This window comes from Streptomyces sp. NPDC111802 (genome assembly GCF_055634335.1).
The window spans coordinates 1-44,063 of record NZ_JBVKCZ010000055.1 but is presented as its reverse complement, the minus strand read 5'-3'; the positions used below and the strand labels follow the sequence as shown (position 1 = coordinate 44,063).

The window sequence follows — 44,063 nt, the reverse complement described above, 5'->3', positions numbered from 1 at the left end:
GCCAGCACCAAGCCCGCATCAGCCACTACAAACGACGCGGACACAGTCCCTGAAACTGCCCAGCAATCAGAACAAGCACCGTTGCAGTACTAGCCGTCGAACGGCTCCTCGCTCCACCGGAACCACGCCCTGTCGCCCTGGATGTGCAGCAGGAACTCGGCGACGGGGCCGTCCGGCGAGGACAGTGAGAGGCGTCTTCGGATCTCGTCGTACGCGGCCTCCCATTCCTCCCAGAGCTCGGCGTCGTCGCGCTCCAGCAGGGCCAGTTCACGGGCGAACAGGTCGCGGACCGCGTCGTATCCCGGGCCGGGCGTGAAGTGGCCGGACAGCCAGGGGAAGTCGGCCTCGTCGATGCGGATCTCCCCCACCGGCTCCTCGCCGCCGCGCACCTGCCAGACCTCGCCGTCGAACCCCATGCCGTCCCTCCGTCGCCCGCCGTCGATCACTGTCGACAAGCTTGCCACCCGGCACTGACAGGCGGCCCGGACCTCATGTCGAGGACCGGGCCGCCCTCCATCACCGGGCTTTGTCCCTACCGCTCGTTACGCCTGGTCCACCGGGTGGAAGTTGATGCGTTCCTTCACGACGGGGTAGCCCGCCTTGGTGAAGTTCGCGGCCATGGGGAAGTTGCCGTGGTCCGTCGCGGCTGTGACGACCTCCGCGCCCTGCTGGACGAGGAAGTGGGTGCACTCGGCGAGGAGATCGTAGGCGTAACCGTGGCCGCGCTGTTCAGGGACGACCCCGATGAAGCCGATGGTCGGGCCGGAGGGGTTGTGGGCCGGGATGTGGATGCCGACCAGGTCGCCCTCCGGGGAGTGCGCGACCTGCCACCACTCCCGTGGGGAGGGGCACCAGTGGAAGAAGTCGAGCTCCGCCTGGGCGGCCTTGTCGAGGCCGCCCTCCTCGATGTCCCGCAGCGCGTGCGCGTCCAGGGTGACGGAGTGGATGCGGCGCAGGGCGTCGAAGAACACCGCGTCGTCGGGCTCGGCACGAAAGCTCAGCCGTCCCGGCCGCTCGGGCAGGCCGGGGTCCGGGGTCCAGCGGTACAGGAAGCGCTCCACCAGGAGTTCGTAGCCGGCCGCTCGTGCTGCGCCGAAGCGAGCCTCGGCAGCAGCCGTCAAGACGGGCTCGTCCCGCCAGCCGCCGGGCAGGTTGATCTCCAGTTCGACCTTCCAGGGTGCGGAGCGCAGGAGTTCGGCGCCGGCCGCCTCCTCGCCCTCGGCCACGTCGAACCAGTTGATGTTGAGGGGCTCCGAGTCGACGGGGCCGCCCCACCAGGCGCCACGGGCGACGACCGTGCCGTCGCGCAGGGCCACCCGCTTCCACTCGGGGCGGAACCGGGTCCGCCGGTGGCCCTCACGGGCGTCCAGCGGGTCGGGGTGTGCGTCGAAGAGATGGGCGTCGCTCGCGGAGAGCGTGCGGATGACCAGATCGGTCACGGATTCCTCCGGGATACAGGCTGCTTGGAGCGCTCCCGGTCAGATCGTGAACGGCACGCCGGGACAGCGGGGAAGGGAGCGCTGGAGAGATGTGAACTGCACGGCACTCGCCTCCTTCCGTCCGTCTCAAGGCGTGGAGCCACACGGTACGTGATCTTCGGCAGGGTCGTCCACGGTTTTTTCGCTCCTCTGGAAGACCGTCGCCGAAGCGGCCGAGAGCGCTCTCACACCGCCCAACAGGCTTAAGCCAGCCTTAGGCGAGGGTTAAGCGGATGTGGCCATTCCGTGGTCTTTCAAGTTCCCGCAGTTCAGGGAGATTTGGACCTGGTGCAGACCTGTTGGACGACACGGGGGCCGTGCGTACCATCGGGGCTCATCGGCGGCGCCCGCAGTCGGTTCCAGGACGCTTCGAGAGCGCTCTCAGAGTGTGTCCTTTCACGACTCTCTCGGGACTGCTGTGCGACGCCCCGCCGCGGCCCACGCACCCCCACGAGCACTCCGGGAGACCCCCCACATGACACCCCGCCACCAGCGCCCACTCGGTCGACGCAGGCTTCTCTTCGCCCTCGGCGGTGCGGCGGTGGCCGTTCCCGCCGCCGCCACCCTGGCCCCGTACGCCCTCGCGGGCACGTCCGCGGCCGGCGACGCGTCCATAGCGGCGGGTCCGCTGCCGCTGACGATCGTCAACGACAGCGGCTCCTTCGGCAACGCGAGCGTCCACGTCTACATCGTCGGCAACCAGGACGGCAGGCAGGTCCGTGTCACGCCCGACGGCACCCTCGCGCCGATCGCGCTGTCGGACAACGGCTCCGACGGCTTCACCGACTACGCCATCTCCCTGGCCGGCAGCGGCGAGACCCGGCTGTCCCTCCCCTACATGTCCGGCCGGATCTATGTGTCGCTCGGCGAGAAGCTCAAGTTCAAGGCCGTGACCGACGGCAACGGCAACGCCGCTCTGCGGTACCCGGCGGGCTGGGTGACATCCGACCCCAACTACCCGGTCCTGCACGACTGTGCCGAGTTCACGTACAACGCCTCGGGCATGTTCTGCAACACCACCATGGTCGACATGTTCAGTGTGCCGCTGAGCATCCGGCTGACCGGCGCCAAGGTCCAGTCGACGGGCCGGCTGCGGGCCGGCGGACGGGCGGCCGCGTTCGCCGCGGTCCGCCAGGTCGAGCAGTTCGCCCCGCTCGTCGTGGACGACAGGCGCCTCATCGCCCCCGGCCACGGTCTGGACGCCGGATTGTTCGCCAAGGACTACCTCGCGCCGTACATCGACGAGGTGTGGAGCACGTACACCGGGCGTGACCTCACCGTCACCACCAACGCGGGGACGTTCACCGGGAGGGTTCGCGGCGATCGGTTCACCTTCGACGGGCCCGCCCAGGTGTCCTTCGCCAAGCCTTCGACGCGGGACGTGCTGTTCTGCGACGGCAATCTCGCCGCCCCCAACGACGGCACGACCGGCCCCGTCGCCGCTGTGCTCGGCGCCGGCTTCAACCGCTCGACGCTGCTCAGCCATCCCTCCCAGCCCACGACCGACGCCGGCACCTTCTACCGGACCGACCTGACCAACCACTACGCCAAGGCGATGCACGCGGCCACCGCGGACGGCAAGGCGTACGGTTTCGCCTTCGACGACGTGGCCGACTTCGCCTCGTACATCCAGGACACGGCGCCGACGGGGATCACGCTGACGCTCACGCCCTTCGAGGGCTGAAGCGGCGCGGGAGGGGGCGGGGTGCCGGCGCCTCCGGATGCAGGGTTCGCTCAGGCGTTGAATGGTGTTAACAGACCCGATGACCGCACCGGGCCCGAAGTAGTCATCCGGATCCGAGGAGCACAGATGATGCCGACGTCCCAGCCCGAAGCGTCCGGGCCGTCCAGGGAGCGCACCACCCCGGACGACCTGCTCCACGCCCGCACCGGCACCGAGGTGTCCGCCGAGGACATCGTGCTTGCCTCAGGCAAGGACCTCACCCCACGCAATCTGGAATGGGCGGAGCGCAAGCTGGCGGCCGAGGGGCCGTCCGCTCTCGACAAGCTGCTGCCCTAGCCGCACCCGCCCCGGGTGCGCACGGCCGCCCGGGGCAACCACGTGTTCACTTTCCCGTGCACACCAGCGTGACGCGGGTGGTGACCGGCGGGAACGTCCGCAGGGCGGCCAGCCGGCCGGTGCGGCGGGTGCACCGCGGGCGCGGCGATGCGGAGGCACAACTTCCGTACGGGACCGGGCACTTCGGTCGGGCAATCGTTGACGGTTCGCCCTTTCGAAAGGGGCCCTCCGGCTGTCAGACTCCGGAGGGTGCCCGACCTCGACATGCTCGTCATCGGATCAGGACCCGGTGGCCAGAAGGCCGCCATCGCCGCGGCCAAGCTGGGCCGCCGCGTCGCCGTCGTCGATCGCCCCGACATGGTCGGCGGCGTCTCCATCCACACCGGCACCATCCCCTCCAAGACCCTGCGCGAGGCGGTGCTGTACCTGACCGGTCTCACCCAGCGCGATCTGTACGGGCAGAGCTACCGGCTCAAGGAGGACATCACCGTCACCGACCTGACCGCCCGCACCCAGCACGTGGTCGGCCGTGAGGTGGACGTCATCCGCAGCCAGCTGTCCCGCAACCACGTCGCCCTGCACGCCGGGACCGGTCGCTTCGTCGATCCGCACACCGTCGCCCTCAAGGAGGTCACCGGCCATGAACGGCTGCTGACCGCAGAGCACATCGTGATCGCCACCGGCACCCGGCCCGCCCGGCCCGGCAGCGTGGAGTTCGACGGCCGGACGATCCTGGACTCGGACAACGTCCTGGCGTTGGAGCGGGTGCCGCGTTCCATGGTCATCGTCGGTGCCGGGGTGATCGGCATGGAGTACGCCAGCATGTTCGCCGCGCTCGGCAGCAAGATCACCGTGGTGGAGAAGCGCGCCGGGATGCTCGACATGTGCGACGTCGAGGTGATCGAGTCGCTCAAGTACCACCTGCGGGACCTCGCCGTCACGTTCCGTTTCGGGGAGACCGTCGCCGCGGTCGAGCGGCATCCGCGCGGGACGCTGACCATCCTGGAGAGCGGCAAGAAGATCCCCGCCGACGCGGTGATGTACTCGGCCGGCCGGCAGGGGCTCACCGAGGAGCTGGACCTGGACAAGGCGGGGCTGGCAGCGGACGCCCGCGGCCGGATCAAGGTCGACGAGCACTACCGCACCGAGGTGCCGCACATCTACGCCGTCGGTGACGTCATCGGCTTCCCGGCGCTGGCCGCGACCTCGATGGAGCAGGGGCGGGCGGCGGCGTACCACGCCTGCGGGGAGCCCGTCGGCCGGATGCACAACCTCCAGCCGATCGGCATCTACACCATCCCGGAGATCAGCTTCGTGGGCCGGACCGAGGACCAGCTCACCGAGGACCGGGTGCCCTTCGAGGTCGGCATATCCCGCTACCGTGAGCTGGCCCGCGGGCAGATCATCGGCGACTCGCACGGCATGCTGAAGCTGCTGGTCTCCCCCGAGGACCGCACACTGCTGGGGGTGCACTGCTTCGGTACGGGGGCGACCGAGCTCATCCACATCGGGCAGTCGGTGATGGGGTGCGGCGGTACGGTCGACTACCTGGTCGACGCGGTGTTCAACTACCCGACCCTCGCCGAGTCCTACAAGGTCGCCGCCCTGGACGCCACGAACAGACTTCGGCAGATCGACCACATCGGGGACTGAGCCCCTCCGGTCAGGTCTCCCCGCCCTCCCGCAGGCTGTCGTCGTCGACCACGTGCATCGCGGCCTCCTCGGCGCCGGCCGCGCCGCCGTCGATGCCCCGGTCGGCGGCGATCTCCTCCTTCGTGGTGTCGGCGTGGGCTCCCTCGTCCGGGGCGACCAGACGGCCCGCGCGGTCGGCGCCCGCCTCTGGATCGACGGGCTCACCGTCGCCGCCGGGCAGGTCGCCCACGTCGTCGCCGGCGGACTCGGTCACGTCGGGGACCTCCTGGGCGAGCCGTTCGTCGAGGGTCTCGCCGTCGTGCTGTTCGGCTGCCGTGGTGCCGGGCTTGGTCACCCCGAGCGGCTTCTCCGGCGGGGAGTAGCCCTCGTCGAGGGTGTCGTCGTAGGTCCGCTCGTCCACGGCGTCCTGAAGGTCGAGCGGCGCGGCGTCCTCCTGCTCCTCGTTGGTTCCGGTGGGCTGGTACGCGTCATCCCCCATCGGCTCGGAGGGCGTGTGTTCGGTGGGGCCCATGGCTGCCTCCCTCGCTCGCGGGCATCGCCTCGTTCGGCTTGTGCATGTCCTGAACCGCGTTTCCCGTAGCGCGGTCTCCAACCCCGGAAGATCCGCCGGCTCTTGAACCCTCAAAGAGTATGGCTATCATCACTCGCACACAGGGCGTGACTGCACGACGACGCAACGGCGTACAGTGTCCGCCACCCTTCTTTCGCCGCCCCTGACCCGAGGTCACCCCTCTCCGGTTCGTGGCGTTGTCCGACCCACCCCCCTCTATGGCGTCGGGGCCGGTTCGCCCTGGCGTCGTGCAAGACGGAAAGCGGCGCGCATGAGCAACAACAGGGGCAGAGGGCTGCAAGCCAATGTCCTCGGAACGTTCGACACGGTGGTGATGGCGGTCGCGGGCAGCGCCCCGGCGTACTCGATCGCCGCGACCACGGCGGTCCTCGTCGGCGCGGTGGGCCTGGCCAGCCCGGCCGCGCTGCTGTACTGCGCGATACCGATGCTGGGCATCGCGCTGGCCTTCAGCCGCCTGAGCCGGATCGATGTGAACGCGGGCGCCAGTTACTCCTGGGTCGGGCGGACGCTGCACCCGTTCCTGGGCTTCGTCAGCGGCTGGGCGCTGGTGGTGTCGACGACCATCTTCATGGTGGCGGGTTCGCTGCCCGCCGGATCGATGACGCTCGCCCTGTTCGACGAGGAACTCGCGGAGAGCACCGCGCTGTCCACGCTGGTCGGTGCCTGCTGGTTCCTGGTCATGCTGCTCGTGGTGCTGGGCGGGGCCCGGCTGACCGTGCGGGCGCAGATCGCGATGTCCGGCATCGAGCTGGTGATACTCGCCCTGTTCGCCGTACTGGCGCTCTTCCACTCGGGAAGTGCCCGCGCGTTCGACTGGTCCTGGCTCGGCTTCGGGCACTTCGACGGCGTGACCGGATTCGCCTCGGGCGCGCTGATCGCCGCGTTCTACTACTGGGGCTGGGACGTCACCAGCAACCTCAGCGAGGAGACCCGCAACAGCCGCCGTACGACAGGGCTCGCGGGGCTCATCGGCGTCGGCGTCGTCTTCCTGCTGTTCGAGGTGTTCACGATCGCGGTGAACGTCATCCTCTCCTCCCGGCAGGTCCAGGAGAACGACGCCAATGTGCTGGCGGTGCTCGGCGAGGAGGTATGGCCGGGCTGGGGCGGCAAGTTGCTGATCGTGGCCGTGATGCTGTCCACCATCGCCACGCTGGAGACCACGCTCATCCAGGTCACCCGCTCGCTGTTCGCGATGGGCCGGGACCGTACGATGCCGGCCGCGCTGGGCTTGGTGCACCGGCGGTGGAACACGCCGTGGGTGGCGGTCGCGGTGGTCGGCGCGGTGGCGCTGGCGATGTTCATCGCCTCCAACTCCCTTGGCACGGTGGGTGACATCCTCTCCGACGCCATCTCGGCGATCGGCTTGCAGATCGCCGTCTACTACGGGCTGACGGGGCTCGCGGCGGTCGTCGCCTACCGCAAGATGCTGCTGACATCGGTCGGGGACTTCGTGTTCGGCGGACTGTGGCCGCTGTTCGGGGCCCTGTTCATGTTCTGGATCCTCGTCGAGTCGCTGGGCGAGCTGAGCCGCTCGGCGATCGTGATCGGCATCGGCGGTCTCGCGGCCGGGCTGATCCCGATGCTCTGGTACTGGCGGCAGGGCAGCGACTACTACCGGCCGGCCAAGCTCGACGCCACCCAGACCGTCGAGGCGGACTACGTCCCGGCCGGCGGCGGCAGCAACCCCCTCGTCCACGAGGGTCTTCCGACCGACTTCTGAGGGAGACCCCGATGGCGCGAGGCCATTCCAAGCGCGACTTCGATCCCGACTTCGACCCGGACTGCGGCGACGCTGCCCTCACCTGTGCCCGCCAGGACATCGTGATCGGCCGGTGGCGGGGGCTTCGGGAGCTGCTGCGGGTCACCGGGGCCGACTGGCAGGCCCGGGGCCACCGGGTCCGGTCGCTCGCACAGGCCTGCGCGAGCAGTTCGACGGTGGAGACCTGGCTGGCGGCCGAGCCGCACAGCGGTGACGCGCTGGTGCTGCGGGCGGCGACGGAGACGGCCCGGGCGTTCAATGTGGCCATCGCCGCGGGCCGGGGCATGCCGATCGACCAGCAGCGGATCGACACCGCGGTGCTGTCGTGCCTCAGGGCCGCCGACTCCTGTCCGGACGATCCGACGCCCTGGATCTCCCTGATCTCCGTCGCCCGGCTGTATCAGCAGGGCGTACGGCGGCAGGAACTGGCGCGCTGGTGGGACGAGTTGCACGGGCGGGACCCGTACAGCGTGGAGGGACACCTCCAGGTGCTGCACTACTACTCCTCCCGCTGGCACGGCACCCACGGCCTGATGTACGACTTCGCCCGCGACGCGGCCGGAGTGGCACCGCCCGGCTGTCCGCTGCCGGTGCTCGTGCAGTACGCCCGGGTCGAGGAGTTCCGTTACGCCCTCGACGCGGCCAAGGGCCGGCACAGCTCGATGGGGATCGGACAGCACTGGAGCAACGACGGCGCCGTCAGCGACGTACGCCGCACCTGGGAGCGCTGGATCATGGGCCGCGCCGACCGCGACGTGGCCCCCGGCGAACTGCGCGACTTCAACTACCTGGCCCACGCGGCCTGCCACGCGGGAGCCCACGACATCGCCGCCGCCCTGTTCCGCATACTGGGCCGGCGCGCCACGCGGGCGCCGTGGGCGTACATCGGCGATCCCGACAAGCAGCTCGTCAGATGGCGCAAGGAGGTGGGGGTGCGGAACTGACCGGCTCGGTGCCGTCGAGGGCGACCCGGTTGTCGGCGAGGTGTCAGGGCGCGGCGTTCGGCCCGTCCGGTCGGCTTCGGCGCTGCTGAACCATCTCGTGGCTCAGTTCCTGCGTCTCGGACTCCGGCAGCCGCTCGAAGCCGTCCTGCGTGATCACCGAGACGCTGGGAAAGATCCGTCGGCTGATGTCCGGTCCGCCGGTCGCCGAGTCGTCGTCCGCCGCGTCGTACAGCGCGTGCAGCGCGGCGAGCGCCGCCTCGTGCCGCGACATCGCCGGACGGAACAGCTTCTTCAGCGCCCCTCGCGCATAAGGCGAGCCGGAGCCCTCGGCGTGGAAGTCGTACTTCTCGTACGGCCCTCCGGTGACCTCGAAGTCGAAGATGCGTCCACGCACCCCCTCGGGCGCCTTCATGTCATAGCCCGCGAGGAGCGGTACGACGGCGAGGCCCTGCATGGCCTGGCCGAGGTTCTGACGGATCATCGCGGCGAGACGGGTCGCCTTCGCCTGGAGCGACATGGTCACGCCCTCGATCTTCTCGAAGTGCTTCAGCTCGACCTGGTAGAGCTTCACCATGTCCAGCGCGAGGCCGACGGTTCCCGCGAAGGCGACGGCGGTGTGGTCGTCGGCGGGGTGCACCTTCTCCAGGTCGCGCTGGGCGATGAGGTTGCCCATGGTGGCCCTGCGGTCGCCGGCGATCAGCACACCGTCGCGGTAGGTGAGGGCCAGCACCGTGGTGCCGTGCGGGAACCGGTCGGATGCGGCGCGGACGCCGTCGGGGAAGGGGCGGCGCGTCGGCAGCAGAGCGGGACGGTGTGCGGCCAGGAACTCGGTGAAGGACGATGTCCCCGGAGTGAAGAACTCCTCCCCCAACCGCCCGTCGTGCTCAGTGCTCGCCATGGCACTCCCCCTCCTGAGTCCGGCCGACAACCGAACTCCTACCTGAACCGGACGGGCGGGAAACGCCCTCGGCGCTCACAGGGCCCCGCGCCGGAGGAGCACCGCGAGCACCACCAGCCCGGTAACCAGCGGCAGCCACACCGTCAGCGTCGAGGGAGCCGAGGTCGCCCGGCGTGGGCAGCAGCGCGGCCGCGCTGCTCGCGGCGACGTAGAGCAGCGCCACCCGGGCCGGCGGCAGGGGCAGGGCGACCGCCCGGGTGACGGCGGTCAGTACGGCGCAGTGCAGGACGACGAAGGCCGGCGAGCCGCCCCACAGCGCCACCGCCCGCGCCGGTCGCGCGTGGACGGCGCGGATGTACGCGCTCACGGTCACCAGAGCCCGCCAGCACCGGGGCCACAGTGGGCCGAGCAGGAAGCGCAGGTTCACCGCGCCGGCGCCGAGACCGGCGGGCAGCACCTGGTTGGCGGCCGAGGCGGCGAACTGCCCCGCCACCAGCCGTCCGGGCGGTAACCGCAGGAGCACCGCGCCCTGTTGGGCGAGCGCCGCGCACGGCCAGGTCACCAGGGTCGCCGCGGCGGCGACCAGCAGCCAGCCCTGGTCGGCGCCGGCCTCCAGCGCCGGCCAGTGGCGGCGGGCCAGCAGGAGCAGGGCGAACAGAACGGCGAGGGTGAGGGCGGTGTGCCAGTAGGCGTGTCCGCGCCGGGGCCCGGCGAGGACCTGCTCAGGCGTCATGCCATGTCGTCCGCACCCGGCGCCGGGGCGATGCGGACCACCAGACCGTCGAGGCGGTGGAGCTCCCAGTCACTCGCGTACCGGGGCGGTTTGCGGCCGGGTACGGAGAGCACGCCGACCGGGACCCTGCGGGCGGTCCGCAGGATGTCGGCCCTGGTGGTGTTGGCGTTGTGGCCGCGGATCGCGCCGGAGCCGCAACCGGCGTAGTAGGCGACGGGGATGGCGTGGTGCCCGGTGAGCAGACAGGGCGGGCGCACACCCAGGCGGTGCAGTTCGGCGGCGGAGCGGGACCAGTCGAGGCGGGCGGCGGTGGTGCGGTCCACGGTGCGGTCCAGGACCACGTACTGCACGGCCAGATGCCCGGCCAGGCCGAACGCGACGACGGCCGCGACCGCCGGGCGCAGCCGGCCGTTCGGCGCGGTGACCAGATGGCGCAGCGCGTCGGCGACCGGGAGGGCGAGAAGGGCGTAGGCGGGCAGGAGGAAGCGGGGTGCGGCGTATCCGATCAGGAACAGGTACGGGAAGGCCGCCGTCGTGGCGCAGGTCAGCGGGAGCAGTGTGCGGGCGGTGCGTCCGGACCGGACCGCGACCGCGAGACCGTAGGCGGCGAGCAGGGGGAGCACGAGCCACCAGGCGAAGACGGCCGGGTGGGGGGTCGCCACGTCGCACGGCCGGCACAGGGCGTTGCCGACGAGGGCGCGCAGTTGGTCGTCGACGGCGAGGTTCCAGCCGAGGTCGCCCTGGATACGGGATGCCTCGTTCAGCCGCTCGCGCAGGCCGCCGTAGCCGACGTACGCCTCGATCACCCATGGGACGCCGCCGGCCACCAGGCCCATGGCGAGCGCGCCCCCGAGCCGCCGGTGCCGCGCCGCCACGGCGACGGCGAGCAGCGGCAGCGTGACCCAGACGGCGTCGGTGGGCCGCATCCACGCCATCAGCGCGGCGCCGGCCAGGACGCCCCACAGGGCCCGCTCGTCGAAGCGGTCGGCGCGGGCGCGCAGGAAGCAGCCGACGCAGAACAGTGCGCCGAGGGCGACCCAGAGGTTGGGCATGGCCTGCGGGCCGTAGAAGAGGGTCACCCACAGGGTGGCGAACAGGGCGCCCGCGCCGGCCAGGATGCGGGCCGGGAACAGTCCGCGCCAGGCGCGCAGGGCCAGGTACAGGCCGAGTCCGCTCAGGACGGCGAGATAGACCCGCAGCAGTGCCGTGGACGAGGACCAGGAGGCGATGGGCCACACCAGCAGCGTGACGCCACGCGCGCGTGGTGCGCTGAAGAACGCGGCCGGCGCGTCGGTGGCGACCTGGCTGACGTACACCACCTCGTCCCAGCCGAGGCCCATCGAGGGCCCCACGAGGAGGAGTTGGGCGAGGGTGAAAGCGCCGGCCACCGCCGCGAGCAGGCCGTCGCCGCGCGCCCGCAGTGACCTGCCGGACACGAGCGCCTCGTCGAGCCGCCCCGCACCGACGAGCATGGGCTGCGTGCCCTGGGTCATCGTCCACCCTTCACCCCTACGAGCCGTAGGGCTACTGAGCCCCACGGCCCGGCGAGTTGGGCAGCGGGGAGCTTGAAATCACCGAAAACACGGACAAAATAACCCTTAAGGGGTGAGTGTGCAGTGCATGTTCCGCCAGGTGAATGACACCGGTCCGTGGCTGCCGCTCGATCGGAAGCCGGGGCACACCCCCGGAGCTCGCCCCGGTCCGGGTGCCACACTCTGCTGTGTGACCCTGACCTTCGACGACCTCCTCGCCCGCGCCCGGTCCCTCCCGCGTGACGGCCGTCGGGCCGTCCTCGGCATCGCCGGCAGCCCCGGAGCCGGCAAGACGACGCTCGCCGAACGCCTGGTGCGGGAGCTGAACGGCGCCGGGGAGCCGTGGGTCGCGCATGTGCCGATGGACGGCTTCCACCTCGCCGACGTCGAGCTGGAGCGGCTCGGCCGAAGGGACCGCAAGGGCGCGCCCGACACCTTCGACGCGGCCGGATACGCGGCACTGCTGCGGCGCCTGCACGAGGACGCCGACGGCGGCATCGTGTACGCGCCCGGCTTCGAGCGGGTTCTGGAGCAGCCGATCGCGGGGGCCGTCCCGGTGGAGCCGACGGCCCGGCTGGTGGTGACCGAGGGCAACTACCTGCTGCTGGACACGGGTGCCTGGGCCCGGGTCCGGCCGCAGCTGGACGAGGTGTGGTTCTGCGAGCTGGACGAGCCGGAGCGGCTGCGGCGGCTGATCGCCCGGCACGAGGAGTTCGGCAAGTCGCACGACGAGGCGGTGGCCTGGGTACAGCGCTCGGACCAGCCCAACGCGGAACTGGTCGCCGCGACCCGGGACCGCGCCGACCTGCTGGTGCCGGTCATGGCACTGCCCGTCCCGCACGAGCCGCCGACGGCTCGTGCGGGGGCGTGAGGTTCCGGCCTACACAGCCCGCAGGGACAGCTCGGGCTCTCCCCGCGCGTCGCCCGCCGGCTCGCCGATCACGGCGATGAAGGCCTCCGTGCGGACCGTCAGGCCGGAGCCGTCGGATGTGAAGGTGGGCGCGTGGGGGCCCGCCGGTCCGTGGCGTACGGCGAAGACGTGCACGTCCTCCGGAGCGCCGGGGGCCGGTTCGGCCTCCAGTGCCGTGGAGCTGACGAGGTGGCTCCAGCCCAGGTCGGGGTTGCCGTAGCCGCGGGGGTCGGCTGCCAGGGCGAAGGCCGCCTCTTCCTGGGTCCGGTCCGCGCGGGCGTCGAAGTGGTCCACGCCCTCCGACTCCGGGTGGGTGAGGCGGAGAACACCGGCGGAGGTGACCAGGCCCTCAGCGACCCTGCGCACGCGGTCACCGTCGTCCATGGCGTACGGCATCCCGGCGAGCAGATACGGCGTTCCGGGCAGCCGTTGCACCGCGACCGTCGTCCACAGGCTCGTGCCGTCGGTGACGTACAGGGACCGCACATGGCGCAGGACGTGGTCGCGGCCGACGACCGGCTTCGTGACCAGCTTCGCGGTGAGGCCGTCCGCGCGGACGTCCCGGACGCGGACCTCGCCCATCGGGCGGCAGTGCAGGAAGCCGTCCGTCACCGGCCCGAAGCCGTGCTGCCGGTTCACCGCCGCGGGGAGGTAGTAGGTGCCCGCCGCCTCGACCAGCGACGGGGTCATCCGGTCGTCGAAGGCTACCGAGACGGTGCCCGCACGGAGCTGGTGGCGAGCCGGGGTCGTGGACGGCGTGCGGTGCCAGCGCGTGGTGTCCTGGGTCTGCCAGATGAGCATCCAGGCGAAGTGGCCGTCGACTCCGCCGTCCGCCTTGACGGCGTGCCGGCCCCAGCGGGTGTCGCCCCGGTAGCGGCCGAGGTCGGAGGCGATCCGGGCGCTGAAGTAGCGCAGGCCGAGGACCGACTCGAAGCCGCTGTGCTGCTCGCTGTAGCGCGGGCCGCCGTTGTCGAAGCCGCCCGAGGGCAGACGGGCGTCGATGTAGCGGGCGAGCGCGTCGCCGTCCTCGGCGAAGACCTCCTCGCCGCTGATCCGGTGGGCCTGGGCGAGGAAGGAAAGGGAGATCGGGCCGTAGTTGTTGTCGTACGCGCCACCGTGCTCGGGCGGAAGCAGGGCGCCCCGGTCGCGCACGCGGTGGGCGCGGATCTCCTCCTCGTACACGCGCAGGGCACGCTCCCGCACGGCGTCGCCGTCCGGGGCGGGCAGGTGCCGGGCCAGCATCAGCCCGCCGACGACACAGCCGATCGCCTGGTTGCCGGCTTCCTGCGGGTTGAAGAAGGTGGCCTCGGTCAGCCAGCGCCAGTATCCGTGCGCCACGCTCAGGAGTTCGGCGCGCTGCTCGTCCTCGACGAGCCCCTCCGCGAGATCCAGCATGTCGACCGCCTGGAGCAGCGCCCACACCGTGCTGGGCCAGTCCCCGATGGGGTGCGCGCCCGCCGCGAGGGTGTACCGGGCGTACGGAAGGCCGGACCCGCGCACCTTCAGGTTCGGGTAGCCGGGGTTGTCCTCGGTGTACACGCGCTCGCGCAGATGGAAGGCGAGGCTGCGGCGGACCGCCTCCGGCAGGCGCGGGTCCTTGCCGCGCTGCCAGGCGAGGGCGAGGAGCGAGGTGACGCCGAGTGAGGTGTCGCCGATGTCGTCGACGCAGTCCGGGTGTTCGAGGTTGCCCTCCGGCGTGAGCCGGGCCAGGGCCTGTTCGGCGACACCGGCGAGGACGGTGTCGTAGGCCTCCGGGGTGTCGAGGAGGTCGTGCAGGGCGCCGAGCTGGCGAGGGAGGTGCACGGGTGGTCAGCCCTTCATGCCGGAGGTGGCCATGCCTTCCACCAGTCTCTTCTGGAAGATCAGGAAGCAGATGAGTGTGGGCAGGAGCGCGAGCGTCGACATGGCGAACATCGCTCCGTAGGAGGAACCGCTCGTCTGGTCCATGAACAGGGTCAGGCCGAGGGGGACGGTGAACTTGTCGTTCTGCTGGAGGTAGACGAGCTGGTGGAGGAAGTCGTCGTAGGTCCAGATGAAGGTGAAGATCGTGGTGGTGATCAGCGCCGGCTTCATCAGCGGCAGGATGATCTTCCAGTAGATCTTCCACGGGTTGGCACCGTCCACCATGGCCGCCTGGTCCAGCTCGCGCGGGATGGAGCGGATGAACTGCACCATCAGGAAGATGAAGAAGGCGTCCACCGCGAGGAACTTCGGCACGATCAGCGGCAGGAAGGTGTTGATCCAGGTCAGGTTGTAGAAGATCGTGTACTGCGGGATCAGGACGGCCTGCGTGGGCAGCATCAGCGTGCCGAGCATCAGACCGAACCAGATCTTCTTGCCGCGGAACTCGAAGCGCGCGAAGGCGTAGGCGGCCAGCGAGCAGGAGATGACGTTGCCGATCACCGCGCCGATCGTGACGATCAGCGAGTTGGTGATGTAGAGGGAGAAGGAGTTGCCGGAGCCGCTCCAGCCCTCGGAGTAGTTCTCGGGGCGCACCTCGTTCGGGATGAGCCCGGGCTGGGTGAAGATCTCGGTGTCGGGCTTGAGGGAACTGCTCAGCATCCACATCAGCGGATAGAGCATGACGACGGCGACGCCGATGAGCAGGGTGTGCGCGAAGATGCGGCGCGGGCCGGGGAGCGAGCGGAGCTTGTGCAGCGGTGACTTCGACGGCTGGGCCGAGGTGATGGCGGACATGGGTGAAGGACTCCTCGCTCAGTCGTCGTAGTGGACCCAGAAGCGGCTGGCGATGAAGTTGACCGCCGTGAACAGTGCGATGACCAGGAACAGCACCCAGGCCAGCGCCGAGGCGTACCCCATCTGAAGGTCGGTGAAGCCCTTCTTGTACAGGTACAGGGAGTACAGCATGGTCGAGTTGAGCGGTCCGCCGGAGCCGTTGCTGATCACGAACGCCGGGGTGAAGGTCTTGAAGGCGTCGATGATCTGCAGCACCACGTTGAAGAAAACGATGGGCGTGAGCAGCGGCAGGGTGATCTTGAAGAAGCGGGTGACGGGGCCTGCGCCGTCGATCGCGGCCGCCTCGTACACGTCCTTCGGCAGCTGCTTCAGACCGGCGAGGAAGATGACCATCGGGGTGCCGAACTGCCAGACGGCCAGCAGGACGAGCGTGTAGAGCGCGGTGTCGGGGCTGGAGATCCAGTCCTGGTGGGTGTTCAGCCCGAACCAGCCGAGGAAGTCGTTGAACAGTCCGTCACCGCCGAAGACCTGCCGCCACACGATGGCGATGGCCACCGCCCCGCCGAGCAGCGAGGGCAGGTAGAAGGCGGCCCGGTACAGGCCGATGCCCCTGAGGTTCCGGTTGAGCAGCATCGCCACGGCCAGGGCGAGGGCGAGCTTCAGGGGCACGGAGACGAGGACGTACACGAGGGTGGCGTGCACCGAGTCCCAGAAGACCGGGTCGTCGGTGAACATCCGGTCGTAGTTGTCCATGCCGACCCACTGCGCGGGGGTGAGCAGGTCGAAGTCGGTGAAGGACAGATACAGCGAGTCGAGCATCGGGTAGATCGTCAGCCCGAACAGGCCGACGAACCAGGGGGCCAGGAAGAGGTACGGCCACCAGCCCCCGCCCCGCCGTCTGGCGAGGCGGCGCCGCATACGGTCGCGCTCCCGCTGTTCGGACGGAGTCGCCGGAGCCGACGGCCCCTTGACGACCGCGTCGGTCCGCGCGGTGGTCATACTCATCTCTCCCTGCCCCTCTCCCGGTACTTCGGACGTGCCGTGCTCTGGAGCGCCTCAAAGGGGCGCGGGGCTGCGTCCATGTGCGGCTCCGCCGCGTGGGCGCGACCAGCCACGACGCGCACGCAGACGCAGAACGACACGTCGCGCCAAGCCCCCTTGGGCGCTACCCCCCGAGAATCCCGGCCGCCTGGTCGAAGAACTCACCCAGCTGCGCCTTGATCGACTTCTTGCCGAAGGCCACCGCGAGGTTCGACTCGAACAGCAGGTCCCAGATCTGGTCGGCGCCCTGCGGCGGCGGCACCGGCGCGGGCAGCGCGTTGGCCGCCTTGGAGACGCGCTGGGAGATGTAGTCGGCGTTCTCCATGTTCAGCTTGTCCGTCTCGGTCAGGCCCGAGGCGATCAGGTCGCGGGCCTTCTCCGTCGGCGGGATGCCGCGGTACAGCTGCATGTCCTTGATCGCGGTGTCGTCCTGGGCGAAGAAGTTCATGATCTTCACCGAGTCGGCGACCCGCTTGCTCGCCTTGGTGGCGCTCAGCAGCACACCGCCGTTGACGAAGTTGCCCTCGCGGGCGCCGGAGAAGTCGCCCTGCGGGGTCGGCAGGAAGTCCAGCTGCGCGTCGGTGATGGAGCCGCCCGCGCCGTAGACACCGGAGTCGAAGGTGAACAGGGCCTTGCCGATGACGACCGCGTTCTTGGTGAGGTCGTTGTGCGCGGCGGAGGTGACGGCGGGCGGCGGGGAGGCGTTGGTCTCCCGCATCTCGGCCCAGTACTCCCACCACTCCTGCAGCGTGTCGGAGGTGAAGCCGAGCTTCTTGCCGTCGTCGGAGAAGAAGGTCTGGCCCTTCTCGCGGGCGAACACCTCGAAGCACTGGAGGGTGGAGCCGCCGCCGTCGTCGACGCCGTAGGTCTTGCCGCCGCTCTTCTTGTAGACGTCCTGGGCGATCTTCTTCAGGTCGCCCCACGTCCACTCGCGGTCCGGCAGCTTCAGGCCGAGCTTCTCCAGGCCGCTGCGGTTGACGGTGAGCTGGTTGACGCCGATGCCGGAGGGCACACCGTAGAGCTTGCCGTCGACGGTGCCGGCGGCCAGGAGGGTCTTGGAGAAGCCGGTGAGGTCCAAGCTCTTGCCGACGTAGGAGTCCAGCGGGGCCAGGACGCCCTTGCGCGCGTACTGCGCGACCAGGGCGGTGTCCATCTGGAGCAGGTCGGGGGCGCTGCCGCCGGCGATGTTGGTGTTGAACTTGTCGAAGTAGCCGTCGTAGCCCTGGTAGGTCTCGCGGATCTTTATCTTCGAGTTCTGCTTCTGGAAGTAGGTCAGCGCCTTCTTGTAGGCGTTGTGCCGGTCGTCGCTGCCCCACCAGGTCATGGTCAGGTCGCTGCTGGTGCTGCCGGCGCCGGTGCCGCCGGCGCAGGCGCTGAGCGAGCTGCCGAGCGCGCCGGCGACGGCCAGTCCGCTCGCGGTGCGGAAGAGAGTTCTGCGCGAGATCTGGTGACCCACCGGGTCCTCCCTGGATGTGCGTGACGGATGGCCCGGCCCGTGCCGCGGCTCGGATCCTTCTGTGGATGCGCCTCCCGGCCCGCGACCTCGCCCGGTCGCACCGCCGTGTCGGACGAGGGTCCACGGCCGTTGTCCGGGCCGTGACCGTGCGAGCACGCCCTCGCACGGCTCGCCGTACGTGTCGTACGGCGCAGTACCTCGTCCCGAGCCGGGTCCCGCCGGCTCAGAAAGCGCTTGTCCGGACATTGGCAGAAGCGGATGGAGTCCGTCAATGCCTCACCTGGACCGCCCCGGTCACGGTTTGGATTCCATGCGCCACGGCCAGGCGGGTGGCCCCCACCACGGTGCCGCTGCCTGCGAGCGCGCTACTGACCACCTCGGTCGGCCAGCTCAGCCGGGCGAGTTCGGCCCGGACGCCGGGCACCAGCTGCGGGTTCGAGCCGACGGCGCCGCCGAGGACGATCAGCCCGGGGTCCAGGACGGCGGCCACGGCGGCGGCCAGCCGCCCGATGTCGGCGGCGTGCCGGCCGACCAGGGCGCCGGCCGTGGCGTGGCCTTCGCCGGCGAGCGCGAAGAGCCGCTCGGCGGTGTCGGGGCAGGGCCCGTCGGTGTCCCGCCACGCCTCGGCCGTACGGCGCAGCAGGGCCCTTACGCCGATGTGCTCCTCCAGCGCCTCGTGGCGCGGTTCGCGGCCCCCGTCCCAGGGATACGGCAGCCGGGCCACCTCACCGGCGGCGCCGTTCGCCCCGCGCAGCACCCGGCCGCCCACGACGATGCCGAGGCCGATACCGACGCCGATCCGCAGGTATCCGAACGTCTCACGTCCCAGTGCGGCGCCCTCGTGCAGTTCGGCCAGGGCGGCGCAGTTGACGTTGTTCTCCAGGTGGACGGGGACGCCGGGGGGCAGCGCGACGGCCATGGCGTCGAAGACGGGGCCGGCTTTGGCGGTCGCGGGCCGCATCGCGGCGCCGTCCCGGTCCCAGGTGGTGACGTCGCCGACCGCCACGACGACGGCACGCAGCGGGGCGTCCGCGGGCAGCGCGGCCAGCGCCCCGCGCACGGTGTCGGCGGCCTCGGCCCGCGAGCCGGTGCCCTCGGCGAGCGGGGTGCCGTCCAGGGCGCAGCCGCGGACCCGGGTCTGGGCGGGGCCGAGGTCGACGGCGAGCACGGCGCCGGAGGCAGGCCCGAGCCGGTAGACGGCGGCGGAGCGGCCGGTGGCGCCGGAGGCAGTGCCGGAGTGGGCGGCGAGGCCCGCGGCTTCGAGCTCGGCCACGGCGGCGGAGACGGTCGGCTTGGACAGGCCCGCGCCGGCCGCCAACTGGGGGCGGGTGGCAGTGCCCGCCGCGGCCAGCACCGCGAACACCGCACGCGCGCTCTCGCTCAGCTCCATGCTCTCCCCAGGTCGTGCTGTGGCGGACGGACCGCCGAAATGATCGTTCGGCGACGGGAGTTCCGCGCCTCTTGACGCACCCTACTTCGTTAGTTAACTTCCTAACGAACTAATGCGGTACTCGCCTGCCGCACTCGATCCGAGGCCCGTCCCGGGGCTTCCCGACGCCCGCCGGAGCGGTCCGGCTGAGTCGACTGCGGTTCGGCCGCGCCCCAAAGGGGCGCGGGGAACTGCGCGACCAGCCACACGGACTCGCAGATGACCAACGGCCCAATGCGGCACATCCCGCGAAGCGCCCCGCACGGTTCGCCCGCCGTCGCTGTCCGCAGCGCAACGACGAAAGAGGATCCGTGCAGGACACCCCCCACTCGTTCCCTCTCGTGGTCGGTATCGACGTGGGCGGCACCAAGACGCATCTCCGTGCCTTCGCGGGGGACGACCTGGTCGCCGATCACGTCCGCACAAGCAGCGGCTGGCGGCCGCACGACCCGGTGACCGCGGCCGGCTGGCTGGCCACGCTGGTCGCCGGCGCCCTGCCGACGGGCGTACGCCCCGCCGCACTCGCCGTCGGCGGACACGCCTGCGAGACACCCCGCCAGTGCGCCCAGATCCGCACCGCGCTCCAACTCCACTTCGACGCACCCGCGTCGGTGATGGGCGACGCCGAACTCCTCGTCCCCGCCGCCGGGTTGGACAAGGGGGTCGGCCTGGTCGCCGGTACCGGGTCCGTCGCGGTCGGCCGGCTGGCCGACGGCAGCCCGGTCCAGGTCGGCGGCTGGGGAGCGGTCCTCGGCGACGAGGGCGGCTCGGCCGGTCTCGTGCGCGAGGCCGTACGGGCCGTATGGGCGGCGCACGACCTCGGCGACGAGCCCGACGCACTCGCGCGCGGGCTCGTCGACGCGTTCGGGGTGGCCGAAGTGCCCGCGCTCGGCGGGGCGTTGGAGAGCGCGAAGAACATCTCGGCGGAGTGGGGCCGGCACGCACCAGTGGTGTTCGCGGCCGCCGAGGCCGGTTCGCCGCTCGCGCGCGCGGTGATCGACGAGGGCGGCCGGTCGCTGGCCGCGCTGGTCGAGCAACTCGCCGAACGTGGAGTCCCGGTGGACGACGTCGTGGTGGCCGGCAGCACGATTCTCGCCCAGTCCGTTCTGTACGAGGCCTTCGCCGCCGCTCTCGCCGACAGCGTGCCCGGGGCCAGGCCGCGGGTCCTGCGCGTGCCGCCGGTCGAGGGCGCCGTGACGCTGGCTCGTTCACTCGTGTGACATCTGCCGGACGCCGGGTGCTCCCGGGTCCGACACAACTCGCCCGTAGATCTTCGCTCGTACGACTCGATTCCCTGCGCCTTGTGTGTCTCCCGCGCTCCAGCCGGTCGAGTCGATCATTCGATCTCTTTCCGGCCACAGCGCCGTAGAACTTCGAGAGAGGCACGCATGCCGTCACCCGCCGGGGGCCACGCCATCCCGTCCATGAACAGAAGGCGCTTTCTGGCGGCCTCCGTCGGAGGCGGGGTGGCCCTGCTGGCCGTCCCCGCCGTCGACGCCAAGGCCGCCACGAACGCAGCCGCGTTCGTCGACGACTACAAGACCAACGTCGCCACGAACCTGACGCCCGAGACCAACGCGGTGGTCCGGATCCTGGGCGGTTTCGCGCAGGTGTGGAAGACCGGTGGCGCCTGGAACACCGGCATGCCGCTGATGCCCGAGGTGCTGCGCGCCAACATGCGTTACTGCGCCCGGATCACCGCCGCGCGCACGGACGCGCAGGCGAAGGAATCGTTCATCATCGACCGTCAGCACCAGAGCTACTCGGTGATCGCCGGGCTCGGTCCGCTGGCCGACCTGTACAAGTCGGGCGCCAGGGCGGTCACATCGATCACCAGCGCGCCCGACGGCACCCCCGCCGGGAAGATCAGCGACGCCCTGCCGGCCGACGCGCCGGCCGGATCAGCGATCGGCGCGGGGTCGTACGACTCGGAACTGGGCAAGGTGGCCAAACTGGTCGACACCGTGCGCGGTCCCTTCGCCTCCGGCAACCCGGCCAAGTTCGCCTTCCAGTACCCGCGTCCGTGGCGGATGAACGAGGACAGCGAGGTCGTCGACACCGGGCGGAAGGACGCGTTCGGCTTCCCCGTCTACGAGTCCGACGTGGTCGTCGCCCCGCAACTGCTGCGTCAGCGCGGTGAGACGGCGGCCGAGGACGGCGGCTTCCCCAGCGGGCACACCAACGCCCTGCACCTGGCGGCGCTGGCGTACGCCTACGCCGTACCCGAGCGCTTCCAGGAGCTGGTGACCCGGGCCTTCGAGCTCAGCCACACCCGCATCGTGGCCGGCATGCACTCCACGGTCGACGTCCTCGGTGGCCGAGTCATGGCCACGGCCCTGGCCGCCGCCGCCCTCGTCGACCCGGCCAACGCCGAACTCAAGGCGGCCGCCCGCGCCCAGGCCCTGGCGTACTTCGAGCAGCGCACCGGCACCACCGCCGACACGCTGTACGCCTACGCCCACTCTGCCGGTACCGACCAGGACCCGTACGCCGACCGGAACGCCAACGCCCATACGGTGCGGCCCAAGCTGACCTACGTCCTGACCCGGCACGGCCGCGATGTGCCGCTGACCGTGCCGAAGGGCGCCGAGGTGCTGCTGGAGACGCGCCAGCCGTATCTGACCGCGGCCCAGCGCCGCGAGGTGCTGCGCACGACGGCGCTGCCCGGCGGGTACGTCCTGCTGGACGGCTTCGAGCAGTGGGGCCGGCTCGACCTGTTCACGGCGGCGGACGGTTACGGCGCCTTCGACTCGGACGTGACGGTCACGCTCGACGCGGCGGCCGGCGGCTTCGGCGCGGCGGACAGCTGGCGCAACGACATCCGTGGCGAGGGCGGCCTGACCAAGCGCGGCACCGGCACGCTCACCCTGACGGGGCACAACCGGTACCACGGCGGCACGGCCGTCGAGGGCGGCGTGCTGGTCGCGGCGTCCGCCAACGCCCTCGGCCAGGGCGATGTGCGGGTGGTGGGCGGCACGCTCCGCGCCGACAAGGTGCTGCGGGTGCGCGGTTCGTACGTCCAGGAGGGCGACGCTCGGCTGGAGCTGGCGCTGCGCAAGGACCACGGTCCGGCGCTGGAGGTGTCCGGCCGGGTCGTGCTGGGGCGGGGCAGCGTGCTGTCGCTGCGCCTGGACGCCGAGTGCCCGCCGGTCGCGGGGACCACGGTTGACGTCATCGAGGCACGGCGGCTGCGCGGCCGGTTCGACCGGGTGGAGCTGAACTCGGACACGCTGCGGGCCGTACCCGTCTACACGACGGAAGGTCTGTCGGTACGACTCCTGAGGCGGTGACGCGGTCCCCGGCGGAAGCTGATGCACAGTAGGCCCATGGGCCGGCTCTGGATCAACTTCCGCCACCGTGGGGCCGAGGGCGCCGCGGAGCGGATGATGGCGCTCGAACAGCACGCTGCCCCGGCCCCGGAGACACTCTCCCACCCGCCGGGCGCGCGGCCCTCGCGGCCGTCCGTCCGGCGGTGGCTCGTGCCGCTCCTCGTGGTGGTCCTGCTGGGCCAGATGGCCGTCGCGATGGTGACGGCCGCCGTCCAGCAGACCCCGACGATCGACGAGCCCGTGTACGTGGGCACGGCGGCCGAGTACCTCCATGAGCACCGGGTGGTCCACAACCCCGAGCATCCGCCGCTGGGAAAGCTGGTCGTCGCGGTCGGGGTGGCGCTCGCCGATCCGCACGTCGATTCCGCCTTCACCGGGGATCAGGGCCGGTTGGGACGGCATCTGCTGTACGGGTCGGGGAACGACCCGTGGCGCCTGATGCTGTTCGCCCGGCTCCCGGTGATCGCTCTGACGCTGGCGTTCGGGCTGGTGGTGTTCGCCTTCGCCCGTGAACTCGCCGGTCCGGCCGGGGGTTTGGCGGCGCTCGGGCTGTACGCCTTCTCCCCCGACGTCATCGCGCACGGCTCGCTCGCGACGCTGGACGTTCCGGCGGCCGGCTTCGTGCTGACGTCGGTCTGGCTGCTGTGGCGGGCCCGGCGCGGGCCCCGCCGCCATGTCCCGCCGGCCGGGCTGGCGCTGGGTGCGGCGCTGGCGACGAAGATGAGCATGCTGGCCGCGGTTCCGGTGCTCGTGGCGCTCGCCGGGGTGTCGGTGTGGTGTGCGACAGAACCCTCGGAGTCCCGACGACGGGCACTCGGGCGGGCGGCCGCGGGCGCGGCTGTCGTGGCGGTGGCCGCCGTCGCCGTCGTATGGGCGTCGTATCTGGTGGTCGATCCGCGGTTGCGGTGGGCGCCGGAGCAACCCGTTCCCGTGGTGCACGGGTTGCGGGGGCTCGCCGTGGACCTGCTGCCGTTCCCGGAGGCGTACCGGGACGGGATGCGGGTCCAGTTCGACTTCGAGGAGTATCCGTGGGAGGGCTTCCTGTTCGGCCGGCTCTACACGGGCTCGCTCTGGTACTACCTGCCGGCCGCGCTGCTGGTGAAGGCGCCGCTCGGCATGCTCGCCCTGTGGGCGGCGGGCGCCGTCACCCTGGTGGCGGTACCGCGGCTGCGGCCGGCGGCGCCGTATCTGCTGGTCCCCACCGCCGTGCTGCTCGGCGCGGCCATGCTCGGGTCGCGGGACTTCGGCACCCGGTACGCCGTCTTCGTGCCCATGTTCCTGGCGGTGGCGGCCGGTTGTGTGCTCGCGGTGCGATGGCGGTGGGCGCCGGTCACGGCCGGGGCGCTGGTGCTGTTCGTCGCGGTCAGTTCGCTGCGGACCTTCCCCTACTATCTGCCGTACTCCAACGAGGCGTTCGGCGGTCCGGCGAGGACACATCTGCGGCTGCACGACTCGAACGTGGACTGGGGCCAGGATCTGGGGAGACTGGCCGACCGGCTGCGCGAGCGGTACCGGGGCGAGCGGATCTGGCTCGTGTACAAGGGCAGCGGAGTGCCGTCGTACTACGGCATCCGCGCCGCCGATCCGCGCAAGGTGCCCGCCCGTGAGGTGCGCGGGCTGCTGGTCGTGTCGGACTCCTCGGTGGCCAAGGCGACCGGACGGCTGGCCGAACTGATCGACAGCAGTCGGCCGATCGACACGGTCGGTCATTCGATCACGATCTACCGGCGATGAGTGCGGGGCCACGGAGCGGCCCAGGTCGCCACGGTGTGTGAGCTATGTTGAGGCACTGTGGGAGACAAAAGAGGCGCACCGGTGCCATCGCCTCAGCAGGCACGCGCTCAGGCATCCGCCATCACCTCGGGAAAATCGGTCCCGGAGACCGAGGCATCACCGACTTCCCAGCTCAGGACGCTCTTCGACCAGCCCCGGCTCTCCCCCGGGCAGCGGCGCATCGCCCAGTATCTGATCGAGCACATCACCGAGGCGGCTTTCCTCTCGATCACCGATCTCGCCGAGCGGGTCGGTGTCAGCCAGCCCTCCGTGACCCGTTTCGCCGGGGCGGTCGGCTTCAGCGGTTACCCCGCGCTACGGGAGAAGCTCCAGGCGATCGCCCTCGGGGCCCTCGCCGGGGGTCCGGCGGCGGCCGAGGAGAACGGCGCCAACGAGCTTCAGGCCGCCGTGGACGCCGAGATCGAGAACCTGGAGAACCTGCGGCGCGACTTCGCCGACCCCGACCAGGTCATCGACATCGGCCGCAAGCTGTCGCAGTCGACTCCGCTGACCATCCTCGGGCTGCGCATCTCCGCGTCCCTCGCCGAGTACTTCGCCTACGCCGCTCGCCGTATCCACCCCGACGTCCGACTGGTGACCCGGGGCGGCAGTGTCGCCTACGACGCGCTGCTCCAGTCGCGGGAGGCCGGCGGGACGTGGGTGCTGGCGTTCTCCATGCCCCGGCACGCGCAGGAGACGCTCACCGCGGTGCGGGTGGCACGCCGCGCCGGGCTGCGGGTCGCCCTGGTCACCGACCTGGCGCTCGGACCGGTGGCCGACACGGCCGACGTCGTCTTCTCGACGGGTACCGGATCGCGGCTGGTCTTCGATTCCTACGCGGCGCCCGGCGTGATGGCCTCCGCGCTGCTCCAGGCCATGACCGACGCGGACCCGGAGCGGACGCAGGCGCGGCTGGAGGACTACGAGCACATCTCCGACGAGCACCAGTTCTTCCTCCGGGACTGATCGCGTCGGACGCCCTCACGGGCAACACCTCCGCACTTCGGCGAAACCGGAGCACAGGGGCATCATTCACCTCAAATCACGCATGAATGTTTTCATACGTCTTGCAAACCAGACGGCATATATAAATACTTCACACGCACCATCCGCCCGCCGAAAGCAGCCGGTCCGTTCATGCGCACGTCACCCCATCCGTCGTGCGACCGCCGTCTGCCTTTCCGGGCTCCACTGCGAGCAGCCGTGGCCGCCGTCTCCTACCCGCGTCGGCGCTCGGGCTGTTCGGTCGGGCATCGCCTGCGCGAGCGCCCGTGGCGGCGGCCCCGGTCATCCCCTAGACCGGGGCCGCCCCGACGCCGTCGGACACCCCAGACGACGCCGCACACCCGGAAGCGATGACCATGCCCCTGACGACCACGCGCATCAGCCCCGACTGGCCGTGCCAGGTCAAGTCCCCCGGTTCCTACGACTGGGAACGCTCCGCCGCCAAGTGGCTGCGCGAGCTGGTGCCATCCCGCTACGCCAGCTACCCGGCGCTGATCCGCCACCCCGTGCTGCTCGCCCGGCATGCGCAGATCCAGGTCCAGAACGAGATCCGGGTCGCGCGCACCGCGTTGCAGACCGCACGGGCCGACCTGCCCGCGCTCGGCATGCCCGAGTCGGTCATCGAGCACACCATCAAGATGTACGCGGCGGAGGTCATGCAGCTTCAGCACATCGCCCGCAGTGTGCGCGCGGTGTCCCAGGCGCTGGTGGACCGCGGACGCTGAGCCGTCGCCCGCACCTGCGGCCCCCGCGTCAGGAAGCGTCGGCCGTCGCCGCACAGGTGACCGTCGCCGAGGGTTGTCCGATCTTGTCGGAAGTGGCGGCGAGGAAGCCGAAGGTGACGCTCGCGCCGGGCGCCAGGGTGCCGTTCCACGACGCGTTGGAGACGGTCGCCCTGCCGTCCTGGGTCGTGGCGAGGGTGCCGTCCCAGACCTGGGTCAGGCGGGCGCCGGCGGGCGGTACGACCGTCGCGGTCCAGCCGGAGGCCGAGGACGCGGGCGCGTTGGTCACCGTCACCTCGCCCTGGAAGCCGCCCTGCCAGCTGTTGACGGTCCTGAAGGACGCGGTGCAGTCGGGGTCACCGGCCTCGCCCTCGCCGGGTCCGGCGGGCGCATCCGGGGTGGGCTCGGCCGATGCGGTGGCGGTCGCGGACGGAGCCGGATCCCGGGCCGCCGTGTCGTCGTCACCGCCGGACAGCAGGAGAGCGCCGCCGAAGCCGACGACGGCCGCCGCGGTCACGGCGACCGCGACGGCGGTGCGGCGGAACCCGGGGCCGGAGGCCTCCGAACCGAGGTGTGCGCCGCCGCGCGGTGCGATTCTCGTCTCCTCGGCGACGGCCGGAAGTTCCTGGGTCGCGTCCTCGTTGCCGGGCAGGGACCCGGGCACGGCCACGGTCTCGTAGCCGCCCTTTTCCTCCTCCCACTCCCTGAACAGCTCCGCGAGGGCGTCGGTGCGGCGTGGGCGCAGGACTCGGATCGGTTCCAGGACCGGGCCTTCGTCCGGCTCCTCGGGGTCGGGCCGTGTGGGCACGCCGCTCTCCTTCCGTCCCCGTCCGTACGGGGCATCGCCAATCCCCGAGGAGTGATACGGGGTTGGCGTCCCGCCGGTTCAGCGATCCGGGGCGAGCGTGCGGACGTGGTCAGGCGTGCGCGGCGAGGAAACCGTGCAGGGACGCCCTCAGCGCGGTGACGAAGGCGTCCCGCCCCGCCTCGTCCAGCGCGTCCAACGACAGATAGGGGTTGAGGTCCTCCAGCTCGACCAGCAGGAGCTCACCTCCGGGGGCGCGGCAGGCGTCCACCCGCTGGATGCCGTGATCCAGGCCGTTCCACTCGATGAAGCGCCGGGCGAACTCCACGTCCTGCTCGGTGGGTTCGTACGGCTCCAGCTGCCAGCGCCGGTCGGTGTGCGGCGCGTACAGGGCGTACTGGAAGTCGTGGTCGACGAAGTAGAAAGACACCTCGTAGGCGAAGTCGACGCACGGCTGGACGAGGACGTCCCCGTCGATCGACGCGCGCAGGTCCTCGGCCGGCACGATCCGCAACCCCATGGAGTCGGCGCCCAGCCTGGGCTTGACGACATAGCGGTCGGTCTCGGGCAGTCGGTCCAGGTCCCCCGCGCGGTCCACGGTGGGGATGACGGGATATCCGGCGGCGGTCAGGTCGAGCAGATACTGCTTGCCGGCCATGTCCGCCTTGCCGGACAGCGGGTTGTACACGCGGGTCCCGGCGGCGACCGCGCGTCGGCGGAAGTCGTCGTACGCGTCCTGGTACGTCAGGACCGGACCGCTGTTGCGGACGACGACCGCGTCGAAGGCGTCCATGAGCGCGGCCGCGTCGCGGGGGTGGCACAGGGCGAGGTCGAACGCGTCGCGCAGCCGGGAGGTGAGGAAGATGTCCTCGTCGCAGTAGCGGCGCCCGCGCGCCGGGTAGGCCAGGTCGGTGACGTACAGGATGCGCGGTCGGGCGGGTGGCATGCGGTGGCTCCTCGGCTGGGGCGGCAGACGATCGTAGACAGACCCGCGCACGCCGGACAAACGTCGGATCGGCCGGGAGGTGGAGCACTCAGTTCCCTCCCGGCATTGCACTGAGTGCCATTGGTGCGTCTCTGGGTGCTACGTTCCGTCCATGAGCTCCAGCAGCGCGGCGTCCGGCCGTGGCCGGCGGCCCGAGAAGCCGGACCGTGCCGATACCGCGGACACCGCAGTCACCAAACCCCCGATGCGGGACGCCCTGGTCGCGGCGGCCTTCCAGCTCTTTCTGGAGCGGGGCTACGAGCAGACGACCGTCGACGACATCGTGGCGCTGGCCGGCGTCGGGCGGCGGTCGTTCTTCCGCTACTTCCCGTCCAAGGAGGACGTGGTCTTCCCGGACCACGAGCGCTGCCTGGCCGACATGACGGCCTTCCTCGCCGCGAGCGACGACGCGCACGAGCCCGTACGGCGGGTGTGCGACGCGGCCCGGCTGGTGCTGCGCATGTATGCCGAGAACCCGACCTTCTCGGTGCAGCGCTACCGGCTCACCAAGAGCGTGCCCGGGCTGCGCGCGTACGAGCTGTCGGTCGTCTGGCGGTACGAGCGGGCTCTGGCCCAGTATCTGCGCGAGCGCTTCGCCGGGCGGCGGGACGGGACCCTGCAGGCCGATGTGATCGCCGCCGCGGTGGTCGCGGCGCACAACAACGCGCTGCGCTCCTGGCTGCGTTCGGACGGACAGGACGATGCGAGCGCCGCCGTTGATCACGCCCTCGGCTATGTGCAGTCCGCCTTCGGCACCACCCCTCCCCCTGGCCCCGCCCACGACGAGCAGCCCGACGACGTGGTGGTCGTCGTGTCCCGGCGCGGCGCCCCGCTGTGGCGGGTGGTCCAGGAGATCGAGGCCACGCTTCGACCTGACTGATCGGACGCGGCGAGATCGCTTCCAGATTCAGGGTACGGAGTGCCTTTACGTGTGGCACTGAGTGCCATACTCTGACCGTGTGCACGGTGGCACGGCGAACCGCGCACTGGCGTGCACGGGAGACCCGCGCACGTGGGATTCCGGACTGGCGCAGGGAGTTGACCAGCGTGTACCACCACTCAGGAAACGTCGCTCGTCAGACCGCCGGCTTCGCGGCAGGCGTACTCGACCGCACGGCCCCCGAAACGGAGGCCATCGTCTTCCAGCGCTGCACCTGGTGCGGCACCGCCATGTACCACCGGCTGCTGTGCCCGGTCTGCCAGGGCAGCGAACTGCGCACCGAGCGCAGCGAGGGCGTGGGAACCGTCCGCCACTCCACGGTGGTCCATCGCAACACCCCCGCCGCGCGCAATGTGTCGCTCGTGGAGATGGCCGAGGGGTTCGTGGTCCGGGGCCGTGTGATGGGCCCGCCCATCGGTATTCACAGCGGGGACCGGGTCCGGCTGTCCACGGCGCAGGACCCGGTCCGGGGCGAGCCGGTGTTCCAGCTGGTCGACGAGCCCTACCGGGCCTGGACCTGATCCCCCTGCCCGCCTGAGCCCTCCCACAGCCCGGGCACCAACTCCCGTACGGCGACGGGCCGTCCCGTCTCGAAGCACCGGTTGGCGGCAAGCCCTACGGCCAGGGCCAGCGCGCCGTCACGTTCCGTGGCCGTGGGGTGCGCCACCGCACCCGCCGCCGGGTCGGCCGGCCGCTCCGGATCGACCGGGCCGAACAGGGCGTCGAGCATCCGCGGGTCTCCCCCGCCGTGCGCCTCGTGGGCGGTCACGAGGGGGACGTCCACCGGAGGCCGCCACAGCGGTCGCAGCGTCAGCCGTGCCCCGCCCGGGTGCTCGGCGGCCGTGTCCCCGTGCAGCGCGCCGCGGGCGGAGCCGATCCTGGTCGTCGGCGGCTGCCAGCGGCTCTCCTCGACCTCGAGTTCCAGCCGCCCGGCGCTGCCGTTGAACATGACCCGGTAGCCCTCCCACGGGGAGTACGCCGTGAGGTGGTACGTCATCGTCGCGCCCTTGGCGTGTCGCACCAGCACGGCCATGTCGTCCTCGATGGTGACGGGCCCGCCGAAGACATTGCGGTCGCGGACGTACCCGTCGTCCCGCTCGGCGTCGAGGTAGAGGGCGCGCAGGGTGTCGTTGGCCGCCAGGTCCAGGGCGAAGGGGTCGTCGGCGGCCCGGTCGGCGCCGTGGGCGCGGTCGTAGTCCCGGCGCAGTCCGTGGCGTTCGCCCGCCTCAGGGCCGTAGAAGGCGAGCCGCCCGTAGCCGAAGACATCCCGCGGCTCGTCCCCGAGCCACCAGTTGACCAGGTCGAAGTGGTGGCTCGCCTTGTGCACCATCAGACCGCCGCTGCGGTCCTTCTCCCGGTGCCAGCGGCGGAAGTAGTCGGCGCCGTGGCGTACGTCGAGCAGCCACTCGAAGTGGACGGAGAGGATCTCGCCGATCGCGCCGTCGGCGAGGAGTGCGCGGACCTTCTCGTGGACGGGGTTGAAGCGGTAGTTGAAGGCGACGGTGAGGGAGTTGCCGGTTTCGCGGACCGTGTCGAGGATGCGGGCACAGCGGTCCGCGTCGACGGTCATCGGCTTCTCGGTGACCACGCGGCAGCCCGCCTTGAGCGCGGGGACGATATAGCGGTCGTGCTCGGCGTCGACGGTGGTGACGACGACCTCGTCGATGTCCTCCTTGGCGAGCAGGTCGGCGAAACGGTCCGGTTCCCACTGGGTGGCTGTGGGTTCGCCGGCCTCGGCCAGCAGCCGGTTGTGGAAGGTCATACGGGTCGGGTTGGGGTCACAGAGGGCGGCGACCAGGTGGCCGGGGCGTTCGGCGAGGGCGCGGGTGAAGGTCTGGGCGCGGTGGCCGGTGCCGACAACGGCGGCTCGGCGTTGGGGAGTTCGGCTCATTGCGGTGGCCTTTCCCGGGTGTCGGCCGGCCATTCCTGCCCGCATCGCCGGTTGGCACCATCCTGATCGCTTTTCCCTCCCTTCACAGGCAACGCACAACTCAACGCTTCCGTCCTCCCGGGGTGAGGGCCCGGGGCCGTCCGTCCCGGGGCGAACGGAAGGAGGGGCACGTGATGCGTGCCCGGCGAATAGGCGTCACCGCCCTGGCGGTGCTCGCGATCGTGGGGGCGTCGCCAGGGTGGGCCCAGGCCCAACCGGCGTCCGAGACAAGGCCGTTAGTGAAATCGGCCGACAGTGAGGGGCTGCCGCCGGACTGGAGCGTCACCGGCGAGGGATCGGCACGCAAGCTGGTGTGGCGGTCCGACGAACGAGTGCCCATGGGGGACGCCCGGGTCGAGTTCTACGCCGGGGACCGGCTGCTGGGCCATCCGGCACAGGCCGAGGACGGGCGGACGTTCCGGCTGGGCCTCGACGGTGTCCGGCTGGACTCCGTAGAAGATCTTCAAGTGCGCGCTGCGGGGCGCCGGTTGGACGCACCCGACGCCGGTTCCGGCTCTTCCTCCGGCGCACGCTCGGGGGTGACCGTTCCGCAGCGGCTCCCGGCGAACCCGGTCGACCCGGGCAAGCCCGGCGCGTACCGGACCGTCACGGGCGAGTACGACCTCACCCCGGTACGGCTGCCCGGATTCGCCGAGCCGGTCGAGATGCGGGCCGTGGTGGTGGCGCCCAAGGGTGCCGAGGGCCGCCGTCCGCTCGCCCTGTTCCTGCACGGACGCCACTTCACCTGCTACACCCCGCAGGGCGACATCACCGGCGACTGGCCCTGCGCCGCGGGCAGCAAGCCGGTGCCGAGCCACCGGGGCTATCTGCGCGATCAGCGCCTCCTTGCCTCCCAGGGCTATGTGACGGTGTCGATCTCCGCCAACGGCATCAACGGCCAGGACTGGCAGGCCGACGACGGCGGCGCACAGGCCCGTTCCTCGCTGGTACGGCAGCATCTCGCGCGCTGGGCCGACTGGTCCGCCCACCCGGACACGGCCCCGGCCGCCGTACGGCAGGGCCCCCGGGCCGATCTGTCCCGGGTGCTGCTGGTGGGACACTCGCGCGGCGGCGAGGGCGTCAACCGGGCGGCGATGGACAGCCTTTACCCGGCGCCCGCCGACCAGGACGGCTATGGCGGCCCGGTGCGCTGGCACATTCGCGGCACCGTGCTCATCGGCCCGACGATCTTCGGCCAGAACCCGGTCCCGGACGTGCCGTCGATGACGATCCTGCCGGGCTGTGACGGCGATGTCTCCGACCTCCAGGGCGAGGTGTACGTCGACGGCACCCGCCGGGTCAGCAGCGGCGCCGCGCTGCACAGCGCCGTGTACGTGGTGGGGGCCAACCACAACTTCTTCAACAGCGAATGGACGCCGGGCCAGGCCGTGGCGCCCGCCGACGACGACTTCTGGACCGACGAGGAGGAGCGCGACCCGGTCTGCTCCCCCGGCACCAGGACCCGGCTCACCGCCGACCAGCAGCACAAGGCCGGCGCCACCTACATCGCGGCGGCGGCACGGCTGTTCGTCGCGGGGGACGACCGGGTGCGTCCGCTGCTCGACGGCTCGGGCCGGCGCGCCCCCTCGGCCGATCCCGCGCACGTCCTCACCCACGCGGTGGGGGCGCGACGCGGCGCCGGATTCCTGCCGGACGGCAAGGTCACCGTGAGCGGTGCCAAGCTGTGCTCGGCGGTGGATCCCTCCACGGCCAAGGCCTGCCTCTCCTCGCCGACGGCAGGCGGCTCACCGCACTTCGCGCAGTGGGAGACCGACCGTGAGCCGGGCCGCCGCGCGGTCGCGCTGCGCTGGTCCGCTGCCGGGACCGCCGCACGCGTCAGCCCCGAGCGGCCACTGCCCCTCGCCGGCTCCAAGGCGCTGGCACTGCGGGTCATCGTGCCGCCGAACACCACCGGGACGCAGCTGGACGTCTCCGTCACCGACACCGCCGGCCGACACCGGACCCTCGGCCGCGTCAAGGTCGACGGGCTGCCCGGGTCGGACCGGACCTCTTCGTACTGGGCACGCGAGGTGCGCGTGCCGATCGGTGCCGATGACGCGGCCGCGCTCGATCTGAAGCACATCAAGTCGCTGGAGCTGACGCCCCGCACGCGGTCCGGGCGGTCCTGGCTGATGGACGCCTGGGCCTGGCGGCCGGGCACGCCCCAGGTGCGTGAGGCCCAGCTGCCCCGGGTCGACATCGGCCGGCTGAAGGTCAAGGAGGGCGACTCGGGCGTACGGACCTACCAGGTGCCGGTCCGGGTCTCCGGCCAGGGCGACGGGCAGGTACGGCTGTTCGTCTCCGACCCGGTGACGGGCAAGGTCACGGACCGGCTGGTGACCGTCCGGCCGGGCGCGCAGACCATCGACGTACCGGTGAAGGTCGAGGGCAATACCCGCTACGGCTACGACACGGGGCACGATGTGTTCGTGAAGGCGGTCCGCACCGCCGTGGTCGGCGCCCACCTGGGCGGGGTGACGGTCGAGAACGACGACCCGATGCCGACGATGTCCGTGACGCCGGTCGCCGACCGGGTGACCGAGGGCCGGCCGCTGAAGTGGCGGGTGTCCCTGTCCGCCGTCGCCGACGCCGAGATCAGCGGGTCGTACGTCCTGTTGCCGGTCACCGACGGCCGGGAGCTGTCGACGAAGGACGTCGACCCACGCTGGCTGGAGGAGAGTTCCGGCGCCTCCCCGGATCCGGAACGGCCGTTGTCCAAGCTGGACGGGTTCTTCCTGTGGGTGAACGTCGAGGCGGGCAAGACGTCCGCGGAGTTGCGGATCCCGACGGTGAAGGACCAGGTGGCGGAGCAGTCCGAGTCGGTGCGCTTCCAGGCGGCCGACGACTCCGGTGCGCCGCTGCCCGGGGCGCCGGTCGTGACGGGCACGGTGCTGAACGCCTCGTAGTGACCCGGCGCCGGACGTCCATGGCCTCGGTCAGGGCGTCGGCGTGATCCGGATGCCGACTGTGCCGTTCACACCCCGGCGCAGTCGGCTGCCGAGCAGCGTGAGGCGGCCGGTGATCCCGTACTTGCGGGCGATGAGCCGGCGGTAGCGGGCGCTGGTCGCCTCGTCGCAGATCTCGGCGGTCGCGGGGACCTGTTCGCCGGTGGGCCTGCCGCGCAGGTCGCAGGGGCCGACCAGGACATCGCCGCGTGCCCGGATGCGCTTGACCTTCCAGGAGTCCGCGACCGTCCACACGCCCAGCGCGTCCCCGTCCCGGACCACCCAGACCGGGGTGGGGACGCCGGTGCCGTTCTTGCGGTAGCTGGTGATGAGCAGGTACTTGCCCGCGCCGAGCCGGGCCGGCGTCGTGTCGTCCATGGCCGGAAGTGTAGGCGGCGGGGCGGGACAGCGGACTCCGGGTCCGGCACGGGCCGTCCTCAGTCGAGCGCGGCCGCCATCCGCCGTACGGCTTCGGCGATCAGCTCGGGTGACGTCGCCAGGTTCAGCCGTATGTGCCCGGCACCTCCCGTCCCGAAGGGGATCCCGGAGTTGAGGGCGACCCGGCCGCGCCGCAGGAAGACCTCCGCCGGGTCGTCGCCGAGGCCGAGGGCACGGCAGTCGAGCCAGGCGAGGTAGGTGGCCTCCGCGGGGCGGTAGCCGATCGCCGGGAGGTGCTCGGCCAGGAGGTCCGCGAGCAGCCGCCGGTTGTCGTCGAGGCCGGCGAGCAGCGCGTCGAGCCAGCCGGTGCCGTCGCGCAGGGCGGCGCTGTGGGCGATGATGCCGAGGTGGCTGGGCCCGTGGCCGACCTCCTCGGGCATCCGGGCCAGGTCGGCGGCGGACGCGGGCCCGGCGACGGCCAGGGCGGCCTTGAGACCGGCCAGGTTCCAGGCCTTCGACGCCGACATCAGCGACAGTCCGTTCGCGCCGCCGGGGACGCTCAGATACGGCACGAACTCGACTCCGCCCGCGGTGAGCGGTGCGTGGATCTCGTCGACGACGACACGGACGCCGTGGCGGTCGGCGAGGGCGGCCACGGCGGCCAGTTCGTCGGCGGTGTGCACGGTCCCGGTCGGGTTGTGGGGGCTGCACAGCAGGAACGCGGCCCGGCGGCCACCCGCGACCGCACGCCGGAAGGTCTCGTCCAGCGTGTCGAAGTCGATGCGCAGGTCCGCGCCGAGCGGGGCCTCGATCACCCGCCGGTCCATGTGCTCGACGAACTGGTAGAACGGCGGATAGACGGGCGAGTTCACCACGACCGGATCGCCCGGGCCCGTGACCAGCTTGAGCATCTCGACCACGCCGAGCATCACGTCGGGCACGATCGCCGTCCGCTCCACGGCCAGTCCGTCCCAGCCCCACCGCTTCTCCGCGAACCCGGCGAGCGCCTCGGCGTAGCCGGTGCCCGCCGGGTAGCCGGTGTCGCCGAGCGCCAGGGCCTCGGTGACCGCGCGCACCACGGGTTCGGCCAGGGGCACGTCCATCTCGGCCACCCACAGCGGCAGGACGTCGTCGGGGTAGGCGCGCCACTTCATGCTCGTACGACATCGCAGCCGGTCCAGGGTGAGGGCGCGCAGGGGGTTGGGTTCACCGGAAGTTTCGTGCGGGCTCCTGGTCATGGGCCACAAGATAGGCGGGCCGTGCGCGGCCGGGAACAGCGCGGCCGCCGCGTGACCGGCGATGGGCGGCGGATTCCCCGAAATGGCCGGTGACCTGCCGTCCGGCGGGCTGCCGCCCGGTGGCGGCACGAGAAGGATCACCTGTGCGGTGAACGCGGGCGGGCCGGGCTCCGTATGGAGTGAGGGTGCTCAACTCCGGGAGGGCCCCGTGGCGTTGACGCCGCGCTGTACTTGGTTCGGGAGCCATGCATGAGGCACGCACGACGACGTCTCGTCCGGCGGGTGACGCGGCTGGCGGCCGTCGGCGGACTCCTCCTCGGAGGAACGATGGTCACACGCGCCGTGGCGAGCGAACCCGGCGACGCCTTCGCCGTCCCGCGCACCTACTCCGCCTCGGCCGCCGGCAGCGGCAGCGATCTGGTCGCGCGACTGGGCACCTCGCGTACGGCGGGCAGCTGGATCGGCGCCGACGGGAAACCGGTCGTCGCGGTCACCGACGAGGCGGCCGCCGCCGAGGTGCGCAAGGCGGGCGCCGCGGCGAAGATGGTCGACCGCAGCATGGACGAACTGAAGTCGGCGACGGCGACGCTGCGTTCGGCACCCCGGGTGGCGGGGACGGCGTGGGTCATGGACTACCGGTCCAACGAGGTGGTCGTGAAGGGCGACAGCACCGTCTCGTCCGCCGACTGGTCCCGGATGACGCAGCTCGCGGACGGCATGGGCGACTTCGTCCGCATGGAGCGCACCGAGGGCACGTTCACGACCCGGCTCAACGGCGCGCTGCCGCTGCTGTCGACGGCCGGGCGCTGTTCCGCCGGTTTCAACGTCACCGACGGGCAGCGCGACTTCATTCTCACGGCCGGGCACTGCGGTCCTGACGGTTCGGTGTGGTTCGCCGACAACCGCGGCACCCGGCAGATCGGCCAGACCGTCCAGCAGAACTTCCCCGGCGGTGACTTCTCGCTGGTGCAGTACGCGAGCGGGGACGCGGGCGCCGGCGCCGAGGTCGTGTCCATCGGCGACGGCAAGGGCGTGCGGATCACGGGCGCGGCGGATCCTGCGGTCGGGCAGCGGGTGTTCCGCAGCGGCAGCACCAGCGGGCTGCGCGACGGCGAGGTGACGGCGCTCAACGCCACGGTCAACTACCCCGAGGGGACGGTCACCGGGCTCATCGAGACGAACGTGTGCGCCGAACCCGGGGACAGCGGCGGCCCGATGTTCTCCGAGGGAATCGCGCTGGGGGTGACGTCGGGCGGCAGCGGCGACTGCGCCTCGGGCGGTACGACGTTCTTCCAGCCGGTGACCAAGGCCATGGCCGCGCTGAACGTCAAGCTGCTGGTGGCGGCGCAGAAGGGGGCCGGGCAGGGCGCCTCACCGGCCCCGTCGGCGACGCAGAGCGCCATCGCGCCCGGTGACGCCTCGCCCGGCTCCTCGGCGCCGGTGACCGGCGAGGACGCGGCGACGCTGCTGTCCCGGCTCGCCGACCCGAAGAACGTGGGCCCCGGTCTGCTGGTCATCGCGGGCAGCATGGTCGCCCTGGTCGCCACCCGGTTCATCCGCGCGGAACAGGACCGCAAGGCGTACCGGCAGTACTACTCGGCGACCTGGGGCTGATCCGTCCTGTCACCCGAGGGTCAGCAGTACGGTGGCCACCGCCGCGGCGGCCAGCCCGATCGCCCGTCGCCCGGTGAGGGGTTCCTGGAGGAGGGCGAACCCCAGGACGACGGGCAGCGCCGGGTAGAGGGACGCGAGGACCACGGCGACCGCAAGCAACTGCTGCTGGGCGGCGAGCAGATAGAGGATGAGTGCGAGCGCGGCTCCCGCTCCGATCAGCAACGCCTGCGCACACCGCCGCGCCGGAAGCCGCAGCTCCGGGCCGTACCTGACGGCGACGGGCAGCAGCACCAGTACGGCGGCGACGCGGCCCGTCGCGACCGGCCACAGCCCGCTGGACGGACCGGCCTGGCCGAGCGCGAGGTACTGCACGGCGACGCCGGCGCCGGCGAGCAGTCCGTCGCTCACACCGGCTGCGGTTCCTGTGCGGGCCGGGGTCCGGGCGCCCGGCGGGCCGAGCCAGGTCGTCGCGCCGGCGCCGCCGCTGGACCGCCGGTCACCCCGGTCGTCCGCGACGAGCCAGAGCGCGGGCACGGTGACCGCGAAGCCGGTCCAGGCGACGGCACCGGGGCGGTCGCCGAGCAGAAGCACACCGCACAGCACGGACAGCGCGACGGAGGTGACGGCGCTCACCGGAACGACGGTGCTCATCGCGCCTCGGCTCAGGCCCCGGTTGAGGAAGTGCATCGCCGCCCCGCTGCCCACGCCGGACAGCGCGCCCCACAGCAGGTCCGTGAGGAGTACGGCATCGGCGGAGACGAGGATTGCCGCCGCGGTGGCGAGGAACAGGCCGCCGAGCTGGCCGAGGAAGGTGACGGCGGCGAAGTGGACGCGGCGGGACAGCAGCCCGCCGGCGAAGTCGACGATGCCGTAGCACACGGCCGAGGTCAGCGCGAGAAGGGCACCCATCGGATCCGGGGTGCCCTGGGAGGGTGTTCCGATGCCTGGCGAGGGCGGTCGAGGATGATGCTCGGGCTTGGGCCTGGGCGAGCGCTCAGGCCGCCTTCACCGTCTGCGGGGCCGCTGCGGCCCACTCCAGGACGAGGCGCTGGTACTCCTCGCGCTGCTCGACACTCAGTGTCCCGCCCGACCGGCGCCACAGCGCCCGGATCTCCTCGTTGACCTCGTCAGCCGATCGATCGGAGGCGATTTCAACACTGGTGGACATGCTGTGAAGCATACGGTTCCGAAGGTGAAGACGCTGTGAGTAAGCACACGCAATGCGGACATATCGGACCGTGTCGCTGATCACGTCCATCTGTCCGCCAGGGCCGCGTAGTTCACACGTCCGCCGCCCCCAGCACCAGCACCTGGATGGCGAGAACAGCGGCGCCACGTGCCCAGTCGTGAAAGTCGGACACCTTCGTCTCGAGGTCGATCGGCGCGGCCAGCGGGTGCCGGTGAGCGCGCATGGTATCCGCCACAGTCTCACCGGCGACGTCCATCAGCCCCACGCCCTCCCCGGCGAGAAGGATCTTCTGCGGCAGCACGAAATTGGCGATCTGCGCGACCAGGATGCCGAGCGCGCGGGCCGCCTCCTCGATGACGCGTGCGGGCATCGGCTCCCCCGCCGCGGCGAGCGCGAGGATCTCCTCGTACGTCCGGTCGCGGCCGGTGGCGGCCCGCACCTGGTAGCGGATGTTGGGAATGGTCAGCAGGGAGACGGCGCTGCCCCGGGCCCCGTCGGGGGTGAGCGGCCCATGGGGGTCGACGATCCAGTGCCGGCCGAAGCCGCGGTCCTCCTCGGCGTAGGGCACCCGCTTGCCGCCCAGGACCAGCCCGTAGCCGATGCCGGCGCCGATGGTGAGGACGACGAACCGGTCGAGGCCGCGCCCGGCACCGAACCAGGTCTCGGCCTCCACGAGCGCGGCGACGTCGTTCTCCACGACCACCGGCAGCCCCGTACGCTCCTCGACCAACTCGGCGAGCGGCACATCACGCCACTGCAGGAACGGGGACTCCCCCACCACGGCACGGTCCTCCACGAGGCCGCCCACACCGATGCCGATACCTGCGAGGCGCGGATGGCTCGCGGCGAGCCGGTCGGTCATCTCGCCCAGCAGGTCCACGACTTCGGCCGGTTCATGGGTGTCCAGGGGGCGGTCGTAGCGGGCCACGATCTCGCTCCTGAGGGTGGTCACCACGCCGTAGACCATGTCCTCGGTGATCTTGTAGCCGATGAAGGACCGTGACTCGGCCACGACGTCCAGCGGCTGGGACGGGCGCCCCTGGCGCACCTCGACCGGAGCGCCCGCTTCAGGGACCTCGATCAGCAGGCCCGACTCGATCAGCGGTTTGGTCAGGCGGGTGAGGCTGCCGGCGGACAGGTCCAGCCGCCGGGCGATTTCGGTGCGGGACAAGGGGCCGGCGAGGAGCACCTCGATCGCCACCGAGCGTTCACCGGGGCTGAGAGGAAGCCAACTGGCGGCTACTGCGGTCATGGTCGTCAGGCTCCCACATGATTTTTTCCTCTACAAAAACAACAAGGCCAGTCTATGACGATCGGTGCGTCTTGAAGAAGGTGATTGCAGGACCCTTGACGGCTGGATTCTTCCGCCACAAAAGTAAATGGCCGAGGATGAGCCGCAGACGAGGGAGTCTCCCGATGACCATCGCCTCCAGCAGCCCTCCGTCGCGTCTCCCATTGGGTGGCGCCGAGGGAGCAGGAACCGAGCAGCGGGCACGGCGGGCGAGGGCCCGCGAGAACCAGGGGGACGGACGGCTCGCCGCGGTGTTCATCGCGCCGGCGCTGCTGGGCTTCGCCGTCTTCCTGCTCTGGCCGACGCTGCGGGGCATCTACCTCAGCTTCACCCGCTTCAACCTGCTGACGCCTGCGGAGTGGGTAGGCCTGGACAACTACGTGCGGATGGTCCACGACCCGATCTTCTGGGACTCGCTGCTGGTCACCGTCGAGTACGTGGTCATCAACATCGGGGTCCAGACGGTCTCGGCGCTCGCCATCGCGGTACTGCTGCAGCGGCTGACGCAGTCGGCGGTGCTGCGCGGGATCGTGCTCACGCCGTATCTGATGTCCAACGTCGTCGCGGGCATCGTCTGGCTCTGGATCCTGGACACCCAACTCGGCATCGGCAACGAGATCATCGCCGGGATCGGCCTCGACCGGATCCCGTTCCTCGCGGACGAGACCTGGGCCGTCCCGACGATCGCCCTGATCAATGTGTGGCGGCACGTCGGGTACACCGCGCTGCTGCTTTTCGCGGGTCTGATGGCGATCCCCGACGACATGTACGAGGCCGCGAAGGTGGACGGCGCGAGCGAGTGGCGGATGTTCTGGCGGATCACGATGCCGCTGCTCAGGCCCGTCCTGGCGGTCGTGCTGATCATGACGGTGATCGGTTCGTTCCAGGTGTTCGACACGGTCGCGGTGACGACCGCGGGCGGACCGGCGAACGCCACGAACGTCCTGCAGTACTACATCTACGGCGCCGCCTTCGGCCGCTCCCAGTTCGGGTACGCCTCGGCGATGTCGGTGGCCCTGCTGATCGTGCTGAGCGCCATCACCGTCCTGCAGTACCGGCTCACCCGGGCCGGCCAGAGCGACCTCGGCTGAGGGAAGGGAGACACCGGCATGGCTGCCGTGGCAGACACAACGACCGTACGGCGCGTGCGGCGCGGGCCCTCCTTCGGGCGGGTCGTGGCCTGGGCGGTGATGGCCGCCATCGTGCTCATCACGCTGCTGCCGTTCTACTGGATCCTGCGCACCGCGCTGTCCTCCAACACCGCGCTCGCCGCCCATCCCGGCGACGTACTGCCCGTCGATCCGACGACCGGAGGCTTCGAGCGGGCCCTGGGCCTGCAGTCGGCCGAGGAGGCGATCGCCCAGGGCGGCTCGGGCGGCGGGCTCAGGTTCTGGCGCTATCTGGTCAATTCGGTGATCGTCTCGACACTGATCACCGTGTGCCAGATCCTCTTCTCCGCCATGGCCGCGTACGCCTTCGCCAGGCTGCGGTGGCGCGGTCGGGACCAGGTGTTCGGGCTGTTCCTGGCCGGTCTGATGGTGCCGACGATCTTCACACTGCTGCCCAACTTCGTACTCATCAAGCAACTCGGCCTGGTGGACAGCCTGTTGGGTGTGGGGCTGCCGACGATGTTCATGACGCCGTTCGCGGTGTTCTTCCTGCGCCAGTTCTTCATGAACGTGCCCCGGGAGGTCGAGGAGGCCGCCCTGCTGGACGGGGCGGGGAGGATACGGATCTTCTTCCGGGTGATGCTGCCGATGGCGTCCACGCCGATCCTGACGCTGGGGCTGCTGACGTACATCACCGCCTGGAACGACTACTTCTGGCCGCTGATGGTGTCGTACAGCGACAGTTCGCGCGTGCTGACCGTGGCGCTGGCCATCTTCCGGGCCCAGACCCCGCAGACCGGCTACGACTGGTCCGGCCTGATGGCGGCCACCCTGATCGCCGCCCTCCCGATGCTCGTGCTGTTCGGGTTCTTCGCGCGCCGCATCGTCAGCTCCATCAGCTTCACCGGGATCAAGTAAGGGGACAGGGATGCGAGTTCGTATGCATAAGATCCTGGCGCTGAGCGGGGCGCTGGCGCTGTCCCTGGCCACCGGCTGCGCACAGGGCGGCGCGGCCGGGTCGGGCGGGAACAAGGTGACGTACTGGCTGTGGGACGCCAACCAGCTGCCCGCGTACCAGGCCTGTGCGAAGGGGTTCGAGAAGCAGAACCCGGGCCTGAAGGTGAAGATCACCCAGTTGGGCTGGGCCGACTACTGGACCAAGCTCACCGCGAGCTTCATCGCGGGCACCGAGCCTGATGTCTTCACCGACCACATCCAGAAGTTCGGCCAGTTCGCCGATCTGAAGGTGCTGGAACCGCTGGACGACCTGAGCATCGACGACTCCGCCTACCAGGCGGGGCTCGGCGCCAACTGGACGGGCCAGGACGGCCGTCGCTACGGCGCGCCCAAGGACTGGGACACCGTCGCCCTCTTCTACAACCGGAAGCTGGTCAAGGAGGCCGGAATCGGCGCCGAGGAACTCAACAGCCTCTCCTGGAACCCGAAGGACGGCGGCACCTTCGAGAAGGCCATCGCGCATCTGACCGTCGACAAGAACGGCAAGCGCGGTGACGAGGAGGGCTTCGACAAGAACAACGTGAAGGTGTACGGGATGGCGACGGGCGGCGCCGGCGACGCCGACGGGCAGACCACCTGGAGCCCGTTCGTCGCCTCCGCGGGCTGGCACTACACGGACAAGGCACGCTGGGGCACCAAGTACCAGTACGACAGCGAGACCTTCCAGTCGGTGGTCGACTGGTACTTCGGCCTGGCGAAGAAGGGCTACCTCGCGCCCTTCACCGACTACACCGACGGCGCCAACCCGGCCAACGCCCAGGTCGCCTCGGGCAGGGCGGCCACCTCCTTCGACGGCGCCTGGATGATCTCCACCTACTACGGCACCAAGGGCCTCGAGGTCGGCACCGCACCCACGCCGACCGGCCCGACCGGAAAGCGGGCCACCATGATGAACGGCCTCGCCGACTCCATCACCAAGAACGCCCGCAACAAGGAGGGCGCGAAGAAGTGGGTGCGGTACCTGGCCTCCGACGAGTGCCAGAAGACCGTCGGCGGCTACGGCATCGTCTTCCCGGCGACCCCGGACGGCACGGCGGCGGCGGTGGCCGCGTACGAGAAGAAGGGCATCGACGTGTCCGCGTTCACCGAACCGGTCACCGACAAGAAGGACTCCACCACCTTCTCCTTCCCGATCACCGACTACGCGGCGGACGTGTACTCCCTGATGCGCCCCGCCATGCAGGACGTCTACGCGGGCGGCGCCCCGGTGAGCGGCCTGACCAGGACCAACGACCAGATCAACCTCATCCTCGGCCAGTGAAAGGCATACACTCCATGACGTTCTCCCTCGGCATCGTCGGCGCAGGCCAGTTCTCCGGCCAGTTCGCCACGCTGTTCCAGGCCCACCCCGGTGTCAGCGACGTGTACGTCACCGATCTGCTGCCCGAGCGGGCCGAGCAGCTCGCCGAAGCACAGGGACTGGCCGGCACCTTCCCGTCGTACGACGCCATGCTGGAGTCGAAGTCCGTCGACGCGGTCGCCATCTTCACCCAGCGGTGGACACACGGCCCGCTGGTGCTCCAGGGCCTGAACGCCGGCAAGCACGTCTACTCCGCCGTCCCCATGGCGATCACCACGGAGGAGATCGCGGCGATCATCGACGCGGTCAAGGCGACCGGGCTGACGTACATGATGGGCGAGACCAGCCAGTACAACCCGGCGACGGTGCACGCCCGCAACCAGATCGCCGAGGGCGCCTTCGGGCGGCTCTTCTACGCCGAGGGCGACTACGTCCACGACATGGATCTGGGGTTCTACGAGGCGTACCAGTACAGCGGCGGGGAGAACTGGAAGGCGACGGCCTCCTATCCCCCGCTGCTGTACCCGACGCATGCGGTGGGCGGTGTACTGGGCGCCTGGCAGACGCACGCGGTGAGCGTGTCGGCGATCGGGGTCCTGGACGACCGGGGCGACGGCGTCTTCGACAAGAGTGTCAGCCAGTTCGACAACGACGTGTCGAACGCGACCGCGCTCTTCGAGGTCGCGGGCGGCGGGTCGTTCCGTACGAACGAGTTCCGGCGCGTCGGATATCCGTCCCACATACGGGAGTCGCGATTCCGGTTCTTCGGCACCGAGGCGAGCATGGAGCAGCTCGCCACCGTGGCACTGTGGCAGGACAAAAAGGGCGTCAAGGACATCAGTGAGCTGCTGGAGCCCAAGCCCACCCTGTCCCCCGACGACCCGTCGCTCCAGCACATCGCGCCGGAGCTGCGGGCCGCGTTCACCTCGGGTTCGGCGCCGGTGCACGACCGCTCCCGGCTGCCCCGGGAGTTCGACAACCTGCACAACGGCCACGAGGGCAGCCACCACTTCCTGGTCGACGACTTCGTGACCGCGGTCAACAGCCGCGGCCTGCCGTCCGTGAACGCGTGGGTGGCGGCCCGCTACACCCTGCCGGGCATCGTCGCGCACCAGTCCGCGCGGCAGGGCGGGGTCAGGCTGGAGATCCCGGACTTCGGGGACGCACCCGAGGCGTGACGTTTCCTCGCGAGCCGGGTGCCTGGGCCTGTCAGGTGCCCGGCTTGCGGCCGTACACGTAGACGTCGTCGCCGTTCTTCAGCAGCGACCAGTACTTCTTCGCGTCGGTCTTCGTCATGTTGACGCAGCCGTGCGAGCCCGGCGGGTTCCACATGCTGACGCCGACCGAGTGGAAGGCCTGGCCGCCGTCGAAG

At 71.0% G+C, this 44,063-nt stretch carries 38 protein-coding genes and 1 pseudogene; 19 read left to right on the top strand and 20 right to left on the bottom strand.

Annotated elements, in window-relative coordinates:
- Window positions 1-89: 89 nt before the first annotated feature.
- Window positions 90-416 carry a hypothetical protein gene (locus ACZ7NC_RS38980; protein WP_471495842.1) on the bottom strand — a complete coding sequence of 109 codons (327 nt, stop codon included), beginning with the start codon at window positions 414-416 and terminating at the stop codon, window positions 90-92.
- A gap of 126 nt (window positions 417-542) precedes the next feature.
- Complete coding sequence (locus tag ACZ7NC_RS38975) at window positions 543-1,439, bottom strand: GNAT family N-acetyltransferase (protein WP_471495830.1); 897 nt, start codon at window positions 1,437-1,439, stop codon at window positions 543-545.
- A 514-nt stretch (window positions 1,440-1,953) separates the two neighbouring features.
- Between ACZ7NC_RS38975 and ACZ7NC_RS38970 the strand changes: the two genes are divergently transcribed.
- The 3 genes from ACZ7NC_RS38970 to sthA all read left to right on the top strand — a co-directional run bounded on the left by ACZ7NC_RS38970 (window position 1,954) and on the right by sthA (window position 5,151).
- A complete protein-coding gene (locus ACZ7NC_RS38970; RefSeq protein ID WP_471495828.1) occupies window positions 1,954-3,162 on the top strand; it encodes a beta-1,3-glucanase family protein in 1,209 nt (402 codons plus the stop codon).
- A gap of 129 nt (window positions 3,163-3,291) precedes the next feature.
- Window positions 3,292-3,498 carry a hypothetical protein gene (locus tag ACZ7NC_RS38965; RefSeq protein ID WP_471495839.1) on the top strand — a complete coding sequence of 69 codons (207 nt, stop codon included), beginning with the start codon at window positions 3,292-3,294 and terminating at the stop codon, window positions 3,496-3,498.
- Between the two features lie 249 nt (window positions 3,499-3,747).
- Entirely contained in the window at window positions 3,748-5,151 is a 1,404-nt protein-coding gene (gene sthA / locus ACZ7NC_RS38960) for a Si-specific NAD(P)(+) transhydrogenase (RefSeq protein ID WP_471495826.1), read from the top strand.
- 10 nt (window positions 5,152-5,161) lie between these two features.
- On the opposite strand, the gene ACZ7NC_RS38955 is transcribed toward sthA, so the two are convergent.
- Complete coding sequence (locus ACZ7NC_RS38955) at window positions 5,162-5,662, bottom strand: DUF5709 domain-containing protein (RefSeq protein WP_471495823.1); 501 nt, start codon at window positions 5,660-5,662, stop codon at window positions 5,162-5,164.
- Window positions 5,663-5,972: 310 nt separating this feature from the next.
- On the opposite strand from ACZ7NC_RS38955, the gene ACZ7NC_RS38950 reads away from it, so the two are divergent.
- Both ACZ7NC_RS38950 and ACZ7NC_RS38945 read left to right on the top strand, forming a co-directional pair.
- Complete coding sequence (locus ACZ7NC_RS38950) at window positions 5,973-7,442, top strand: APC family permease (protein ID WP_471495821.1); 1,470 nt, start codon at window positions 5,973-5,975, stop codon at window positions 7,440-7,442.
- 11 nt (window positions 7,443-7,453) lie between these two features.
- A complete protein-coding gene (locus ACZ7NC_RS38945; RefSeq protein WP_471495819.1) occupies window positions 7,454-8,425 on the top strand; it encodes a hypothetical protein in 972 nt (323 codons plus the stop codon).
- Window positions 8,426-8,468: 43 nt separating this feature from the next.
- Here the strand turns inward: ACZ7NC_RS38945 and prcB are convergent, their stop codons facing one another.
- The 3 genes and pseudogenes from prcB to ACZ7NC_RS38930 all read right to left on the bottom strand — a co-directional run bounded on the left by prcB (window position 8,469) and on the right by ACZ7NC_RS38930 (window position 11,549).
- Window positions 8,469-9,323, bottom strand: a complete 855-nt coding sequence (prcB, locus tag ACZ7NC_RS38940; protein WP_471495817.1) for a proteasome subunit beta — start codon at window positions 9,321-9,323, stop codon at window positions 8,469-8,471.
- Between the two features lie 75 nt (window positions 9,324-9,398).
- Window positions 9,399-10,056, bottom strand: a pseudogene (locus tag ACZ7NC_RS38935) (hypothetical protein).
- Complete coding sequence (locus ACZ7NC_RS38930; RefSeq protein ID WP_471495815.1) at window positions 10,053-11,549, bottom strand: hypothetical protein; 1,497 nt, start codon at window positions 11,547-11,549, stop codon at window positions 10,053-10,055. The pseudogene ACZ7NC_RS38935 and the gene ACZ7NC_RS38930 overlap by 4 nt, the downstream one beginning before the upstream one ends.
- Before the next feature lie 229 nt (window positions 11,550-11,778).
- On the opposite strand from ACZ7NC_RS38930, the gene ACZ7NC_RS38925 reads away from it, so the two are divergent.
- Window positions 11,779-12,459, top strand: coding sequence for a nucleoside/nucleotide kinase family protein (locus tag ACZ7NC_RS38925; RefSeq protein WP_471495812.1), 681 nt, complete (start codon window positions 11,779-11,781; stop codon window positions 12,457-12,459).
- A gap of 9 nt (window positions 12,460-12,468) precedes the next feature.
- Here ACZ7NC_RS38925 and ACZ7NC_RS38920 read toward each other — a convergent pair whose 3' ends face one another.
- The 5 genes from ACZ7NC_RS38920 to ACZ7NC_RS38900 form a co-directional block, all read right to left on the bottom strand.
- On the bottom strand, window positions 12,469-14,301 hold the full coding sequence (locus tag ACZ7NC_RS38920; protein WP_471495810.1) for a hypothetical protein: 1,833 nt from the start codon (window positions 14,299-14,301) through the stop codon (window positions 12,469-12,471).
- Window positions 14,302-14,307: 6 nt separating this feature from the next.
- On the bottom strand, window positions 14,308-15,195 hold the full coding sequence (locus ACZ7NC_RS38915) for a carbohydrate ABC transporter permease (RefSeq protein ID WP_471495808.1): 888 nt from the start codon (window positions 15,193-15,195) through the stop codon (window positions 14,308-14,310).
- Window positions 15,196-15,213: 18 nt separating this feature from the next.
- The gene (locus ACZ7NC_RS38910) at window positions 15,214-16,194 is read right to left on the bottom strand and encodes a carbohydrate ABC transporter permease (RefSeq protein WP_471495806.1); all 981 of its coding nucleotides are present in this window, start codon (window positions 16,192-16,194) and stop codon (window positions 15,214-15,216) included.
- 166 nt (window positions 16,195-16,360) lie between these two features.
- A complete protein-coding gene (locus ACZ7NC_RS38905) occupies window positions 16,361-17,692 on the bottom strand; it encodes an ABC transporter substrate-binding protein (protein WP_471495804.1) in 1,332 nt (443 codons plus the stop codon).
- Window positions 17,693-17,960: 268 nt separating this feature from the next.
- Window positions 17,961-19,082 (bottom strand): ROK family protein, encoded by a 1,122-nt coding sequence (locus tag ACZ7NC_RS38900; protein ID WP_471495802.1) that lies wholly within the window; start codon window positions 19,080-19,082, stop codon window positions 17,961-17,963.
- A 350-nt stretch (window positions 19,083-19,432) separates the two neighbouring features.
- Between ACZ7NC_RS38900 and ACZ7NC_RS38895 the strand changes: the two genes are divergently transcribed.
- The 5 genes from ACZ7NC_RS38895 (at window position 19,433) to ACZ7NC_RS38875 (ending at window position 25,953) form a co-directional block, all read left to right on the top strand.
- Window positions 19,433-20,341, top strand: coding sequence for an N-acetylglucosamine kinase (locus ACZ7NC_RS38895; protein WP_471495800.1), 909 nt, complete (start codon window positions 19,433-19,435; stop codon window positions 20,339-20,341).
- Window positions 20,342-20,509: 168 nt separating this feature from the next.
- Entirely contained in the window at window positions 20,510-22,411 is a 1,902-nt protein-coding gene (locus tag ACZ7NC_RS38890; RefSeq protein ID WP_471495797.1) for a phosphatase PAP2 family protein, read from the top strand.
- A 36-nt stretch (window positions 22,412-22,447) separates the two neighbouring features.
- Window positions 22,448-24,184: an ArnT family glycosyltransferase gene (locus ACZ7NC_RS38885; RefSeq protein ID WP_471495795.1), complete on the top strand. Its 1,737-nt coding sequence runs from the start codon at window positions 22,448-22,450 to the stop codon at window positions 24,182-24,184.
- Between the two features lie 81 nt (window positions 24,185-24,265).
- Window positions 24,266-25,189: a MurR/RpiR family transcriptional regulator gene (locus ACZ7NC_RS38880; RefSeq protein WP_471495793.1), complete on the top strand. Its 924-nt coding sequence runs from the start codon at window positions 24,266-24,268 to the stop codon at window positions 25,187-25,189.
- Window positions 25,190-25,578: 389 nt separating this feature from the next.
- Window positions 25,579-25,953, top strand: coding sequence for a hypothetical protein (locus tag ACZ7NC_RS38875; protein WP_471495791.1), 375 nt, complete (start codon window positions 25,579-25,581; stop codon window positions 25,951-25,953).
- 28 nt (window positions 25,954-25,981) lie between these two features.
- Here the strand turns inward: ACZ7NC_RS38875 and ACZ7NC_RS38870 are convergent, their stop codons facing one another.
- The gene (locus tag ACZ7NC_RS38870) at window positions 25,982-26,758 is read right to left on the bottom strand and encodes a cellulose binding domain-containing protein (RefSeq protein ID WP_471495789.1); all 777 of its coding nucleotides are present in this window, start codon (window positions 26,756-26,758) and stop codon (window positions 25,982-25,984) included.
- Window positions 26,759-26,867: 109 nt separating this feature from the next.
- Window positions 26,868-27,701 (bottom strand): ATP-grasp domain-containing protein, encoded by an 834-nt coding sequence (locus tag ACZ7NC_RS38865; protein WP_471495787.1) that lies wholly within the window; start codon window positions 27,699-27,701, stop codon window positions 26,868-26,870.
- A gap of 151 nt (window positions 27,702-27,852) precedes the next feature.
- Here ACZ7NC_RS38865 and ACZ7NC_RS38860 point away from each other — a divergent pair, with 151 nt between their 5' ends.
- The gene (locus tag ACZ7NC_RS38860; protein ID WP_471495784.1) at window positions 27,853-28,620 is read left to right on the top strand and encodes a TetR family transcriptional regulator; all 768 of its coding nucleotides are present in this window, start codon (window positions 27,853-27,855) and stop codon (window positions 28,618-28,620) included.
- 167 nt (window positions 28,621-28,787) lie between these two features.
- Window positions 28,788-29,201, top strand: a complete 414-nt coding sequence (locus ACZ7NC_RS38855) for a Zn-ribbon domain-containing OB-fold protein (RefSeq protein ID WP_471495836.1) — start codon at window positions 28,788-28,790, stop codon at window positions 29,199-29,201.
- On the opposite strand, the gene ACZ7NC_RS38850 is transcribed toward ACZ7NC_RS38855, so the two are convergent.
- Window positions 29,183-30,571, bottom strand: a complete 1,389-nt coding sequence (locus ACZ7NC_RS38850; protein WP_471495781.1) for a Gfo/Idh/MocA family protein — start codon at window positions 30,569-30,571, stop codon at window positions 29,183-29,185. The two genes, ACZ7NC_RS38855 and ACZ7NC_RS38850, sit on opposite strands and share 19 nt — an antisense overlap.
- 173 nt (window positions 30,572-30,744) lie before the next feature.
- Between ACZ7NC_RS38850 and ACZ7NC_RS38845 the strand changes: the two genes are divergently transcribed.
- Window positions 30,745-33,516, top strand: coding sequence for an alpha/beta hydrolase (locus ACZ7NC_RS38845; RefSeq protein WP_471495777.1), 2,772 nt, complete (start codon window positions 30,745-30,747; stop codon window positions 33,514-33,516).
- Window positions 33,517-33,546: 30 nt separating this feature from the next.
- Here the strand turns inward: ACZ7NC_RS38845 and ACZ7NC_RS38840 are convergent, their stop codons facing one another.
- Together ACZ7NC_RS38840 and ACZ7NC_RS38835 are read right to left on the bottom strand one after the other, a co-directional pair.
- Window positions 33,547-33,933: a PPOX class F420-dependent oxidoreductase gene (locus ACZ7NC_RS38840; RefSeq protein ID WP_471495773.1), complete on the bottom strand. Its 387-nt coding sequence runs from the start codon at window positions 33,931-33,933 to the stop codon at window positions 33,547-33,549.
- A gap of 59 nt (window positions 33,934-33,992) precedes the next feature.
- Window positions 33,993-35,171, bottom strand: coding sequence for a MalY/PatB family protein (locus tag ACZ7NC_RS38835; RefSeq protein ID WP_471495770.1), 1,179 nt, complete (start codon window positions 35,169-35,171; stop codon window positions 33,993-33,995).
- 249 nt (window positions 35,172-35,420) lie between these two features.
- Here ACZ7NC_RS38835 and ACZ7NC_RS38830 point away from each other — a divergent pair, with 249 nt between their 5' ends.
- On the top strand, window positions 35,421-36,785 hold the full coding sequence (locus ACZ7NC_RS38830) for a S1 family peptidase (RefSeq protein WP_471495768.1): 1,365 nt from the start codon (window positions 35,421-35,423) through the stop codon (window positions 36,783-36,785).
- Between the two features lie 9 nt (window positions 36,786-36,794).
- On the opposite strand, the gene ACZ7NC_RS38825 is transcribed toward ACZ7NC_RS38830, so the two are convergent.
- The 3 genes from ACZ7NC_RS38825 to ACZ7NC_RS38815 form a co-directional block, all read right to left on the bottom strand.
- Window positions 36,795-37,694 (bottom strand): EamA family transporter, encoded by a 900-nt coding sequence (locus tag ACZ7NC_RS38825; RefSeq protein ID WP_471495764.1) that lies wholly within the window; start codon window positions 37,692-37,694, stop codon window positions 36,795-36,797.
- 85 nt (window positions 37,695-37,779) lie between these two features.
- A complete protein-coding gene (locus ACZ7NC_RS38820; RefSeq protein ID WP_471495761.1) occupies window positions 37,780-37,965 on the bottom strand; it encodes a hypothetical protein in 186 nt (61 codons plus the stop codon).
- A 100-nt stretch (window positions 37,966-38,065) separates the two neighbouring features.
- On the bottom strand, window positions 38,066-39,226 hold the full coding sequence (locus tag ACZ7NC_RS38815; protein WP_471495758.1) for an ROK family protein: 1,161 nt from the start codon (window positions 39,224-39,226) through the stop codon (window positions 38,066-38,068).
- A 164-nt stretch (window positions 39,227-39,390) separates the two neighbouring features.
- Here ACZ7NC_RS38815 and ACZ7NC_RS38810 point away from each other — a divergent pair, with 164 nt between their 5' ends.
- The 4 genes from ACZ7NC_RS38810 to ACZ7NC_RS38795 are packed head-to-tail and all read left to right on the top strand — an operon-like array spanning window position 39,391 to window position 43,869.
- On the top strand, window positions 39,391-40,356 hold the full coding sequence (locus ACZ7NC_RS38810; RefSeq protein ID WP_471495756.1) for a carbohydrate ABC transporter permease: 966 nt from the start codon (window positions 39,391-39,393) through the stop codon (window positions 40,354-40,356).
- 18 nt (window positions 40,357-40,374) lie between these two features.
- Entirely contained in the window at window positions 40,375-41,292 is a 918-nt protein-coding gene (locus ACZ7NC_RS38805) for a carbohydrate ABC transporter permease (protein ID WP_471495754.1), read from the top strand.
- Window positions 41,293-41,314: 22 nt separating this feature from the next.
- Entirely contained in the window at window positions 41,315-42,652 is a 1,338-nt protein-coding gene (locus ACZ7NC_RS38800) for an ABC transporter substrate-binding protein (protein ID WP_471495751.1), read from the top strand.
- A gap of 14 nt (window positions 42,653-42,666) precedes the next feature.
- On the top strand, window positions 42,667-43,869 hold the full coding sequence (locus ACZ7NC_RS38795) for a Gfo/Idh/MocA family protein (RefSeq protein WP_471495834.1): 1,203 nt from the start codon (window positions 42,667-42,669) through the stop codon (window positions 43,867-43,869).
- A gap of 31 nt (window positions 43,870-43,900) precedes the next feature.
- Here the strand turns inward: ACZ7NC_RS38795 and ACZ7NC_RS38790 are convergent.
- Window positions 43,901-44,063, bottom strand: a 163-nt coding sequence (locus tag ACZ7NC_RS38790; protein ID WP_471495832.1) for a L,D-transpeptidase family protein, incomplete at its 5' end; no start/stop codon positions are given.

Coding starts and splice junctions, on each gene's coding strand:
- ACZ7NC_RS38980 (WP_471495842.1), bottom strand. CDS start 416: ATGGGGTTCGACGGCGAGGTCTGGCAGGTGCGCGGCGGCGAGGAGCCG.
- ACZ7NC_RS38970 (WP_471495828.1), top strand. CDS start 1,954: ATGACACCCCGCCACCAGCGCCCACTCGGTCGACGCAGGCTTCTCTTC.
- ACZ7NC_RS38965 (WP_471495839.1), top strand. CDS start 3,292: ATGCCGACGTCCCAGCCCGAAGCGTCCGGGCCGTCCAGGGAGCGCACC.
- ACZ7NC_RS38955 (WP_471495823.1), bottom strand. CDS start 5,662: ATGGGCCCCACCGAACACACGCCCTCCGAGCCGATGGGGGATGACGCG.
- ACZ7NC_RS38950 (WP_471495821.1), top strand. CDS start 5,973: ATGAGCAACAACAGGGGCAGAGGGCTGCAAGCCAATGTCCTCGGAACG.
- ACZ7NC_RS38945 (WP_471495819.1), top strand. CDS start 7,454: ATGGCGCGAGGCCATTCCAAGCGCGACTTCGATCCCGACTTCGACCCG.
- prcB (WP_471495817.1), bottom strand. CDS start 9,323: ATGGCGAGCACTGAGCACGACGGGCGGTTGGGGGAGGAGTTCTTCACT.
- ACZ7NC_RS38930 (WP_471495815.1), bottom strand. CDS start 11,549: ATGACCCAGGGCACGCAGCCCATGCTCGTCGGTGCGGGGCGGCTCGAC.
- ACZ7NC_RS38915 (WP_471495808.1), bottom strand. CDS start 15,195: ATGTCCGCCATCACCTCGGCCCAGCCGTCGAAGTCACCGCTGCACAAG.
- ACZ7NC_RS38910 (WP_471495806.1), bottom strand. CDS start 16,194: ATGACCACCGCGCGGACCGACGCGGTCGTCAAGGGGCCGTCGGCTCCG.
- ACZ7NC_RS38900 (WP_471495802.1), bottom strand. CDS start 19,082: ATGGAGCTGAGCGAGAGCGCGCGTGCGGTGTTCGCGGTGCTGGCCGCG.
- ACZ7NC_RS38890 (WP_471495797.1), top strand. CDS start 20,510: ATGCCGTCACCCGCCGGGGGCCACGCCATCCCGTCCATGAACAGAAGG.
- ACZ7NC_RS38885 (WP_471495795.1), top strand. CDS start 22,448: ATGGGCCGGCTCTGGATCAACTTCCGCCACCGTGGGGCCGAGGGCGCC.
- ACZ7NC_RS38875 (WP_471495791.1), top strand. CDS start 25,579: ATGACCATGCCCCTGACGACCACGCGCATCAGCCCCGACTGGCCGTGC.
- ACZ7NC_RS38865 (WP_471495787.1), bottom strand. CDS start 27,701: ATGCCACCCGCCCGACCGCGCATCCTGTACGTCACCGACCTGGCCTAC.
- ACZ7NC_RS38860 (WP_471495784.1), top strand. CDS start 27,853: ATGAGCTCCAGCAGCGCGGCGTCCGGCCGTGGCCGGCGGCCCGAGAAG.
- ACZ7NC_RS38850 (WP_471495781.1), bottom strand. CDS start 30,571: ATGAGCCGAACTCCCCAACGCCGAGCCGCCGTTGTCGGCACCGGCCAC.
- ACZ7NC_RS38845 (WP_471495777.1), top strand. CDS start 30,745: ATGCGTGCCCGGCGAATAGGCGTCACCGCCCTGGCGGTGCTCGCGATC.
- ACZ7NC_RS38840 (WP_471495773.1), bottom strand. CDS start 33,933: ATGGACGACACGACGCCGGCCCGGCTCGGCGCGGGCAAGTACCTGCTC.
- ACZ7NC_RS38835 (WP_471495770.1), bottom strand. CDS start 35,171: ATGACCAGGAGCCCGCACGAAACTTCCGGTGAACCCAACCCCCTGCGC.
- ACZ7NC_RS38830 (WP_471495768.1), top strand. CDS start 35,421: ATGAGGCACGCACGACGACGTCTCGTCCGGCGGGTGACGCGGCTGGCG.
- ACZ7NC_RS38825 (WP_471495764.1), bottom strand. CDS start 37,694: ATGGGTGCCCTTCTCGCGCTGACCTCGGCCGTGTGCTACGGCATCGTC.
- ACZ7NC_RS38820 (WP_471495761.1), bottom strand. CDS start 37,965: ATGCTTCACAGCATGTCCACCAGTGTTGAAATCGCCTCCGATCGATCG.
- ACZ7NC_RS38815 (WP_471495758.1), bottom strand. CDS start 39,226: ATGACCGCAGTAGCCGCCAGTTGGCTTCCTCTCAGCCCCGGTGAACGC.
- ACZ7NC_RS38810 (WP_471495756.1), top strand. CDS start 39,391: ATGACCATCGCCTCCAGCAGCCCTCCGTCGCGTCTCCCATTGGGTGGC.
- ACZ7NC_RS38805 (WP_471495754.1), top strand. CDS start 40,375: ATGGCTGCCGTGGCAGACACAACGACCGTACGGCGCGTGCGGCGCGGG.
- ACZ7NC_RS38800 (WP_471495751.1), top strand. CDS start 41,315: ATGCATAAGATCCTGGCGCTGAGCGGGGCGCTGGCGCTGTCCCTGGCC.
- ACZ7NC_RS38795 (WP_471495834.1), top strand. CDS start 42,667: ATGACGTTCTCCCTCGGCATCGTCGGCGCAGGCCAGTTCTCCGGCCAG.